This window comes from Arthrobacter sp. E44, assembly GCF_041877125.1.
GTDB lineage: Bacteria > Actinomycetota > Actinomycetes > Actinomycetales > Micrococcaceae > Arthrobacter.
This window is the reverse complement of the sequence record NZ_JBHDJA010000001.1, coordinates 286,438-342,846: the sequence shown is the minus strand read 5'-3', so window position 1 is coordinate 342,846 and position 56,409 is coordinate 286,438. Positions and strand designations below refer to the sequence as shown.

Annotated in this window: 54 protein-coding genes, 1 tRNA gene and 1 riboswitch (2 of these 56 cut by a window edge); of the genes, 26 read left to right on the top strand and 29 right to left on the bottom strand. The window is 66.1% G+C overall.

The window, feature by feature from the left end:
- The 6 genes from ACETK3_RS01520 to ACETK3_RS01495 all read right to left on the bottom strand — a co-directional run.
- Window positions 1-411, bottom strand: the 5' portion of a protein-coding gene (locus ACETK3_RS01520; protein ID WP_142133430.1) for a F0F1 ATP synthase subunit B. It extends 141 nt beyond the left edge of the window; 411 of the gene's 552 nt are visible here — the first part of the coding sequence; the start codon lies at window positions 409-411; its stop codon lies off the left edge, out of view.
- Between the two features lie 54 nt (window positions 412-465).
- Window positions 466-684 (bottom strand): ATP synthase F0 subunit C, encoded by a 219-nt coding sequence (gene atpE / locus ACETK3_RS01515; protein ID WP_003804776.1) that lies wholly within the window; start codon window positions 682-684, stop codon window positions 466-468.
- 111 nt (window positions 685-795) lie between these two features.
- Window positions 796-1,596 (bottom strand): F0F1 ATP synthase subunit A, encoded by an 801-nt coding sequence (gene atpB / locus ACETK3_RS01510; RefSeq protein ID WP_236798771.1) that lies wholly within the window; start codon window positions 1,594-1,596, stop codon window positions 796-798.
- A gap of 81 nt (window positions 1,597-1,677) precedes the next feature.
- Window positions 1,678-2,016, bottom strand: coding sequence for an AtpZ/AtpI family protein (locus ACETK3_RS01505; RefSeq protein ID WP_236798772.1), 339 nt, complete (start codon window positions 2,014-2,016; stop codon window positions 1,678-1,680).
- Window positions 2,009-2,491, bottom strand: coding sequence for a hypothetical protein (locus ACETK3_RS01500; RefSeq protein WP_236798774.1), 483 nt, complete (start codon window positions 2,489-2,491; stop codon window positions 2,009-2,011). The genes ACETK3_RS01505 and ACETK3_RS01500 overlap by 8 nt, the downstream gene beginning before the upstream one ends.
- A gap of 111 nt (window positions 2,492-2,602) precedes the next feature.
- A complete protein-coding gene (locus ACETK3_RS01495; protein WP_236798776.1) occupies window positions 2,603-3,715 on the bottom strand; it encodes an MraY family glycosyltransferase in 1,113 nt (370 codons plus the stop codon).
- 288 nt (window positions 3,716-4,003) lie between these two features.
- On the opposite strand from ACETK3_RS01495, the gene ACETK3_RS01490 reads away from it, so the two are divergent.
- Window positions 4,004-4,900: a glycosyltransferase gene (locus ACETK3_RS01490; protein ID WP_236798778.1), complete on the top strand. Its 897-nt coding sequence runs from the start codon at window positions 4,004-4,006 to the stop codon at window positions 4,898-4,900.
- On the opposite strand, the gene ACETK3_RS01485 is transcribed toward ACETK3_RS01490, so the two are convergent.
- The 10 genes from ACETK3_RS01485 to argS all read right to left on the bottom strand — a co-directional run bounded on the left by ACETK3_RS01485 (window position 4,897) and on the right by argS (window position 17,673).
- The gene (locus ACETK3_RS01485) at window positions 4,897-5,661 is read right to left on the bottom strand and encodes a WecB/TagA/CpsF family glycosyltransferase (protein WP_236798779.1); all 765 of its coding nucleotides are present in this window, start codon (window positions 5,659-5,661) and stop codon (window positions 4,897-4,899) included. The genes ACETK3_RS01490 and ACETK3_RS01485 overlap by 4 nt on opposite strands.
- On the bottom strand, window positions 5,661-6,473 hold the full coding sequence (locus ACETK3_RS01480; protein WP_236798782.1) for an L-threonylcarbamoyladenylate synthase: 813 nt from the start codon (window positions 6,471-6,473) through the stop codon (window positions 5,661-5,663). The genes ACETK3_RS01485 and ACETK3_RS01480 overlap by 1 nt, the downstream gene beginning before the upstream one ends.
- Window positions 6,470-7,369, bottom strand: a complete 900-nt coding sequence (prmC, locus tag ACETK3_RS01475) for a peptide chain release factor N(5)-glutamine methyltransferase (protein ID WP_236798784.1) — start codon at window positions 7,367-7,369, stop codon at window positions 6,470-6,472. Before prmC ends, ACETK3_RS01480 begins: the two co-directional genes overlap by 4 nt.
- A 13-nt stretch (window positions 7,370-7,382) precedes the next feature.
- The gene (prfA, locus tag ACETK3_RS01470; RefSeq protein WP_236819975.1) at window positions 7,383-8,456 is read right to left on the bottom strand and encodes a peptide chain release factor 1; all 1,074 of its coding nucleotides are present in this window, start codon (window positions 8,454-8,456) and stop codon (window positions 7,383-7,385) included.
- A gap of 242 nt (window positions 8,457-8,698) precedes the next feature.
- Window positions 8,699-10,831 carry a transcription termination factor Rho gene (gene rho / locus ACETK3_RS01465; RefSeq protein WP_373992399.1) on the bottom strand — a complete coding sequence of 711 codons (2,133 nt, stop codon included), beginning with the start codon at window positions 10,829-10,831 and terminating at the stop codon, window positions 8,699-8,701.
- 295 nt (window positions 10,832-11,126) lie between these two features.
- Window positions 11,127-12,101, bottom strand: a complete 975-nt coding sequence (gene thrB / locus ACETK3_RS01460; protein ID WP_373992398.1) for a homoserine kinase — start codon at window positions 12,099-12,101, stop codon at window positions 11,127-11,129.
- Window positions 12,102-12,103: 2 nt separating this feature from the next.
- Entirely contained in the window at window positions 12,104-13,210 is a 1,107-nt protein-coding gene (gene thrC / locus ACETK3_RS01455) for a threonine synthase (RefSeq protein WP_236819978.1), read from the bottom strand.
- Window positions 13,211-14,527 (bottom strand): homoserine dehydrogenase, encoded by a 1,317-nt coding sequence (locus ACETK3_RS01450; RefSeq protein WP_236798795.1) that lies wholly within the window; start codon window positions 14,525-14,527, stop codon window positions 13,211-13,213.
- Window positions 14,528-16,003 carry a diaminopimelate decarboxylase gene (lysA, locus tag ACETK3_RS01445; protein WP_373992397.1) on the bottom strand — a complete coding sequence of 492 codons (1,476 nt, stop codon included), beginning with the start codon at window positions 16,001-16,003 and terminating at the stop codon, window positions 14,528-14,530.
- Window positions 16,004-16,008: 5 nt separating this feature from the next.
- On the bottom strand, window positions 16,009-17,673 hold the full coding sequence (gene argS / locus ACETK3_RS01440; RefSeq protein WP_236798798.1) for an arginine--tRNA ligase: 1,665 nt from the start codon (window positions 17,671-17,673) through the stop codon (window positions 16,009-16,011).
- Window positions 17,674-17,891: 218 nt separating this feature from the next.
- On the opposite strand from argS, the gene ACETK3_RS01435 reads away from it, so the two are divergent.
- The 4 genes from ACETK3_RS01435 (at window position 17,892) to ACETK3_RS01420 (ending at window position 20,968) form a co-directional block, all read left to right on the top strand.
- Entirely contained in the window at window positions 17,892-18,338 is a 447-nt protein-coding gene (locus tag ACETK3_RS01435; protein ID WP_237428497.1) for an FMN-binding protein, read from the top strand.
- Window positions 18,339-18,341: 3 nt separating this feature from the next.
- Window positions 18,342-19,214, top strand: coding sequence for an FAD:protein FMN transferase (locus ACETK3_RS01430; RefSeq protein WP_236798802.1), 873 nt, complete (start codon window positions 18,342-18,344; stop codon window positions 19,212-19,214).
- The gene (locus ACETK3_RS01425; protein ID WP_236798803.1) at window positions 19,211-20,782 is read left to right on the top strand and encodes a ferredoxin--NADP reductase; all 1,572 of its coding nucleotides are present in this window, start codon (window positions 19,211-19,213) and stop codon (window positions 20,780-20,782) included. Before ACETK3_RS01430 ends, ACETK3_RS01425 begins: the two co-directional genes overlap by 4 nt.
- Before the next feature lie 110 nt (window positions 20,783-20,892).
- A tRNA-Arg gene (locus ACETK3_RS01420) sits at window positions 20,893-20,968 on the top strand.
- A 60-nt stretch (window positions 20,969-21,028) separates the two neighbouring features.
- Here the strand turns inward: ACETK3_RS01420 and ACETK3_RS01415 are convergent.
- Window positions 21,029-21,979, bottom strand: a complete 951-nt coding sequence (locus tag ACETK3_RS01415; RefSeq protein WP_236798804.1) for a cation diffusion facilitator family transporter — start codon at window positions 21,977-21,979, stop codon at window positions 21,029-21,031.
- Between the two features lie 126 nt (window positions 21,980-22,105).
- Here ACETK3_RS01415 and ACETK3_RS01410 point away from each other — a divergent pair, with 126 nt between their 5' ends.
- The 4 genes from ACETK3_RS01410 to ACETK3_RS01395 all read left to right on the top strand — a co-directional run bounded on the left by ACETK3_RS01410 (window position 22,106) and on the right by ACETK3_RS01395 (window position 28,629).
- Window positions 22,106-23,158 carry a M4 family metallopeptidase gene (locus tag ACETK3_RS01410; protein WP_236798806.1) on the top strand — a complete coding sequence of 351 codons (1,053 nt, stop codon included), beginning with the start codon at window positions 22,106-22,108 and terminating at the stop codon, window positions 23,156-23,158.
- 59 nt (window positions 23,159-23,217) lie between these two features.
- A complete protein-coding gene (locus ACETK3_RS01405) occupies window positions 23,218-23,568 on the top strand; it encodes a protealysin inhibitor emfourin (RefSeq protein WP_236798807.1) in 351 nt (116 codons plus the stop codon).
- 65 nt (window positions 23,569-23,633) lie between these two features.
- Window positions 23,634-27,623, top strand: coding sequence for an ATP-dependent RNA helicase HrpA (gene hrpA / locus ACETK3_RS01400; protein WP_237428498.1), 3,990 nt, complete (start codon window positions 23,634-23,636; stop codon window positions 27,621-27,623).
- 22 nt (window positions 27,624-27,645) lie between these two features.
- Window positions 27,646-28,629: a beta-ketoacyl-ACP synthase III gene (locus ACETK3_RS01395; RefSeq protein ID WP_237428499.1), complete on the top strand. Its 984-nt coding sequence runs from the start codon at window positions 27,646-27,648 to the stop codon at window positions 28,627-28,629.
- A 44-nt stretch (window positions 28,630-28,673) separates the two neighbouring features.
- On the opposite strand, the gene ACETK3_RS01390 is transcribed toward ACETK3_RS01395, so the two are convergent.
- Genes ACETK3_RS01390 through ACETK3_RS01380 form a run of 3 tightly spaced genes read right to left on the bottom strand, consistent with a single transcriptional unit; the run spans window position 28,674 to window position 31,185 of the window.
- On the bottom strand, window positions 28,674-29,102 hold the full coding sequence (locus ACETK3_RS01390; protein ID WP_236798814.1) for an HIT family protein: 429 nt from the start codon (window positions 29,100-29,102) through the stop codon (window positions 28,674-28,676).
- Window positions 29,099-30,274: an NAD(P)-dependent alcohol dehydrogenase gene (locus tag ACETK3_RS01385; RefSeq protein ID WP_236798815.1), complete on the bottom strand. Its 1,176-nt coding sequence runs from the start codon at window positions 30,272-30,274 to the stop codon at window positions 29,099-29,101. Before ACETK3_RS01385 ends, ACETK3_RS01390 begins: the two co-directional genes overlap by 4 nt.
- Window positions 30,271-31,185 (bottom strand): sulfurtransferase, encoded by a 915-nt coding sequence (locus tag ACETK3_RS01380; protein ID WP_237428500.1) that lies wholly within the window; start codon window positions 31,183-31,185, stop codon window positions 30,271-30,273. Before ACETK3_RS01380 ends, ACETK3_RS01385 begins: the two co-directional genes overlap by 4 nt.
- Window positions 31,186-31,262: 77 nt before the next feature.
- Between ACETK3_RS01380 and ACETK3_RS01375 the strand changes: the two genes are divergently transcribed.
- Window positions 31,263-32,375 carry a PLP-dependent cysteine synthase family protein gene (locus tag ACETK3_RS01375; protein ID WP_272910857.1) on the top strand — a complete coding sequence of 371 codons (1,113 nt, stop codon included), beginning with the start codon at window positions 31,263-31,265 and terminating at the stop codon, window positions 32,373-32,375.
- Here the strand turns inward: ACETK3_RS01375 and ACETK3_RS01370 are convergent.
- Window positions 32,372-33,028: an MBL fold metallo-hydrolase gene (locus ACETK3_RS01370; protein WP_237428501.1), complete on the bottom strand. Its 657-nt coding sequence runs from the start codon at window positions 33,026-33,028 to the stop codon at window positions 32,372-32,374. The two genes, ACETK3_RS01375 and ACETK3_RS01370, sit on opposite strands and share 4 nt — an antisense overlap.
- A gap of 116 nt (window positions 33,029-33,144) precedes the next feature.
- On the opposite strand from ACETK3_RS01370, the gene ACETK3_RS01365 reads away from it, so the two are divergent.
- The gene (locus ACETK3_RS01365; protein ID WP_236798820.1) at window positions 33,145-33,606 is read left to right on the top strand and encodes a Fur family transcriptional regulator; all 462 of its coding nucleotides are present in this window, start codon (window positions 33,145-33,147) and stop codon (window positions 33,604-33,606) included.
- Here ACETK3_RS01365 and ACETK3_RS01360 read toward each other — a convergent pair.
- From ACETK3_RS01360 to ACETK3_RS01340, 5 genes are all read right to left on the bottom strand, one after another.
- Window positions 33,584-34,468 (bottom strand): metal ABC transporter permease, encoded by an 885-nt coding sequence (locus tag ACETK3_RS01360; RefSeq protein WP_236798821.1) that lies wholly within the window; start codon window positions 34,466-34,468, stop codon window positions 33,584-33,586. The two genes, ACETK3_RS01365 and ACETK3_RS01360, sit on opposite strands and share 23 nt — an antisense overlap.
- Window positions 34,468-35,283, bottom strand: a complete 816-nt coding sequence (locus ACETK3_RS01355) for a metal ABC transporter ATP-binding protein (protein ID WP_237428502.1) — start codon at window positions 35,281-35,283, stop codon at window positions 34,468-34,470. The genes ACETK3_RS01360 and ACETK3_RS01355 overlap by 1 nt, the downstream gene beginning before the upstream one ends.
- Window positions 35,284-36,267, bottom strand: a complete 984-nt coding sequence (locus ACETK3_RS01350) for a metal ABC transporter solute-binding protein, Zn/Mn family (RefSeq protein WP_237428503.1) — start codon at window positions 36,265-36,267, stop codon at window positions 35,284-35,286. It lies immediately after the preceding gene.
- A 136-nt stretch (window positions 36,268-36,403) separates the two neighbouring features.
- A complete protein-coding gene (locus tag ACETK3_RS01345; protein WP_236820018.1) occupies window positions 36,404-37,474 on the bottom strand; it encodes a hemolysin family protein in 1,071 nt (356 codons plus the stop codon).
- Entirely contained in the window at window positions 37,471-38,808 is a 1,338-nt protein-coding gene (locus tag ACETK3_RS01340; RefSeq protein ID WP_237428504.1) for a hemolysin family protein, read from the bottom strand. Before ACETK3_RS01340 ends, ACETK3_RS01345 begins: the two co-directional genes overlap by 4 nt.
- Before the next feature lie 556 nt (window positions 38,809-39,364).
- On the opposite strand from ACETK3_RS01340, the gene ACETK3_RS01335 reads away from it, so the two are divergent.
- The 5 genes from ACETK3_RS01335 to ACETK3_RS01315 all read left to right on the top strand — a co-directional run bounded on the left by ACETK3_RS01335 (window position 39,365) and on the right by ACETK3_RS01315 (window position 45,495).
- Window positions 39,365-43,174: a multifunctional oxoglutarate decarboxylase/oxoglutarate dehydrogenase thiamine pyrophosphate-binding subunit/dihydrolipoyllysine-residue succinyltransferase subunit gene (locus tag ACETK3_RS01335; protein WP_373992396.1), complete on the top strand. Its 3,810-nt coding sequence runs from the start codon at window positions 39,365-39,367 to the stop codon at window positions 43,172-43,174.
- A gap of 156 nt (window positions 43,175-43,330) precedes the next feature.
- Complete coding sequence (locus ACETK3_RS01330; protein ID WP_236798827.1) at window positions 43,331-43,930, top strand: GDSL-type esterase/lipase family protein; 600 nt, start codon at window positions 43,331-43,333, stop codon at window positions 43,928-43,930.
- 81 nt (window positions 43,931-44,011) lie between these two features.
- The gene (locus ACETK3_RS01325) at window positions 44,012-44,842 is read left to right on the top strand and encodes a DUF4097 family beta strand repeat-containing protein (RefSeq protein ID WP_373992395.1); all 831 of its coding nucleotides are present in this window, start codon (window positions 44,012-44,014) and stop codon (window positions 44,840-44,842) included.
- The gene (locus ACETK3_RS01320) at window positions 44,842-45,303 is read left to right on the top strand and encodes a PadR family transcriptional regulator (protein ID WP_373992394.1); all 462 of its coding nucleotides are present in this window, start codon (window positions 44,842-44,844) and stop codon (window positions 45,301-45,303) included. The genes ACETK3_RS01325 and ACETK3_RS01320 overlap by 1 nt, the downstream gene beginning before the upstream one ends.
- A gap of 117 nt (window positions 45,304-45,420) precedes the next feature.
- Window positions 45,421-45,495, top strand: a complete 75-nt coding sequence (locus ACETK3_RS01315; protein ID WP_369299106.1) for a 50S ribosomal protein bL37 — start codon at window positions 45,421-45,423, stop codon at window positions 45,493-45,495.
- Between the two features lie 103 nt (window positions 45,496-45,598).
- Here ACETK3_RS01315 and rsrA read toward each other — a convergent pair whose 3' ends face one another.
- Together rsrA and ACETK3_RS01305 are read right to left on the bottom strand one after the other, a co-directional pair.
- Window positions 45,599-45,859, bottom strand: coding sequence for a mycothiol system anti-sigma-R factor (rsrA, locus tag ACETK3_RS01310; protein ID WP_236798840.1), 261 nt, complete (start codon window positions 45,857-45,859; stop codon window positions 45,599-45,601).
- Complete coding sequence (locus tag ACETK3_RS01305) at window positions 45,856-46,671, bottom strand: sigma-70 family RNA polymerase sigma factor (protein WP_373992422.1); 816 nt, start codon at window positions 46,669-46,671, stop codon at window positions 45,856-45,858. Before ACETK3_RS01305 ends, rsrA begins: the two co-directional genes overlap by 4 nt.
- A gap of 237 nt (window positions 46,672-46,908) precedes the next feature.
- On the opposite strand from ACETK3_RS01305, the gene ACETK3_RS01300 reads away from it, so the two are divergent.
- The 10 genes from ACETK3_RS01300 to ACETK3_RS01255 all read left to right on the top strand — a co-directional run bounded on the left by ACETK3_RS01300 (window position 46,909) and on the right by ACETK3_RS01255 (window position 55,406).
- Window positions 46,909-47,454, top strand: a complete 546-nt coding sequence (locus ACETK3_RS01300) for a DoxX family protein (RefSeq protein WP_236798841.1) — start codon at window positions 46,909-46,911, stop codon at window positions 47,452-47,454.
- A 6-nt stretch (window positions 47,455-47,460) separates the two neighbouring features.
- Entirely contained in the window at window positions 47,461-48,849 is a 1,389-nt protein-coding gene (aroA, locus tag ACETK3_RS01295; RefSeq protein WP_373992393.1) for a 3-phosphoshikimate 1-carboxyvinyltransferase, read from the top strand.
- Window positions 48,833-49,948, top strand: coding sequence for a ribosome small subunit-dependent GTPase A (locus ACETK3_RS01290; protein WP_373992392.1), 1,116 nt, complete (start codon window positions 48,833-48,835; stop codon window positions 49,946-49,948). Before aroA ends, ACETK3_RS01290 begins: the two co-directional genes overlap by 17 nt.
- A gap of 45 nt (window positions 49,949-49,993) precedes the next feature.
- The gene (gene hisN / locus ACETK3_RS01285; protein WP_236798844.1) at window positions 49,994-50,806 is read left to right on the top strand and encodes a histidinol-phosphatase; all 813 of its coding nucleotides are present in this window, start codon (window positions 49,994-49,996) and stop codon (window positions 50,804-50,806) included.
- A 151-nt stretch (window positions 50,807-50,957) separates the two neighbouring features.
- Window positions 50,958-51,071: riboswitch (SAM riboswitch) on the top strand.
- Window positions 51,072-51,108: 37 nt separating this feature from the next.
- Complete coding sequence (locus tag ACETK3_RS01280) at window positions 51,109-52,524, top strand: aminotransferase class V-fold PLP-dependent enzyme (protein WP_373992391.1); 1,416 nt, start codon at window positions 51,109-51,111, stop codon at window positions 52,522-52,524.
- Between the two features lie 103 nt (window positions 52,525-52,627).
- Window positions 52,628-53,386, top strand: a complete 759-nt coding sequence (locus ACETK3_RS01275; protein ID WP_373992390.1) for a class I SAM-dependent methyltransferase — start codon at window positions 52,628-52,630, stop codon at window positions 53,384-53,386.
- A 49-nt stretch (window positions 53,387-53,435) separates the two neighbouring features.
- Entirely contained in the window at window positions 53,436-54,149 is a 714-nt protein-coding gene (locus ACETK3_RS01270) for a metal-dependent transcriptional regulator (RefSeq protein ID WP_236798847.1), read from the top strand.
- A 7-nt stretch (window positions 54,150-54,156) separates the two neighbouring features.
- A complete protein-coding gene (locus tag ACETK3_RS01265) occupies window positions 54,157-54,561 on the top strand; it encodes a CrcB family protein (protein ID WP_373992421.1) in 405 nt (134 codons plus the stop codon).
- Window positions 54,558-54,956, top strand: coding sequence for a CrcB family protein (locus ACETK3_RS01260; RefSeq protein WP_373992389.1), 399 nt, complete (start codon window positions 54,558-54,560; stop codon window positions 54,954-54,956). The genes ACETK3_RS01265 and ACETK3_RS01260 overlap by 4 nt, the downstream gene beginning before the upstream one ends.
- 72 nt (window positions 54,957-55,028) lie before the next feature.
- Entirely contained in the window at window positions 55,029-55,406 is a 378-nt protein-coding gene (locus ACETK3_RS01255; RefSeq protein WP_236798849.1) for a hypothetical protein, read from the top strand.
- Between the two features lie 45 nt (window positions 55,407-55,451).
- Here ACETK3_RS01255 and ACETK3_RS01250 read toward each other — a convergent pair whose 3' ends face one another.
- Window positions 55,452-56,409, bottom strand: partial view of a S1C family serine protease gene (locus ACETK3_RS01250; RefSeq protein ID WP_373992388.1) — the 3' portion only. Its footprint extends 26 nt past the window's final position; 958 of the gene's 984 nt are visible here — the last part of the coding sequence; the start codon falls outside the window, past its right edge — the gene reads right to left on this strand; the stop codon is at window positions 55,452-55,454.

Here is a 56,409-nt window from a genome sequence, read left to right as displayed (position 1 = left end):
CAGGGACACAACGGCCGCCTGGCGCTCGGATTCGATCTGCGCGTGAGCCTGTGCCGTGATGCGGGCAGACTCTGCTGCCGCCTTCTCCTTGAGATCCGCGAGGATCTGGGCACCTTCGGCGCGGGCTTCCTCACGGATGCGGTTGGCTTCGGTGCGGGCGTCGGTCAGCTGCTGCTTGTACTCTTCGAGTGCAGCAGACGCCTCAGCCTGGGCCTTTTCAGCCTTGGCGATGCCGCCTTCAATGGCCTCGGCACGCTCTGCAAAGGTCTTCTCGAACATCGGGACAACATACTTGACCACGATGAAGAAGAGGATGGCAAAGCCCACGAAGACAACCAGCATTTCCCAGGCATTGGGAACAAGGGGGTTGACGTCGCCTTCAGCGGCGGCTGAGATGATCAGCTGATGCATATTTCACCCGTCCTTATCTACTCGGTTCTGAATGTTCGCTGAGGTTCTGAAGGTTTACTTGAGAACGAAAGCGAAGACCAGGCCCAGGATGGCGAGTGCTTCGGTCAGCGCCAGGCCAAGGAATGCGATCGGCTGCAGGACGCGCTGGGCTTCCGGCTGGCGTGCGACGCCGTTGATGTAGGCAGCGAACACGAGACCCACACCGATACCACCGCCGATAGCCGAGAGGCCATAGCCGATGAGGTTGAGGGAGCCGTTGATGGAGCCTTCCATTTTTTTTCCTTTCAAGATGCCGCTTTGTGCGGCAGGTTGTTTGGGTTGCTTCATCCCCGCGAGGGGAAGACTGTGGTGTGCCGGCGGAGCATGGCTCCCCCGGCGGGGTGCCTAGTGGCTGTCGGCGTGCAGCGCGCCTTCGATGTAAATCGCGGTCAGCAGCGTGAAGACGTAGGCCTGCAGGACCATGATCAGGGCCTCGAGCATGTACATGGCGATGGCACCGGCGAGGACCAGGACCGAGGTGCCCTTCAGCAGGACGTTCTCCTGCATGATCAGGTACTCGATGCCGGAGCCGGCGATCATCACGATGAGGTGGCCTGCGAGCATCGTGGCGAACAGACGGAGGCTGTGGGTGACCGGCCGGACGACGAAGTTGGAGATGATCTCAATGGGGATGACGATCGGCAGGATGTACCACGGTACCCCCGAGGGGACGGTGGCCAGCTTGAAGTAGCGCAGGCCGTTCTTCTTGACGCCGATGGCGATCCAGGTGATGTAGACCAGGCCGGCGAGCACGTACGCTCCACCCACGTGCGAGAACGTGGGGAGCTGGAACACCGGGATGGCACCGTAGATGTTGTTGACCAGGATGAAGAAAAACAGGCTGAAGAGCAGCGGGACGTACTTGATGAAGTCCCTGCCGCCGATGATGTCCTTGGCAATGCCGTTGCGGACGAAGCCGTAGGCGGCCTCGCCGGCGAACTGGAGCTTGCCGGGTACCAGCTGCTGCTTGCGTGCGGCCAGCACGAAGAAGACGGCGATAAAGACGACAGAGAGGAGGACCAGCAGCATCTGCTTGGAGAATCCTTCTGCGGCACCCCACGGCAGGATTGCCGGCAAATGCATTTCGTTAATACCAGGAGGAGTGAACTCTCCTGAATCTTGGGCCGGGAGCGCAAGCGCGATCAACGCGTTTCCTCTCTGCAGTGTCCATCATTGGGCGTTGGGCGGGGTCCGGCAGCCTGACAGCCTGCTGTTCCCCCTGTGAAATTATTTGGCATTATCTTCTCCGTCCTGGGACGGTGCGCTGGAAGCATGGCGCTCATCAGCATTTTTGCGGGAACTGGTGAGGCCGTGCATGTGGGAAAGGTAGAAACCTCCGACGGCTCCAAGCAGAGCGCCTGCGAGCACGATCCAGCGCGTTCCCCACAGATAATCCAGTCCCCACCCTATCAAACTCCAGACGATGATTCCGCCAATGATGTAGCTGAATACAGCCATTCCAGCGTTGTAGCCGCCATCGTTGGAAGCGTCGGAAGCAGCGGGCGCGGAGCTGTTGGATCCACGTTTGCCGTGGGCAGCGCCCGCGGACTTCTTCGGGTCACTCATCGGTTGCTCCGCTGTCTTCTGGATCGTTGTAGATCTGGAGGCGGGCGCGGCTGAAGCCATGGATCTCTGCAGCCTGCCAAAGGACGACGGCAACCACCGCGCCGATGATGAACCATCGGCCGTGGAGCCATTCCGGAGCACCGATGGCAAACAGGACCACGGCAAAGCCCACTACCTTGATGAAGTAGGTGGCGACGAACATGCCGATCGCCCCCGACGGGTTGCGGCGTCCCACGAAATGCCCCACCAGCAGGCTGATGCCAAAGAACAGCATCACCAGCAGGCCACCGAGGACGCTCGACACGGCGCCGGTGAACCCGTTCAGGAGGGCGGCCGGGATGGCACACAGCACAAGTCCCGCCGCCGCGGCGATGGAACTGCGCTTGAGCAGGTTCAGCCACAGTGAAGGCGTGGGACCGGAGGCGCCAACGGGACCATTGCCGGAGGCAGGTCCGGACTCGGCGTTGGAGGTCATTCGATCCCAATCGTCGGCACCACATGGCAAAACGCCAGGAGGCAGGGGGTGGAGTGGCAGCTTGGGCTGCCCCTAAATTCTACACGAGATAGAAATAATTCAGAACCGGCGTTACGCCCTGGTTTCCCCGTTTCCCCGCGCCAGGTAGGGCCACGCGGTGACCAGTCCCATGACCAGCGTGGCAAAGATGTCGACCGCAAGCACGATCTGCCAGGGGAAGATTGCGAACGCCAGGCCACCGAAGGAGAGCACTGCCGTCCACAGGTACATCAGGATCACGGCGGTGCGGTGGGAGTAGCCGATGTCCAGGAGCTTGTGGTGCAGGTGGCCGCGGTCCGCCGACCACGGGGAACGTCCACGGGCCGTCCGGCGCACCACGGCCAGTCCCAGGTCCAGCAGCGGAAGGAACAGGACGGCGAACGGAAGCAGGATGGGGATCACCGTCGAGATGCCGTTCGCGCGGTCGTAGAGGCCCGAGGAGATCTGCCCCGTGGACACCACACCGGCCGAAGCCATGAGCAGTCCGATCAGCATGGCGCCGGAATCACCCATGAAGATCTTCGACGGAAACCAGTTGTGCGGCAGGAATCCCAGGCAGCCGCCTACCAGCACGGCCGTGATGAGGGTCGCCAGATCCGAGTAGTCCAGCAGCACCGCATTACGGTGCACCCAGTAGGCGGTGAAGAAGAAAGCCGTGCCGCCGATAATGGCCACCCCGGCGGCGAGGCCGTCCAGTCCGTCGATGAAGTTGAAGGCATTCATGGTGGTGACGATCAGCCCCGCTGTCAGCACCACCCGGAGCGTTTCGTTTTGCAGGTAGATGGGCTCTGGAATCCAGGGGATGATGGTCATTCGGACCCCCAAGAGGGCCACTGTCAGGCCGGCTGCGCTTTGCCCGATCAGCTTGACCCACCACCGGATGTCCAGCAGGTCGTCCGCCACGCCCACCAGGACGATAACGGCTGCGCCGGCCAGGACCCCCCAGGGTGAGAAATTGTTCCGGTAGATGTCTTTGACGAAGAAAGACTGGCTGGCCACGACCAGCGCCACCATGATCCCCAGGAAGATCGCAACACCGCCCAGCCTGGAAACGGGGATGGAGTGCATGTCCCGGCTGCGGATGGGAAGGTGCAGCTCGAGCCTGTGGCCCACCACCCGGGCGCCCCACGTGGCAGCGTAGGACACGATGGCAGCCGTCAGCCCCATAAGCAGGTACATGATCATGGGGCAGGCACCGTCTGGGGAGTAATGGTGTCGAAGCCGTTCAGCTGTGCCGGCAGCCGGTCCGTGGTGGAAGGGCTCATTGGCCGGGAATCTGTTCTTCGATAAATGAAACTTCTCCGTCGCCGAGCGCGCAGCAGGCAGTGCGCCAGACTTACGCGCAGCGCCTTACAGGGCTGTATTACAGTGGACTCTAGTCAAAGATACTAGTGCCACCGGCACCATGGCTCCGCGCCACACGGGCGCACAACAGGTGGGGAACTCCCTGGCAGCCATGCGGAAAGGACCCCCATGACCCCCCGCATTGCGGTTGCCGCCGTGACTTTCGACCGGCCCAAGGAACTGTCCGTCCTGCTGGAGTCGATCAACGCCCAGAGCCGCCACGTGGACACCATTTGCCTGGTGGACAGCGGCACCACCCCGGCTGCGGAGGTGGCGGCGGCGCACCCCAACGTTGACTATGTCCGCTCCGAAGCCAACCTGGGCGGCGCCGGCGGGTTCGCGCTGGCTGCGCTCAAGGCGGTGGCCAGCGGCGCGCGCTGGGTCTGGATGATGGACGACGACGCCGAGCCGGCCGATCCGGAATGCCTCGCCACGCTGCTTCGTGAGGCTGAGGCCCGCGACCTGGAAGCGGTGGTCCCCTTGGTGATAGCGCCCGGAAATCCCGACCGGCTGTCCTTTTTCTTCCGCCTTGACGGCAAAGTCACGCACGACCGCGCGGAGGTTGAAAAGCGCGGCTTTCTGCCCGACGACGGGCACTTCTTCAACGGCGCGCTGATCCGGTCAGACGTGTTCTTCAAAGTCGGCCTGCCCGACATGCGCCTGTTCATCCGCGGCGACGAGGTGGATTTCACCATCCGGCTCCGCAAGGCGGGGGTACGGTTCGGCACGGTGACCACCACCGCCATTACGCACCCGCATGCCTTCTCGGAAACCCAGCATGTCTACGGTGCCCGCTGGCACGTAATCGTTCCAGACTCCGCCTTCAAGCGCTTCTATTACTACCGGAACCGGGGCTACCTCATCCGCCGGTACTTCCGGGTGCGATCGTTCGTGGCCGACGTCGGCGGTTACCTGGGCTACTTCCTGCAGCGTCGCGACCTGCGGGGCTTCCTGGGTTGGGCGCGTTCGTTCAGCACCGGCCTTCGCGGCAAGGGCTTCGCTCCGCTGGAGGACCAGAAGTTCTAGGCCCTGCCCCGGTTTTTCATCCGCCTGGCAACCAGCAGCCACAGCAGGACCCACGGCTCCCCCAGCACGCGATAGGCAACACGGCGGGGATGCAGGAGCAGGCGCCATGCCCACTCAAGTCCCATCCTGCCCAGCCAGCGCGGAGCAAGTTTCTGCACACCGGCCAACTGTTCGATGGCGCCGCCCACGGCACAGTAGACGGCAGGTGGCACGTCGCGCAGCCGCCGCTGCAGGACTTCCTCCTGGAGTGGCATGCCGAGTCCGAGCAGGACCAACTGGGGCTGCTCATGGTGCAGCCACGCCACAACCTCGTCCTCAAGGGCAGGTCCCCAGCCCTCCCCCGGGAAGCCGGCGACATGGGCGCTGGGAACGATGTCCTTCAACCTGCTGACGGCGCCCGCGTTCGCTTCCGCGCCTGCGCCGATCACGGCAATCCGCTCCAGGCCGCGCACCTCGTGGAGGGCAGGCAGCCAGTCGGTGGAACCCAGCCGGTAATCCATCACTGGGCCCTCGGCGTTACCGGTCCTCCCCCACAGCCACAGCACCGGGGCGCCGTCCAGGAGCACCACGTCGCTTTCTTCATATAAGCGGCGGAAGCCGTCATCGGACAAGGTGAGCGTGACGCTGTGCAGGTTATGGCCCAGGACGGTTCGGGTTGATCCGTCTTCGATGAACCGGTTGAGCTCCTCGACCAGCTCGGAAACGCGCAGGGGTGTCGCGTGGACGTCCAGGACGGGGATCTGCTGGCGGTCCAGGGCCATCAAGGCTGCTGGTTCCCGGCCGGCGTGGTCGGTTCTGCGTCAGTAGCCGTCACCGCGGAGGAGCCGGACACCGCAGGTGCGTGACCGGCGTCGTCCGTTGCATCCCCTGAGGCCTGCTGCTCCGGTGCGGGTTCCGCTTCAGCCATCGGGATCTCGCCCAGGCCAAGGACGCCCGGGACGTGCTCCCGCAACTGGTCCAGGCTCACGGCGCCGGTGCGCACCACGCGCAGGACGGGCCCTGTGGCGTCAACGATGGTTGAGGGTACGCCGGCCTCACCTTCCAGCGGGCGGGCGCCGCCTTCAAGGTACACCTCCACCGAGTCTGCAAGCTGTTCGCGCGCCGCTGCGGCCGTCTGGGCGGGGGCCTGGCCGGTGCGGTTGGCGGAGGAAACGGCAAGCGGACCGGTCAGGGTCAGCAGTTCCAGGGCAACGTCGTCGGCGGGCATCCGCAGCGCCACGGTGCCCTTGGTTTCGCCAAGATCCCAGTCCAGGGACGGCTGCGCATGCAGGATGAGGGTCAGGCCGCCGGGCCAGAAGGCCTCGGCGAGCTTCCGGGCGTCCGCCGACACCTCGGTGGCCAGGCCGTCCAGGGCGTTGATGCGCGGAATCAGGACGGGCGGCGGCATGGTGCGGCTGCGTCCCTTCGATACCAGCAGCATCGTGACGGCCTGCGGTGAGAATGCGTCCGCGCCGATGCCGTAAACCGTGTCCGTGGGGAGCACGACGCACTTCTTTTCGCTGATGGCACGCTCCGCGTGTTCCAGGCCCCGGGCCCGCTCGTCGTCAATGGTGCAGTCATAAGTTGTGGTCACTGGCCCATTCTTTCATTCCGTGTGGACTGGTCCGCGAGCACGGCACTGGTGGCGCGCTCCTTGCCGTTCAGGTCCAGGTGCGTGGTGATGGCTGTCCAGGTTCCGCTCCTGGCAAGCATGGCGGCAATCCAGCCCGCCTGGACTTCGGCGTGTTCCATGACGAAGTACCCCCCGGGCCGCAGCAGCCGGGCAGCGGAGGCCGCGGCCGCCGTCGGCAGTTCCATGCCGTCAGCTCCCCCGCCGTACAGTGCCTCGGGAGGATCGTGCAGGGCTACTTCGGGTTCGTTGGGGATGGCTTCGGCGGGGATGTACGGGGGGTTGGAAACAACGACGTCGGCAGTTCCGTCAAGTTCGGCGAAAGCGTCGCGCAGGTCCCCCAGGATGAGGTTCACGCCCAGCGGCGCCAGGTTCTTAGCCGCCCAGGCGTGCGCGAAGGGGCTGTATTCGACGGCGTGGACCTCTGCGCCGGGTACCTCGTGGGCAATGGAGCCGGCGATGGCACCGGAGCCGGTCCCCAGGTCCACGATCCGGGGATGCGGCATGCCCTTGACGCGGTCGATGGCCAGCTGGACAACGGACTCCGTCTCGGGTCGCGGAATGAACACCCCGGGCCCCACTGCCAGTTCCAGGTAGCGGAAATGCGCAACCCCGGTGATGTGCTGCAGCGGGATGCGGCGGGCACGTTCGGCCACGAGTTCGGCATAGCCTTCCGGTGCGGGAGTGTCACCCAGCATCAAAGAGCGCAGTCGCCCCAGCCCTACGTTGAGGAGGTGGTCGGCCAGGAGTTCAGCATCGGCCCGGGGGCTCGGCACACCGGCTTCCGCCAGGAGCGCAGCGGCCTCCCGGACCGCCGCGGCCAGGGTCTGGGACGGCGCCGCTGAGGTGGGCTCGATCATGGCGTAGTTCCGGTCAGTCGCCGATGGCGTCCAGGCGGGCCTGCTCGTCCATCTCGATGGCGGACTGGATGACCGGTTCCAGGTCGCCGTTCATGACCTGGTCCAGGTTGTACGCCTTGTAGCCAGTGCGGTGGTCCGCGATCCGGTTTTCAGGGTAGTTGTAGGTGCGGATGCGCTCCGAGCGGTCCATGGTGCGGATCTGCGACTTGCGCTGGGCCGAGTTTTCGGCGTCGATCTGCTCCTGCTGATGTGCCAGGATGCGTGCCCGCAGGACGCGCATGCCCGCTTCGCGGTTCTGCAGCTGCGACTTCTCGTTCTGCATGGCCACCACGATGCCGGTGGGAAGGTGCGTGATTCGGACGGCGGAGTCGGTGGTGTTCACGGACTGCCCGCCCGGACCCGAGGACCGGTACACGTCGATCTTGAGGTCGTTCTGGTTGATCTCGAGTTCTTCGGGCTCGTCCACTTCGGGCAGGACCAGCACGCCGGCGGCGGACGTGTGGATGCGGCCCTGGGATTCGGTGACGGGCACGCGCTGCACGCGGTGCACGCCGCCTTCGAACTTGAGCCGGGCGTAAACGCCTTCGGCGGGATCGTTGGAGTTGCCCTTGACGGCCACCTGGACGTCCTTGTACCCGCCAAGGTCGGACTCGGTGGCGGAGATGATTTCGGTCTTCCAGCCGCGGGATTCCGCGTACCGGGTGTACATGCGCAGCAGGTCGCCGGCGAACAGGGCAGCCTCGTCGCCGCCTTCGCCGCCCTTGACCTCAAGGATCACGTTGCGGGCGTCGTCCGGATCGCGCGGAATGAGCAGGCGGCGAAGCTTGGCGGCAGCAGTCTCCAGCGCGGCCTCGAGTTCAGGCACCTCGGCAGCGAACTCGGGATCCTCGGCAGCCATCTCCTTGGCAGCGGCAAGATCATCCCGGAGGCCCTCCCACTTGTGGTACGCCTCAACAATGCCATTGAGCTGAGCCGACCGCCGCCCAAGCTTCCGGGCCAGCCGCTGGTCAGCATAAACAGCAGGATCCCCGAGCTGCGCCTGGATGGCATCATGCTCATCAAGCAGGCCCTGTACGGACTCAAACATCTATAAACCTCTTTCGTTCTGTGCCCATTTTAGTGGGGCGCAGGAATCCAATCCCAAAGCAGGCCGGGCGTACGGTGAGCCGGACGACCGACGCGCGGGTTTTCCGCCCCGGGAGTGGCTTCGGGCCTGCCGGAGCGTGACGGCTCAAGTCCGTCAGGACTGAGCCGCCACGCGAAGGGGCGGGGGCGGAAAACCCGCGCGGCGAACCACGCGAGGTATCCGCACCCCGCCCCGTAACTCAGCTACTTGTCGTTATCCGACTTCGCACCAAGCGTCGTCTTCTGTACCTGCATGAGGAACTCGACATTGCTCTGGGTTTCCCGGATCTTGTTGGTGAGCAGTTCAAGGCTCTGCTGGGTCTCGAGTCCGGAGAGGACGCGGCGCAGCTTCCACATGATCTTGACTTCTTCGGGCGACAGCAGGTTTTCCTCGCGGCGGGTGCCGGAGGCGTTGACGTCGACTGCGGGGAAGATGCGCTTGTCGGCCAGTTGGCGGGACAGGCGCAGTTCCATGTTGCCGGTGCCCTTGAACTCTTCGAAGATGACCTCGTCCATCTTGGAACCGGTCTCGACGAGCGCGGTGGCCAGGATGGTGAGTGAGCCGCCGTTTTCGATGTTGCGGGCGGCGCCGAAGAAGCGCTTGGGCGGGTAGAGCGCTGCGGAGTCCACACCACCGGACAGGATGCGGCCGGAGGCCGGTGCTGCCAGGTTGTAGGCACGGCCCAGTCGGGTCATGGAGTCGAGGAGGACCACCACGTCCATGCCCATTTCCACGAGGCGCTTGGCGCGTTCGATGGAGAGTTCGGCCACGGTGGTGTGGTCGTCGGCGGGACGGTCGAAGGTGGAGGCAATGACCTCACCCTTGACGGTGCGCTGCATGTCCGTGACTTCTTCGGGGCGTTCGTCAACCAGCACCATCATGAGGTGGACCTCAGGGTTGTTGGTGGTGATCGCGTTGGCGATGGACTGCAGGATGAGCGTCTTGCCTGCCTTGGGCGGGGAGACGATCAGGCCGCGCTGGCCTTTGCCGATCGGTGCCACGAGGTCGATGACGCGGGGGCCGATCTTTTTGGGGTCGGTCTCCAGGCGCAGGCGCTCGGACGGGTACAGGGGAACGAGCTTGGCGAACTCGACGCGGTCCTTCAGCTCTTCCGGCGTCTTGCCGTTGACGGAGGTGACGCGGACCAGGGCGTTGAACTTCTGGCGGTTGGACTGCTGGCTGCGGTCCTCGCCTTCCCGCGGTGCACGGATGGCGCCGACTACGGCGTCGCCCTTGCGCAGGTTGTACTTCTTGACCTGCGCCAAAGAGACGTAGACGTCGTTGGGGCCGGGCAGGTAGCCGGAGGTGCGGATGAACGCGTAGTTCTCCAGGACGTCCAGGATGCCGGCAACCGGCAGCAGGACGTCGTCTTCGGTGACTTCGACGTCGTCCACGTCCGGGCCCTGGTTGCGGCCGCGGCGGCGGTCGTTGCGGTCCCGGAAGCGGTCATTGCGCGAGTTGTCCCGGTCCTGGCCGCCGGAGCGGTCGTTCCGGTCACGGCGGTTGCGGCGGTTGCGGCGGTTTCCGCCGTCCGAATCGTCGCCGTCGCGGTTGTCGCGGTTATCCCGGCCACCTTCACGCTGGCCTGCCTCGCGGCTGCCCTGGTTGTCGCGGCCGCCGTCGGCATCGCGGTCACGGCCACGGGTGCGGCCGCCTTCACGGCGTTCGGTGCGCTGGCCGGCGTCGCCCGCTTCAGTTGCGGGGGCTTCGGTACGCTGCTCGCCGGAACGCTGTTCAGCGGCCGGCTGCTCTGCCGGGGTTTCCACCGGGACTTCCTGGACGGAGGCGGCAGGGGCTTCGCTGCGGCGGCGGTTGCGGGTGCGCGGCTGGCGGCGCTCTGCAGCACCTTCCGTGGCCTCGGGTGCTTCCGCAGGAGCGGCCGACGGCGCTTCGACAGTTGCGGGGGCGGGCGCGGCTGCGGTCTCCACGACGGGAGCTTCGGCTGCGGGGGCAACCACGCCGTCACTGACGGCGCGGCGGCTGCGGCCACGCCCACGGGCACGGGTGCCTTCCGCTGCAGGAGCTTCTGCGGCAGGGGCGTCCACCGCGGAAGCCGGTGCGGTCGAAGCCGGAGCCACGGTGCTTTCCGGAGCCTTTTCCGCTGACTTTGCGGGGGCCTTGGCGGTGAGGGTCCCGGCGCGATGGGCGGAGATGGCCGAGACCAGGTCCCCCTTGCGCATGCGGGATCCGCCGGAGATACCGAGCTGGCTGGCAAGGGCCTGCAGCTGGGCGAGCTTCAGGCCGGCGAGGCCGCTGCTCTTGGCGGGTGCGGCCGTTGGTCCGGCAGCAGAAGTTGTGTGTTCCACAGCTGGTGACAGCTCAGTGGTTTCGGTCACGAAGGATCCTTCCCCCTCGACGGCGTCCAGACTGGGAGCTGGACGCGATGATTTGATCTGGGCTGCAGTTCAGATCTGCAGCTGGGATTGTTCGGCCTTGCCGGTTGGATTTCGGCCAGCAGGGCCGGATACTGATTCACCTTGCGCTGCGCCCGTGGCACAACGCCGGACTGACGGTTCAGGGGCAGTTGGATGCTGCAGATTCCTGCGACAGACCAAGCAGGCGGCACCGGAATACATTCACAGTCGTAGATCAAATAGCAACTGAATGCAGGAGCAGATCAGATAGGCGGAATTACCGCCGGTGCAAGTCCACCTTAGCACCTTCGACGTCCACTGCGAGCTTCAGCACACGCCAGCCAATGTCCGGCGTGTTCTCTGCCGTAAAGGCCTGGATGAAAGCCAGTGCGTCAGCTGCCTGCAGCTCACCGTTGGCCAGGACCAGGACGGTGGGTCCAGCCCCGGACACTACGGCCGCGTACCCGGCCCGGCGCAGCGCGCCGATCAGGGCCGCGCTGGGCCGCATGGCCTCGGCGCGGTAGCTCTGGTGCAGGTAATCCTCCGTGCCCGGCAACAGGAATTCAGGCTTTTGCGTCAGCGCATGGATCAACAGCGCCGCGCGGCCGGAATTCATCGCCGCGGCATGGTGTCCCACCGATGCCGGCAGCAGTGCGCGGGCCGCTTCGGTGGAGAGTTCGAAGTCCGGGACTGCCACGATGGGGATGACGGTTCCGGCAACGGTGGCGCTGGTGCTGCTGTACTGCTCACTGTCCTGCCATGACAGCGCCAGTCCGCCGAAAATGGCGGGTGCCACGTTGTCCGGGTGACCCTCCAGTTCGCTGGTGAGCTGGAGGATCCACTCCTTTCCACGCTGGCTTTCGGCCGGCACCATGGCGTTGGCGGCCGACACCGCAGCCACCACGGCGGACGCGGAGGAGCCCAGCCCACGGCCGTGCGGGTTGACGTTTTGGGCGGTCACCTTCAGCCCGCCGTGACGGTAACCCAAGCGCTCGAAAGCTGCATCCATGGCGCGTATCACCAAGTGGCTGGCGTCCTGCGGCAGGGTGTCGGCACCCTCGCCGCTGAGCTCGAACACGAGTTCGTCCGTATCCAGGCTTTCCACGGTGAGGGTGTCGTGCAGGGCCAGGGCGAGCCCCAGGCTGTCGTAGCCGGGCCCAAGGTTGGCCGTGGTGGCGGGTACGCGGACAGTGACGCACTGGCCCGGCTCAATCAGTTGCAGTCCAACAGCGGCCTGCGAGGTGGTGTCCAAGGCTATTTTTCTTCCAGTCCCAGCTCGGCGGCGACGGTAACCACGTCGTTCGGGACCTTGACCGGCTGGACGTCGCTGCCGTCCTCGGTGCGCAGGGCCCACTGGGGGTCCTTGAGTCCGTGGCCGGTGACGGTGATGACGATCTTCTTTCCGCTGGGAACTTCGCCGGCGGCGTGCTTCTTCAGCAGGCCTGCCACGCCTGCGGCGGAGCCGGGCTCCACGAAGACACCTTCCCTGGCTGACAGCCACCGGTGGGCGTTCAGGATCTCTTCATCGGTGACGGCGTCGATGAGTCCGCCGGATTCGTCACGGGCGCCCACGGCCCCGTCCCAGGAGGCGGGGTTTCCGATGCGGATGGCCGTGGCGATCGTGTCGGGTTCGGTGATGGGGTGGCCTGCAACGAAGGGGGCTGCCCCGGCGGCCTGGAAGCCCCACATGGCAGGGGTCTTGGTGGACACTGCGGGCAGGGTGCCGGCGGTCTCGGATTCGAAAGGAGCGGAGTACTCCTTGTAGCCCTTCCAGTACGCAGTGATGTTGCCGGCGTTGCCCACGGGCAGGACGTGGATGTCCGGTGCGTCGCCCAGGGCGTCGACCACTTCGAAGGCGCCGGTCTTCTGGCCCTGGATGCGGGCGGGGTTGACGGAGTTCACCAGGAAAACAGGGTAGGACTCCCCCAGCTTGCGGGCGATGTCCAGGCAGTTGTCGAAGTTGCCGTCCACCTGGAGCAGGGTGGCGCCGTGGGCGATGGCCTGGCTGAGCTTGCCCATGGAGATCTTGCCTTCAGGAACCAGCACGGCGCACTTGAGGCCGGCGGCGGTTGCGTAGGCAGCCGCGGAGGCGGAAGTGTTTCCGGTGGAAGCGCAGACGACGGCCTTGGCCCCCGACGCGACTGCCGCCGTCATGGCCATGGTCATGCCGCGGTCCTTGAACGAGCCGGTGGGGTTCATGCCCTCCACCTTGAGGTAGACCTCGGAACCGGTGAGTTCGGAGAGCTTCTGCGCATGCACCAGCGGGGTGCCGCCCTCGCCCAGGGTGATGACCCTGGTGGATTCCGTCACGGGCAGACGGTCAGCGTATTCGCGGATGACTCCGCGCCATTGGTGAGCCACTTAGACTCCTTCTACCCGCAGAACGGATGTAACTGAGTTGATGACGTCCAGGCCCTTCACGGCCTCGACGGTGGCCGCAAGGGCAGCCTCTGACGCGCGGTGGGTGACGATCCGCAGTTCGGCCGATTCCACATTGGACCCGGCGTCGCGGTGGATGGTTTGCCGCATGATTTCGATGGAGACGCCGTGCTCGGCGAACAACTGGGCGATCCTGGCCAGGACGCCGGGCTGGTCAGCGACGTCGAGCCCGATGTAGTAGCTGGTGGTGGCAGCATCGATGGGCAGCGCCGGAACATGGCCGGTGGTGGTTTCGGTGCGTCCGGGACCACCAAGGACCAGGCGGCGGGCTGCTGACACAAGGTCGCCCAGGACGGCCGACGCGGTGGGGGTTCCGCCGGCGCCCTGGCCGTAGAACATCAGCTCGCCGGCGTTCTCGGCTTCAATGAACACCGCGTTGAACGCACCGCGGACGGCGGCCAGGGGATGTTCGCGTGGCAGGAGGGTGGGGTGGACGCGGACGGAGACGCCTTCGTTGCCGTCGGCTCCGGCCAACTTCTCCGCGATGGCCAGCAGCTTGATGACGAAGCCTGCATCCTTTGCGGCGGCAATGTCCGAGGCGCTGACGGACGTGATGCCCTCGCAGTAGACGTCGTCCAGGGAGAAACGGGTATGGAAGGAAAGCGAGGCCAGGATGGCAGCCTTCGCGGCAGCGTCGTGGCCTTCGACGTCGGCAGTGGGATCGGCTTCCGCGTAGCCAAGCCGCTGGGCTTCCGCGAGGGCGTCCGCGAACTGCGCACCGGTGCTGTCCATCTGGTCAAGGATGAAGTTGGTGGTGCCGTTGACGATGCCCAGGACCCGGGTGATGCGGTCGCCGGACAGGCTGTCGCGGATGGGGCGGAGGATGGGAATGGCTCCGGCCACGGCGGCTTCGTAGGACAGCTGGACGCCCGCTTTGTCGGCCTCTTCGTAGAGGGTGGGGCCGTCCTGTGCCAGGAGTGCCTTGTTGCCGGTGACCACGCAGGCGCCGTTGCGCAGTGCGGAAAGGATCAGCGTGCGGGCCGGTTCGATGCCGCCCATAAGTTCGATGACCAGGTCAGCGTCCTTGACCAGGGTGTCGGCGTCGGTAGTGAAGAGTTCCTGGGGCAGGTCCACGTCGCGGGGGGCATTGACGTTGCGCACGGCGATGCCGCTGAGCTGCAGGCGGGCGCCGGTACGTGCTGCAAGGGCGTCCGCGTCCTCAATGAGGATCCGCGCAACCTGGGCCCCAACGTTGCCACAGCCCAGCAGGGCCACTTTCAGCGTTCGCATTTCCGTCATTCAGGCTCCCATGTCGCGGCTCAGCAAATCTTCTTCGGTTTCCCCGCGGACAATCAGCCGGGCAGATCCGTCGCGCACCGCGACAACGCCCGGCCGGGCCAGATAGTTGTAGTTGCTCGAGAGGGCCCAGCAGTAGGCGCCGGTTCCCGGGACAGCGAGCAGATCACCGGCTGCCACGTCCTCGGGCAGATATACATCTCTAACAACTATGTCGCCGCTCTCGCAATGTTTGCCCACCACGCGGGACAGTTGCGGGGCCGCGCCGGACGTGCGGGAGGCCAGGACAGCCGAATAATCCGCGTCATAGAGCACCGGCCGGGCGTTGTCGCTCATGCCGCCGTCCACCGAAACATAGCGGCGCGGATACGTAACGTTGTTGCCCGCGTCACCGTCGCCGGACGCCGCGGGAGCGTCCACGCGGACGGTCTTCAGGGTGCCCACTTCATACAGGGTGAACGTGGTGCTGCCCACGATGGCGCGTCCGGGCTCGATGGAGATGCGGGGTGCGTCGATGCCAAGCTCAGCGCAGGTGGAACGCACGACGGCGGCCATTGCGTTCGCGATCTCCGCTGCGGGGCGGGGCGTGTCCACCGGCGTGTAGGCGATTCCGTAGCCGCCCCCGAGGTCCAGTTCCGGCATGATGATGGAGTATTTTTCCTGCATGCCGGCCAGGAAGCGCAGGAGCTTCTGCGCGGCCAGGGCGAAACCGTCCGGTTCGAAGATCTGCGAGCCGATGTGGCAGTGCAGGCCCAGCAGTTCGATGGCGGGGTGCGCAGCTGCCGCCGCCACTGCCTCCTCGGCAGCGGAGACGCCGGCCTGGTCAGTGGTGTCGGCGGCCATGGACAGGCCGAACTTTTGGTCCTCGTGGGCCGTGGCAATGAATTCGTGGGTGTGCGCATGGACGCCCGGCGTGAGCCGGAGCATGACTTTGGCCACTTCCCCCCGGCGTTCGGCGATGGCGCCCACCCTGACCAGTTCGCTCAGGCTGTCCACCACGATCCGGCCGAGCTTCATGTCCAGCGCACGGTGGATCTCGCCGTCGGATTTGTTGTTGCCGTGCAGGGCAACGTCGGCACCAGGAATCCCGGCCTTCGCCGCGACGGCGAGCTCACCGCCGGAGGCGGTGTCCAGCCGCAGTCCCTCTTCTTCGACCCACCGCACCACGGCGGTGCACAGGAACGATTTGCCGGCATAGTAGACGTCCACTCCGCCGCAGATGTCCGCGAACGCATCGTTGAATGCATCGCTGAAGGCCCGGGCCCGGGCCCGGAAATCGTTCTCGCTCATAACGAACAGCGGGGTGCCGTACTTCCGCTGGAGGTCGCTCACGGGAACGCCGTCCAGGGTGAGTTCACCGGCCTCGTTCCGGCCGGCATCCTTGGCCCACATCTTTGGCTCCAGGACATTCAGGTCGGCCGGGACCGAAAGCCATTCAGGGGCCAGCGGAGATGCAGGGTTGGTGTCCTGTGCAGGCATGGGAATCACATCCGTTCCGGCGCGGAGACGCCAAGCAAGTCAAGGCCGTTGGCCAGTACCTGGCTGGTGGCGTCGTTGAGCCAGAGCCTGGTGCGGTTCAGGTCGGTGACGGGTTCTTCACCCATGGGGGCAATCCGGCATGCGTCGTACCAGCGGTGGTACGCGCCGGCGATGGCCTCGAGGTGCCGTGCCACCCGGTGCGGTTCGCGCAGCTCCGCGGCCTTGGCCACAATCGACGGGTAGCTGCCCAGGTAGGACAGCAGCTCGTTTTCGGTTGCGTGGTCCAGGAGGGAAGCGTCGAAGCTGTCCTTGCCGTCCACAGTGCGCTCCACGCCTGCGTCAACGGCATTGCGCGCAGCGCCGCGCGAACGTGCGTGGGCGTACTGGACGTAGAACACAGGGTTCTCATTGCTGTGTTTCTTCAGCAGGTCCGGGTCCAGGGTCAAGGGCGAATCCGCCGGGAAACGCGCCAGCGAATAGCGGACGGCGTCCTTGCCCAGCCAGTCAATCAGGTCCTTGAGCTCGATGATGTTGCCGGCACGCTTGGACAGCTTTGCTCCGTTGACCGACACCAGCTGGCCGATCAGCACCTCGATGTTCACCTCGGGATCGTCGCCTGCAGCGGCCGCAATGGCCTTGAGCCGGTTGATGTAGCCGTGGTGGTCGGCACCCAGGAGGTAGATCTTCTCCGTGAAGCCGCGGTCCTTCTTGGACAGGTAGTAGGCGGCGTCGGCGGCGAAGTAGGTGGGCTCGCCGTTGGCGCGGATCATCACGCGGTCCTTGTCATCGCCAAAGTCCGTGGTCCGCAGCCAGACCGCCCCGCCGTCGTCGAACACGTGGCCCTGTTCGCGCAGGCGCGCCACGGCACTTTCGATGGCGCCGGCGTCGTGCAGTTCCTGCTCGGAAAAGAAGACGTCGAACGCGACGCCGAAGTCTGCCAGCGTGGCCTTGATGTCCTTCATCTGTGCTTCGTAGGCGGCGGCGCGGATCACCGGCAGGGCGGCAACTTCGGTGAGTTCCCGGATGTCCGGATGCGCCGAAAGTACCTCATGTCCCAGATCGGCGATGTACTGGCCGGGGTAGCCGCCGTCCGGCACGGGAAGGCCATGCAGCCGGGAGTACACGGAGTTGGCGAAGGTGTTCATCTGCGAGCCGGCGTCGTTGATGTAGTACTCGGCCGTAACATCGGCGCCGGAAGCGCGCAGCACACGCGCGATGGAGTCGCCCAGCGCGGCCCAGCGGGTGTGCCCGATGTGCAACGGACCGGTGGGGTTGGCAGAGACGAACTCCATGTTGACCGTGTGCCCCGCGAGCGCTGTGTTGGTTCCGTAGTCCGGGCCGGCCTCGACGATGGCCTTCGCCAGGGCACCGGCGGCTGCGGCGTCCACGGTGATGTTCAGGAAGCCCGGGCCCGCGATGTCAACGGCGGAAACACCGTCGATGGCCTTGAGCCGGCTGCTGAGGATGGAGGCGAACTCGCGCGGGTTGGTGCCCGCCTGCTTGGCGAGCTGGAGGGCAATGTTGGTGGCCCAGTCACCGTGCTCCCGGTTCTTGGGTCGCTCCACGCGCACGTCAGCCGGAATGGCTGATACAGCAAGGGCAATATCGCCGGCGGCGACGGCGTCCTTGAGGCAGGCGGATATGGCGAGGGAAAGTTCTTCGGGAGTCACCCCTCTAGCCTACCGGGGGCCAGTGACAGCAAAGAATTTGGCGGCCGTGACTGCGCCCGGCGTCACGGAAAGGAGTGAGCCCCGCCATACGTGAACCATTCGCATGCATCCGGCGTTGACTAGAGCATAGCCACTGCCGCACGGCATCGGTGATCCGGTACCGCCCCGAAAGTGAATCGAGAGCCTTCATGAGACCCTCCAGCCCTAAAAGCCCATCCATGCACGCAGTCCGCAACGGTCTTTTTGCCGGTATCGCCGGCTTGTCGCTGGCGGGAACCGTTGCCGGCTGCGCACCCTCGTCCGCCGACAGCACACCCGCCGACGCCCCGGCACCCACCCCAGGATCCTCCTCCCTGGCCGCCAGCGGGGCCGAGTACAAGGACGGCACCTACAACGCCGATGGAAACTACGTTTCGCCCAACGGCACCGAAACCGTGGGCGTCCAGCTGACCCTTGCCGCGGGAAAGGTCACGGACGTGCAGATCACCCAGCACCCGTCGAATCCGAACACGCGGAAGTTCCAGGGCCAGTTTGCCGGTGGCATTGCAGCCCAGGTGGTGGGTAAGAACATCGATGAACTGAACGTTTCCAAGGTTGCCGGTTCCTCGCTGACCAGCGGAGGCTTCAACCAGGCAGTGGAGAAGATCAAGTCCGAGGCGCAGTAGGCGGTGCCCGTGGCGGACTGGGAGGACTTCTCGTTTCAGGGGATCGGCACCGGCTGGGCAGTCAGCACTCCCCTGCCGTTGCCGGCGTCCGTTCGCAGGCGCCTGCTGGACAGGGTCGAAAAGTTCGACGCCGACTGGTCCCGTTTCCGCTCCGACTCGCTGGTCGGGGAACTGGCCAGGGAGCCGGGGCAGTATGAATTTCCCGGCGAGGCCGCCGCGCTCGGCGAGCTGTACGGCCGGCTCTATCGGCTTACCGGTGGGGCCATGACGCCGTTGATTGGCGGCAGCCTTGAGCGTCTGGGGTATGACGCAGCATATTCGCTCCTGCCCGCCGGCCCGCCCCTCCCGGCGCCAAAATGGGAGGCGGTCCTTCGCTGGTCCGGAACAGTCCTGACCGCCAGCACCCCTGTGGTACTGGACATCGGCGCCGCCGGCAAGGGACTGTTGGTGGACCTCCTGGCGGCGGAACTTGAGGCCACCGGAATGGGTGAGTTCCTCATCGATGCCAGCGGCGACCTCCTGGCCCGCGGCGCAGGACCCGTCAGCGTAGCGCTCGAACATCCCTACAACCCGGAGCAGGCGATCGGCATGATCCATCTGGACGGCCGGGCTCTTTGTGCTTCCGCCGCCAACCGCCGTGCCTGGGGCGACGGACTTCACCACGTGCTGGACGGAACCACCGGCCACCCGGTGCGCACCGCCGTCGCCACCTGGACGCTGGCAGACACCGCCCTGGTGGCTGACGCGCTCGCCACGGCGCTCTTCTTCGTGCCAGGGGCAACGCTGCAGGAAACCTTCGACTTCTCCTGGCTGACCGTCTTTTCCGACGGCAGCGCCGCCTATTCCGCCGGATTTGAAGGGGCGTTGTTTTCATGAACCCTGTGGAAGCACCCCAAGCCCGCCCTGCGCATTACCTGGCCGGGCGCGTGGAGACCGTCGTCGGCAGGTTCACCATGTACCGGCTTGTCCTGCTGGTCCTGTCGGCACTGGCCGCTTACAGCCTGCTGCTGAACGTGCTGGGCTGGCTGACGTTCGGCATCCCGGAAATGCTGGCGCACCTGGCATTGTGCCTGGCCCTGACCTATGCCTCCAACAGGGCCATGGCGGCGCTCTTCCGGGTCCGGCCCCACACGGAGTCGGCGCTTATCACCGGGTTGCTGCTCTACTTCCTGTTCTGGCCGTCCCTGCAGTCGATGGACCTGGCAGGAGTGGCGCTGGCCTGCATCCTGGCGTCCGCGTCCAAATACACCCTGGCGTGGCGTGGCCGGCACATCTTCAACCCAGCCGCCGCAGGTGCCTTCGCCACCGGACTCACTGGACTGAACATCGCCACGTGGTGGGCAGCGACGCCCGCCATGCTCTGGCTGCTGGTCCCCGGCGTGCTGCTGGTCCTGTACCGGACACGCAAGCTCCTGATGGCGTCGCTGTTTACGGCGGTGGCCACTGCCATCATCATGCTCGAGCTGCTTCGCGCCGGCATGACAGCGGGGATGGGCGCCTGGCAGGCCCTGGCCCAGCGGCCGGTGCTCTTCTTTGTGGGATTCATGCTCACCGAGCCCCTGACGCTGCCGCCACGGCGCTGGCAGCAGCTGGCGCTCGCAACACTGGTGGGCGTGCTCTTCGCGGTCCCCTGGAACCTGGGAATCTTTGCCAATTCACCGGAGGCAGCGCTGCTTGCGGGCAACCTGCTGGCCTTCCTGGCGGGCCAGCGCGGAGCCGTGAAACTCCGCTTCGCCGGCGCCCGCCCGCTGACGCCCGCCACCACCGAGTTCTCCTTCGAACCTGCCCGGCCGGTGCGCTTCCTTCCCGGGCAGTACATGGAGCTGGATCTTCCCCAGGCCAAGCCGGACGGAAAAGGACGACGCCGGGTCTTCAGCCTTGCGGGCGGCCCAGGCGGCCGCCTGGTGAAGTTTGGCGTGCGGACGGACGGGTCATTGTCTGCGGCGAAGGAGGCGCTGCTGGCGCTCCGGCCGGGCGATGAGGTGGCTGCCACGGCGGTGGGCGGGGACTTCGTCCTGCCACGCGATCCGCGCCGGCCCGTGCTTCTTGTCGCGGCGGGAATCGGAATTACACCGTTCATCTCGTATCTGGCCTCGGGTGCGCTGCAGGAACGGGACGCGGTGATCCTGGTGCTGGCCAGGAGCAATGAGGAGGTGGCCTACGCGGAGGAACTACGGAGTTCCGGAGTGCGCGTGCTGGTGCGGCTCGCAGACGGGTCCGTGCCGCCGTCGGGCCTGGCCCCTGCCGCCGGCAGCCTCTCTGGCGCCGGAAGCTTCGGTGCGGACGGCCGACTGGACGGAGCGGCCCTTGCCGCACTGGTACCCGATATTTCCCGGCGGGACGTTTACGTCTCCGGCTCCCCCGCAAGCGTGGCGGCACTCCGCCGTGCAGCCGGCCGTGCAGGCGCGCGCCGGGTGCGGACGGACTCCTTTTCGGGCTACTGAGCCCGCCTTTCCGGCCCTCCGGAGCCGGCGCCGGAGGCGGTTTTCCCTTGCAGGGCACCTTCCTGCTAAGCTCTAGGACGTCCCGCCGGGAACGGCAGGATATCCGGATTGCCCTCGTAGCTCAGGGGATAGAGCGTCTGCCTCCGGAGCAGAAGGTCGTAGGTTCGAATCCTATCGAGGGCACCAAAGAACCCCGCCGCTTCATTGAAGCGGCGGGGTTTCGTTTGTTGAGCGGGACGTGTGCCCTCAGAAACGCAGCGCTGCCTCGTCCATCGTGGCCAGGGTGAGCACAGCCTCCTCCACCGTTTCGTGGTCCTCCAGCTCGCGCTCGATCCGCCGCAGGACCACCGCAACCTCGTGCTCCGGGTGGTCCCCCTGGAGATCCACGGCCGCCACGAGGTACAGCTTGCGCGGGCCAACGAATTCCAGGTGCAGGTAGGTGAGCCGGGCGATGTCCTGGTGCTCCAGCACACGGCGGGCCATGGACCGTTCAATGTCGGGTGTGACGCCCTGCCCCACCAGGAAGCGCCTGTTGCGGTCGATCAGTACGACGGCGACGACGGCGAGCAGCACGCCGACGGCGATCGAACCGATCGCATCCGGCAGCGGTGATCCGGTGACCTGGTGCAGGAACACGCCCACGAAGGCCACGACGAGGCCGATCAGCGCCGCCGCATCCTCGGCGAAGACTGCCCTCAGGGTGGGATCTGAACTGATGAGGACCTGTTCAAGCGTGTGCCGTTCCAGCTCATGGGCCGCTTTCCGGGTCTGCCGGAAGGCCTGGGCGAACGAAATCCCTTCCAGGACGAAGGCCACGCCCAGGACCACGTAGGCCACCACGAAGTCCGATGCGGGTTCCGGCTCAAAAATCTGCTGGACGCCGTGCATGATCGACACCACCGCGCCGGCGGTGAACAGACCGAAAGCGGCGAACATCGACCAGACGTAGGCTTCCCGGCCGTAGCCCATGGGATGGCTCTTGTCCCGGGGGCGGGAAGACCGCCGCTCGGCAAAGAACAGGAAGACCTGGTTTCCGGTGTCTGCCCAGGAATGTGCAGCCTCCGCGGCCATCGAGGCGGAACCGGAGAGGACAGCCGCCACCGTCTTCGCCGCGGCCACGAGCGTGTTGGCCGCGAAGGCGACGATGACCGTCAGCAGCGTGGAGCCGGACTTGGCGGGGGTTTCGGTTTGAGCCATGCGCCTACCGTACCCACCGGAGCGCGCTGCAGCGCCCGGCAGGCCAATAAATTCCCTGAGGCGGGCCTGCCACTGATTGTCGGTGGCCCCTCATAGGCTGAAAACACCTAGCTGAGGGAGTACGCCATGCACGTTCAGTTCTGTTCCATCGTTCCGCCCTACCTGCTGCGGCGGCTCGCGCAGCAGGATGCGCCCGGATTCTCATCGGCGGCAAACGCTGCCAGGAACGCCTTGGGCCACGTCGAGTCGTTCCAGGCCGCCCGCGCACAGGCTGTGCCGGCACTCCCGCCCGGACTGCGCCAGGTAAAACCAGGTCCCGTCAGCCGCACCATTTATGATGCGGGCCGGGAGGAAACGCTCCCGGGCAGGCTTGTACGCGGCGAAGGCGGGCCCGCCACCGGCGATCCCGCCGCGGACGAAGCCTACGACGGGCTGGGGCACACGCACCGCCTTTATGCGGACGCCTTCGGACGGGATTCGGTTGACGGGCGCGGGCTGAAGCTGGACGCCACGGTGCACTTCGGCAAGCTGTACGACAACGCTTTCTGGAACGGCAGCCAGATGGTGTTCGGCGATGGTGACGGTGACGTCTTCCAACGCTTCACCAAGTCGCTGAGCGTCATTGGACACGAACTGGCGCACGGGGTAACCCAATACTCGGCCGGCCTTGCCTACCGGAACCAGGCAGGTGCCTTGAACGAATCGATGTCGGACGTCTTCGGCGCGCTCGTGGAGCAGTTCGTGAAAAACCAGTCAGCTGCGGAGGCAAGCTGGCTGATCGGCGAAGGCCTCTTCACCCACAAGGTCCAGGGCCTCGCCCTGCGGTCCATGAAAGCACCGGGGACCGCCTACGACGACGACGTGCTGGGCAAGGACCCGCAGCCCGATTCCATGGACTCCTATGTCCGGACCAGCGCAGACAACGGTGGAGTCCACATCAACTCCGGCATCCCCAACCGCGCCTTTTACCAGGTGGCGTCTGCCTTGGGCGGCTGTGCCTGGGAGGCGCCCGGCCGGATCTGGTACGAGACCCTGACCAATGGCTCATTGCCGGCCGCGGCAACCTTCACGGTTTTTGCCCGCGCCACAATGCGTGCCGCCGCCGACCTTTTCGGCGCCGCTTCGCGGGAGCATGACGCCGTAGGGGCCGCGTGGGAAACTGTAAAGGTCAAGGTTTAACCGCTGCCCTGGGGCCCGCTCGTGGCCGCGGGGCCAAATGGAAGCCCAGGGGCCAGGCCATGAAGATCAAGGTGGAGCGCACCGGCGGGATCGCGGCCATGACAAGGGTGTGGACGGTGGACGCCCAGACAGACCGCGACCTGAGCCAGTGGCAACCCATCGTGGAGGCCTGCCCGTGGGATGCGGTCCCCAGCACCCCGCGGGCCGCGGCCGCCGCCTTCGAGGCTCCGCAGCCGGACCGTTTCATTTACTCCATCACGGCAGGGCAGCGGAGGGCTGCCCTGCCTGAACAGGCCCTTACGGGCCCGTGGCGCATTTTGGTCGACACCGCACGGGCTGCCTCCGAGCAATCTGCCGGTGCGTTCCGTCCCGGGCAGGACGACGATGCGGACGCCGACGCCCAAAGCTGAAGGCTGCGCTGCAGGCGGAATTGGCATAAAGGGCCGTTGGTGGCGGCAGTAGACTGTCTGCAGCCATGACTTTTCATATCTCCTATCCCGCCGAGCTGCCGGTTTCCGAGCGCCGCGAGGACCTGATGGCCGCCATCGCCGCCAACCAGGTGACCATCATCGCCGGCGAGACCGGCTCCGGAAAAACGACCCAGATTCCCAAGATGTGCCTTGAGCTGGGTCTGGGTGAGAAGGGCCTCATCGGGCACACACAGCCCCGGCGGCTGGCAGCCCGGACGGTAGCCGAGCGCATCGCAGAGGAGCTCGGCGTCGAGATTGGCCAGGAGGTCGGCTTCCAGGTCCGGTTCACCGGTGAGGTCAGCAAGGCGACCAAGGTCAAGCTGATGACCGACGGCATCCTGCTCGCCGAGATCCAGCGGGACAGACTCCTGCGCAAGTACAGCACCATCATCATTGACGAGGCGCACGAACGCAGCCTCAACATCGACTTCATCCTGGGCTACCTCAAGCGGATCCTCCCGCAGCGCCCGGACCTGAAAGTCATCATCACCTCGGCCACCATCGACCCCGAACGGTTCGCCAACCACTTCGGCACCCCGGAAAATCCGGCACCCATCATCGAAGTCTCCGGCCGGACCTACCCCGTGGAGATCCGCTACCGTCCCCTCACGCAGCCGGCCGCGGACGATGAGGAGGCCTCCGACGATGAGCTCGAAGAGGACCGCGATCCCCTGGATGCCGTCTGCGACGCCGTGGATGAGCTGGCAGCGGAAGCGCCCGGGGACATCCTTGTGTTCTTCTCGGGTGAACGCGAGATCCGCGACGCCGCCGAGGCCCTGCAGTCCCGCATCCAGTCCAACCGGAGACTCGCCAACACCGAGATCCTCCCCCTGTTCGCCCGCCTGAGCCTGCAGGAGCAGCACAAGGTGTTCCACCCCGGCAGCAAGCGCAGGATCGTGCTGGCAACCAACGTGGCGGAAACATCCCTGACCGTTCCGGGCATCAAGTACGTCATCGATACCGGTACGGCGCGCATCTCCCGGTATTCGCACCGCACCAAGGTCCAGCGCCTGCCCATTGAGCGCGTCTCCCAGGCATCGGCCAACCAGCGTTCGGGCCGCTGCGGCCGCGTGTCGGACGGCATCGCCATCCGCTTGTACTCCGAGGAGGACTTCGAGTCCCGCCCCCGGTTCACGGACCCCGAAATCCTGCGGACCAACCTGGCAGCCGTCATCCTCCAGATGACGGCGATGGGCGTGGCGAAAGGCCCCAAGGATGTTGAGGAATTCCCCTTCGTCGAACCGCCGGAAACCCGGGCCATCAACGACGGCGTCACCCTCCTTCGCGAGCTCGGCGCCCTTGCTCCCCCACGCACGCAGGGCAAGGACGGCAGGGCGGAAGCAGCCGACGGCAGGGACGGAACCAAAGGCGGCGGGCTCACCGCCGTCGGGCAGAAACTCGCCCAACTGCCCGTTGATCCCCGCCTGGGCCGGATGATCGTGGAAGCCGGAAAACGGGGCTGCGTCCGGGAAGTCATGGTCCTGGCGGCGGCCCTCACCATCCAGGACCCGCGCGAACGTCCCACCGACAAGCAGCAGCTGGCTGCGGAAAAACACAACCGGTTCCGCGATGAGAATTCCGACTTCACCGGCTACCTCAACCTCTGGAACTACCTGCAGGAGAAGCAGCAGGAATTATCCTCATCAGCCTTCCGCAGGCTGTGCCGCGCCGAGTTCATCAACTACCTGCGCGTACGGGAATGGCAGGACCTCTTCACCCAGCTGCGCCAGCTCGCCCGGCCTCTGGGCATCACGCTGGACAACAAGCGCCTGGCCGACCCCGTAGGCAACCACGATGGCATCCACATCAGCCTGCTCTCCGGGCTCCTAAGCCACATCGGCATCCTGGATGAGCGCAAGCGCGAATACGCCGGCGCCCGGGGCAGCCGGTTCGCCATCTTCCCCGGTTCCGCATTGTTCAAAAAGTCCCCCACGTTCGTCATGGCCGCCGAGCTGGTGGAAACCAGCAGGTTGTGGGCCCGGGTGGCCGCAAAGTTCGATCCCCTGTGGGCCGAACAGGTGGCTCCGGACCTGGTCAAGCACAGCTACAGCGAACCGCACTGGTCCACCAAGCAGGGCGCCGTCATGGCCTACGAAAAGGTCACCCTTTACGGCGTTCCGATCATCGCGCAGCGGCGCATCAACTACGGCCGGGTGGATCCGGTGGTGGCCCGGGAACTGTTCATCAGGCATGCCTTGGTGGAGGGCGACTGGCGAACCCACCACAAGTTCTTCCACCGCAACCGCGCCCTCCTGCACGAGGTGGAGGAACTCGAGGCCCGCATGCGCCGCCGCGACCTGCTGGTGGATGACGAGACGTTGTTCGAGTTCTATGACGCCAGGATCGGACCCGACGTGGTCTCCGAGCGGCACTTCGACAAATGGTGGAAGGATGCCCGCAGGGACACCCCCGACCTCCTGGATTACGACAAATCGCTGCTCTTAAGCGACGACGCCGACGACCTGGACGAGTCGGCGTACCCGAAGACATGGCTGCACAAGGGCTTCGAGCTCCCGCTGACGTATGAATTCCATCCCGTGGCGCCGGGCTCTGCCCCCGATCCGTCCGACGGTGTCACGGCCGAAGTGCCGGTGCTGTTCCTGAACCAGCTCGACGACGCGCCGTTCCGGTGGCTGATTCCGGGCCAGCGCGTGGAGCTGGTGACAGCGCTCATCAAGTCACTGCCCAAGCAGGTCCGCAAGAACTTCGTCCCCGCCCCAGACGTCGCCCGGCAGGCGGTGGCCGTCCTCGAAACCGACTTCGATCCCGCCAAGGACGAGTTGGAACCGTCCCTGGAGCTTGCCCTGCGGCGGATCCGGGGCGCCATCATCCCGCCCGGCTCCTGGAACTGGGACGCCGTCCCGCCGCACCTGCGGGTGAGCTTCAAAGTGGTGGACAGCAAGGGCAAGGTCCTGGGCGAAGGCAAGGACCTTGCGGAACTGCAGGAACGGCTTGCACCGGCCACCCGCCGCGCCATCGCCGAATCGCTCGGTGCCACCCCGGCATCCACGGCGCCCGGCGCTGCCGGCACGTCCAAGCGGCGCAACGGGAAGGCGTCCGACGGCGGGCCGGCCACACGCCAGGAGGCCGCCCGGGTGCCGCAAGCCCCTGCCGCGGCTGGGTTTGTGGAGCAGGATGGCCTCACGGAGTGGACTGTCGGCACCATCGAGCGCCAGGTGAGCAGCATGGTCAAGGGCCACACCATCACCGGCTATCCGGCACTGGTGGACCAGCGGACCTCGGTGTCGCTGCGTGTGTTCCAGAGCGCGGAGGAACAGTCCGAGGCAATGCGCGGCGGCGTGATCCGGCTGCTGGCACTGCGCGTTCCGGCGCCTGACCGGTACGTCCTGGAGCACCTCAGCAACACCGAGAAGCTCACCTTCAGCCAAAACCCGCACGGTTCGGTGTCCGCCCTCATCGCAGACTGCGCGCTGGCGGCCATCGACAAGCTCACCCCTGTGGAACTTCCATGGAACCGCAAGGCCTTCGATGCGTTGTATGAGGTGGTGCGCGCGGAACTGATCGACACGGTCTTCTCGGTCACTGCCGTCGTCGAGCGGATCCTGTCCAGCACCCGGCGCATCGAAAAGCAACTCAAGGGAACCACCAGCCTGGCCCTGATCAGCGCACTGAACGACATCAAAAGCCAGCTCGAGCAGCTGGTGTATCCCGGCTTTGTAGCACGCACGGGCCACGCCCAGCTGAGCCAGCTGCCGCGCTACCTGGCCGCAATTGAGAAGCGGCTGGAACGCCTGCCCGGAAACGTCCAGCGGGATGCCCTCAATATGGCAGTGGTGCAGCGGCTCGAGGACGACTATGACGACGCTGTCTCGGCGCTGCTGCCGGGACGGGGTGCGGGCCAGGAGTTAACCCAGGTGCGCTGGATGATCGAGGAGCTTCGGGTGAGCCTGTTCGCCGTCGAGCTCGGCACGGCCTACTCCGTCTCCGAGAAACGTATCCGCGCCGTACTCAACAAGGCGCTGGCACCCGCCTAGCACTCCCCTACGAGAGGAACACATGAAGCTCACGCTTGCCCAAGGACCGGCAGGGACAGAGATCGCCGGGCTCGGCCACGCCCAGCCCGCGCGCATCATGGACAACCATGAGCTCGAAGGCATGATGGACACCAGCGACGAGTGGATCCGCCAGCGCACCGGCATCGTCACCAGGCATATCGCCGGTGAGGGTGAAACCGTGGTGGACCTCGCAATCCCCGCAGCCCGGATGGCCTTGGCCGATTCCGGGGTTGCGGCCACAGACATTGACCTCGTGGTGGTGGCCACCACCACAGCGGCCGAGCGATCCCCCAACACTGCCGGCCGCGTAGCCGAGGCACTTGGCCTGGGCGGTAACCGCCGGGGACCGGCGATCATGGATGTCAACACGGCGTGTTCGGGCTTCGAGTATGCCCTCGGCGTGGCGGACCAGGCGATCCGCAGCGGAAGCGCCTCGCACGCGATCGTAGTCGGCGCCGAGACCCTCTCGGCAGTTACCGACTGGACGGACCGCGCGACGGCCGTGCTCACCGCCGATGGCGCCGGGGCCGCCGTCGTACGCCCATCCGAAATGCCCCGGATTGGCCCGGTGGTCTGGGGTTCGGAGGGTGGCATGGCGGACGCCGTCCGCATCTCGCCTCCCTTGGGCAGGTTCTCCCAGAACGGGCGGGAAGTGCTGCGGTGGGCCCTCACCAAGGCACCGGAGCGCGCCCGTGAAATCGTGGCCCGCGCCGGGCTGGGACTGGACGACATCCAGGTCCTCGCAGCGCACCAGGCCAACCTGCGCATAATCGAGCCGCTGGCGGAAGCCCTGGGCCTGTCGGACCGCGTCGTCATCACCGACGTCACCGAGTCGGGGAACACGTCCGCTGCCAGCGTGCCGCTGGGACTGAGCAAATGGTGGCATTCCGGGAAGATCCCGGCGGACGTCCCCGCGCTGTTGTTCGGATTTGGCGGCGGCTTCACCTATGCGGGCATGGTGGCCATGACGCCACGCAGGGACTGACCCTTTCCCTGCCCGCCGCAGCAGCGGCGGGCAGGGAACAAAGGTTAGGACGCCGGAACGAACTCCCCGTAGCCGGCTGCGCGCAGCCCGTCACGCAGCTTCTCCGCGTTGGCGTCCAGGACCGCGGGATCCGGGTTCTGGTCCGCGGAGCCGAAGTCGAAGTCGGCCATGCTGCGCGAGGGCCACACGTGGACGTGCAGATGGTTGATTTCATAGCCGGCCACGATCAGGCCCGCACGCCGCGCACCGAAGATGTCCACCTGCACGGCGCCAATCCGCCGCGCCACTTCCATGACTTTGGCAAGGGTTTCCGGCCGGGCGTCCGTCCAGCGGTCCACTTCCTCGGTGGGAACCACCAGTGTATGGCCGTCGGCGAGCGGGCCCGTGGTCAGGAAAGCCGACACATCGTCCTCGCGCCATACGAACCGGCCGGGGATCTCGCCCTTCAGGATCTTCGTGAACAGCGTGCTCATGCGTTTGCCTCCTCGGCGGCTGGCTGCAGCGTGCTGGTATCCAGCACGAACCGGTACTTTACGTCTCCAGCGACCATCCGGTCGTAGGCCTCATTCAGCTGGCCGGCGGACACCATCTCGATATCGGCCACCACGCCGTGCTCCGCGCAGAAATCCAGCATCTCCTGGGTTTCGGCGATGCCGCCAATCAATGACCCGGCATACGCGATCCTGCGGCGGATGAGGGCGCCCGGGTTGACCGGCGGCATGGCTTCCGACGGCAGGCCAAGCTGGAACAGTGCGCCGTCCACGCGCAGGGTGCGGAAGAACGGGTTCAGGTCGTGCGGGGCGGCAACGGTGTCGATGATGAGGTCGATGGTGCGGTCCGCGGCAGCCATGGCGGCTTCGTCCCGGGAGAGGACAACTTCATCGGCCCCCAGTCCCAGGGCGGCGGCGACCTTCGACTCCGAGGTGGTGAACACCACCACCTTCGCGCCCATGGCCTTGGCGAGCTTGACGGCCATATGGCCCAGTCCGCCCAGGCCCACCACGCCCACCACGTCGCCTTCTTCGACGTCGAAGTGCCGCAGCGGGGAGAACGTCGTGACGCCCGCGCACAGCAGGGGCGCGACGGCGGCCGGGTCCAGTGAGTCCGGGACGCGCAGGACATAGCGGCGGTCCACCACGATCGACGAGGAATAGCCGCCCTGGGTGATGGCGTCCCCGTTCCTGCGGTCCTTTGCACCGTAGGTGCCTGTCATGCCGTTTTCGCAGTACTGCTCCAGGCCGTCCAGGCAGCTGTCGCACTCGCGGCAGGAGTCCACCATGCAGCCCACGCCTACCCTCTCACCAACCGCGAAGTCAGTGACGTCCGAGCCGATCCTGCTGACAGTTCCCACGATTTCGTGGCCTGGCACCAGCGGGTAGGTCTGGCCGCCCCACTCGCCGCGGGTGGCGTGCACGTCCGAGTGGCACAGCCCGCAGAATTCGATGGCGATTTCGACGTCGTCCGGTTTGGGTGCCCGGCGGGCCACTGTCAGCGGTACAAGGCCGCTATCCCCGGACGCTGCACCGTAGGCTGCGGCGAGAGCACCGGCTTCCGTCGCTGGCACACTGCCAGGGGCGGGCGCATTTTCCGGGGCCGGGGTGATGGGTTTGGCAAGGGGCGGTGGTACAGGGCGTCCTGGTGTCATAGTGCGACGCTACCCCCGGCTCCTGCGGACTTTCCAGCCGGGGTTCCGGCGTCGCCGGGATCCGACCCGACGCCCCCTGGCTCCGCGCCGATCGCGACCGGCAGTTCCGGGCGGTTGGACCACTCGGAGAAAGAGCCTGGATACAACGCTGCCCGGAACCCGGCAACTTCCAGCGCAGCAACCTCATGGGCTGCCGTAACGCCTGAGCCACAATAAACCGCCACCGGCGTTCCGTCCTGGACCCCGAGGTCCGCAAACCTCCGCCGCAACTGCCCCGGCGGCAGGAAGCGTCCGGCGTTATCGACGTTGCCCGCGGTGGGGGCACTGACCGCCCCGGGGATATGGCCGGCGCGCGGGTCCACGGGCTCAACCTCGCCCCGGTATCTCTCCCCTGCCCTCGCATCGAGCAACAGTCCGCTGTGCGCCCAGCCGGCGGCAGCACCGGCGTCCAGCGCAGGCATGTGCCCGCTGCCCAACTCCACGTCGCCGGGGCTGGGCTGAACCGGGCCCGACTCGAGCGGAAGTCCGGCTGCCCGCCAGGCGGCCAGGCCGCCGTCGAGCAGGTAGACCGCTGCCAAGCCTGCGTCACGCAGCATCCACCACAGCCTCGCCGCCGCCATGTTGGCACTGTCATCGTAGGCAACCACCACGTCGCCGTTACGGATTCCCCAGCGCTGTGCCGACTCCTGGAACTGTTCCCGAGCCGGCAGCGGGTGCCGCCCGCGGTCCGGAACCGACGAATCAGAGAGTTCAGTGGCCAGATCTACGAAGACCGCGCCCGGCAGGTGTTCCGCGAGGTAGTGTTCATGGCCGTGCGGATCGCCCAGGGCCCAGCGCACGTCCAGTAGGACCGTCCGGTATCCGGCGGCAAGCCTTGCCTCAAGTTCCGGGACGTCGATCAACGGCTTCATTGCACTCCCTACGCCTTGTTTTGCCAACGGGTCCCACTCTAGACGGACGGCTCCCGAACCGCGGGTACGCTGGATTAGTGACGATCGAGGGCAGCACCGGCAGGAGCAGCGGCGCAAGGGACCGGGAGTGGGCGGACCAGGCCATCCGCACCATCAAAGCGGAGAACAACCGCTCCGCGGATACACACCTTTATGCAGTACCGCTCCCGGAGCACTGGGGCATCCAGCTGTACCTCAAGGACGAGTCGACACACCGTTCCGGCAGCCTCAAGCACCGCCTGGCAAGGTCCCTCTTCCTGTTCGGGCTGGTCAATGGCTGGATCCGGCAGGACACCACCATCGTCGAGGCTTCCAGCGGCAGCACTGCGGTATCGGAAGCGTATTTTGCCCAGCTGCTGGGACTTCCCTTCATCGCCGTCATGGCCCGCACCACCAGCCAGGAAAAGATCGCCCTGATTGAGCAATTCGGCGGCTCCTGCCTCCTGGTGGAGAACGCCCCGGACGTGTATGCCGTGGCAGAAGACGTAGCCGCCACCTGCAACGGGCATTACATGGACCAATTCACCTACGCAGAGCGGGCCACGGACTGGCGCGGGAATAACAACATCGCCGAATCCATCTTCGGCCAGCTCAGCCTTGAGCCGCACCCCGTCCCCGACTGGGTAGTGGTGGGCGCCGGCACGGGCGGGACCAGCGCCACCATCGGCCGGTACCTGCGCTACCACTCATATCCCACCAAGCTGCTGGTGGTGGACCCCGAAAACTCCGCGTTCTACCCCGGCTGGCTGGGTGAGGCAGATGGACAGCCCGCCAGCGTTCCCTCGCGGATCGAAGGAATTGGGCGGACCCGGATGGAGCCGAGCTTCATCCCCACGGTTATAGACAGGATGGTCCGGGTGCCGGATGCGGCGTCGGTTGCCGCGATGCGCCACCTGCACCATTACGCGGGCCTGCATGCCGGCCCGTCTACGGGCACCAACCTCTGGGGCGTCTGGGAAACAGTCGCGCAGCTTCTGTCCGAAGGCCGGCGGGGCAGCGTCGTTTCGTTGATGTGCGACGGCGGCGACCGCTATGCGGGCACGCACTGGAACCAGGAGTGGCTGGCTTCCCAGGGGCTGGATCCGGCACCCTACGAAGCGGCAATCGCGCGCTTCCTGGACACCGGGGAGTGGACCGGGGCGGTGGCCTAGACTTCCACGGACTCGCGCGGGGCCAGGTGCCGGTATTCCGTGCCGTACTTGGCGCCAATCCGCTTCACGTGCCCTTCGACGATGCCCAGGCCGTTCTCATTGAGCAGCCCGTCGTGGATCTGGAACGCCCGCGGCGCCCGCACGCCGATCACGAAGTCCACCACCTCCGCGGACTTGCTCCACGGTGCGTGCAACGGGACCAGGAGGGTCTGGACGTCGATGCCGTCCGGGATGATGAACGAGTCGCCCGGGTGGTACACGTTGCCGTCCACCAGGAAGCCGATGTTCGCCACCAAGGGAATTTGGGGGTGGATGAGGGCGTGCTGTCCCCCGAAGCTGCGGATGTCAAAGCCGGCAGCCTGGAACGACGCCCCCGGTTCCACGGTGTGGATCCGGTCCGCTGCCTCCGGGGCTTCCCCGCGCAGCTGGCCGGCGACGCCCGCTGGGGCAAACAGCGCCAGGTCTTTATCCTTTTCCAGGGCTTCCACCACGGCCTTGGTGTCAAGGTGGTCTGCGTGTTCGTGCGTCACCAGGACGGCCTGGGCCCCCGCCAGCGCTTCTGCCGATTCGGAAAAGGTGCCCGGATCGAGGACCAGGACCCTGCCTTCCTTCTCAAGACGGACACAGGCATGGGTGTACTTGGTCAGCTTCATAGCGCCAGCCTAGGTTCCGTTCCTGAAGGCTGTCCACGAACCCTGCCGGCGAAATCCGGCTGCCAGGCACCGACTGGTAATCTTGATGTCTGCCCCCCACGGAAGAGAGTTCGTCCATGCCGATCGGCGTCAAGGCTGATTCCGCCGCCCCATCCCCGGCAGGAGGCGGCAAGGAACAGCGCGTCACCAAACAGCGGAAGGCCGTCAGCGCGGCCCTGGACGATCTCGATGACTTTGTCAGCACGCAGGAGCTTTACCGGATCCTGCAGAACCAGGGCGTCTCCGTTTCGCTCGCCACTGCCTACCGGATCCTGCAGTCACTGGCCGACGAAGGCCTGGTGGACGTGCTGCGCAACGGCGACGGCGAGGCGGTGTACCGGCGCTGCGCCGTGACCGGCCACCACCATCACCTGCTGTGCAGGAATTGCGGAAAGGCAGTGGAGGTGGAAGCACCCGCGGTGGAAACGTGGGCGGTGCGCATGGCGGCCGAACACGGGTTCACCGAGGTGGACCACACCGTGGAAATTTTCGGCCTTTGCCCCGACTGCACCGCCCTTAAGGCTGCCGGGAAACTGTAAGGACCCGGCCGTTGATCCCCCGGGCGTCGCGCACGGAACCGATGATGCGGCACACCACATAAATCAGGAACGACAACGTGGTGACGTAGGGGCTGATCGGGATCCGTCCCCCCAGGGCCAGCAGGATGCCGCCCACGGTTGCCGTCACGGCGAAGACCACGCTCAGGACCACCACCGCTGCCGGCGACGACGTTACGCGCAGCGCCGCGGCTGCGGGCGTTATCAGCAGGGCAAGCACCAGCAGGGCCCCCACCACCTGGATGGACAGGGCCACGCTGACGCCCAGCACAATCATGAACACGATTCCCAGCGTTCGGACGGGCACTCCCCTGGCCTCGGCGAGCTCCGGGTCAACGCTGGCGAAGTTCAGCGGACGCCACACGGCCACCAGCACAAGCACAACCACGACGGCGGTCCCCGCCAGGGCCTGCAGCTGGACGGTGTCCACGGAGACGATCTGGCCGGTCAGCAGGCCGAACTTGTTTGCCGCACGGCCCTGGTACAGGGAAAGGAACAGGATGCCAAGTCCCAGGCCGAAGGGCATGATGACGCCGATGATGGAGTTCTTATCCCTGGCCCGGACCCCCATCAGGCCCAGCAGCAGGGCGGCCGCCACCGAGCCTATGAGCGAGCCAAACACCACGTCCGCCCCAACCAGCAGGGCAAAGGCGGCACCTGCGAAGGAAAGTTCGGAGATGCCGTGGACCGCGAAGGCAAGGTCCCGTTTCATGACGAATGTTCCCACCAGCCCGCCGAGGAGGCCCAGGATGGCGCCTGCCCAGATTGAGTTCTGGACCAGGACCAGCAGTTCGCCATAGTTGTCGAAGTTGAAGATGGCGCCCAGGATGCTGTCGGCGTCCATCAGGCCACCTCCCCTGCCAGCGCGTCCGCCTCGTGGTGGTGATGCGTGGTGGCATCCGGCAGGCCGACGACGACGATCCTGCCGTTGGCATGGATGACCTCCACGTGGCTGCCGTAGAGGTCTGAGAGCACTTCGGTGGTCATGACCTCTTCCGGCGCCCCCACGCGGAAGCGTCCCCCCGCCAGGTACAGGACCCGGTCCACGTAGTCGATGATCGGGTTGATTTCATGGGTCACGAAGACGACGGCGGTGTCGTGTTCCCGGCTCTGTTGGTGGATCAGGGCGCTGACGGCCTGCTGGTGGTGGAGGTCAAGGGACAGCAGCGGTTCGTCGCAGAGCAGCACCTTTGGGTCCGTGGCCAGTGCCTGCGCCACCCGGAGCCGCTGCTGCTCTCCGCCTGAGAGCTGGCCAACCGGGACTTTGGCGTAGTCGGAGGCTCCCACCAGTTCCAGCAACTGGTCCACCCTGCGGTTGGTCTTGCGGGCTGAAAGCCGGATCCCAAACTTGTGGCCGTCCACGCCGAGGGCCACCAAATCGCGGGCGCGCATGGGGGTGTCCGGCGCGAACGACTTCTGCTGGGGAATGTAGCCGATCAGGCTGCTGCCCCCTTCCACCGGGCGGCCGCCCAAGGTTGCCTGTCCGGACTGCAGCTTCTGCAGGCCCAGCAGGACCTTGAGGAAACTTGTCTTGCCGCTGCCGTTGGGGCCCAGCACGGCGAAAAACTCCCCGGGCCTGATGTCCAGGTCCAGGTCCTCCCAAAGGGTGCGCTGACCGAACGCGAGGCACGCCCCTTTGAGGCTTACGACGGATTTCACCTAGTTTGTCTCCAGAACCTTGCTGATGTTGTTCACATTGTCCGTCATCCACTGCAGGTAGGTCTTGCCTTCAGGCAGGGTCTCGGTGAAGTCGACCACCGGAACACCAGCGGATTCGGCTGCCTTCTTGAGTGCCTCCGTCTGCGGGCCTTCCGTTTGGGCGTTGTAGGCCAGGAGGCGTACGGACTTCGAGCCAACCAGGTCCGTGGCCTCCTTCAGCACCGCGGGAGGAACGTCGCTGCCCTCTTCGATGGCAGCGGTGTATTGCTCAGGCGTGGCGTTGACCAGGCCGGCCTCCTCCAAAAGGTAGAGCGGGACTGGCTCCGTGACTGCTACGCGGCTGCCCGGCGTGGCCGCCTTCATGGCGTCCACCTTGGAGTGAAGCTGTGCCAGGGAGGACTTGAAGGAGTCCGCGTTGGCGGTGAAGGAGGCGGCCGAGGCCGGATCCAGCGACGCCAGCTTGCCCGCAATGGCATCGGCCACGCGCTCCATGGCCGGCAGGCTGTACCACACGTGCTCGTTCAGGCCGCCGTGGTCGTGTCCGCTGTGTGCGCCGGACTCCTCCGCGGGTGTTGCCGACGGGCCGGCCGTGGCATCCTCCGGGTGGGCAAGCCCGGAAATTTCGACGGCGGTCAGCACGCCTGCACTGTCGATCCTGCTGCCCTCCACCAAGGTATGGATGAAGTCGTCGTAGCCGCCGCCATTTTCGATGACCAGCTGGGACTTGGACACGGCCAGCCGGTCCTGGGCGGTCGCCTCGTACGAGTGCGGATCCTGCCCGGCGTTGTTGATGATCGAGGTGACCTTGACCTTGTCACCACCGATGGTCCGGGCAATGTCGCCGTAAACGTTCGTTGATGCCACGACGTTGATACCCTGCTCCGCGTCCGGGACCTGCGACGGTTGGCCGCTGCATGCACTGAGCAGGAGACCGACGCCTGTCACGGCGGCAAGGAAGGAGCTGGCAGTGGCTGTACGGCGCACGAAAAACCTCAGTTCACACAGGAAGGGAAGGCAACAGACACAAGCCTATACCCAAATGCGAATGATTCCTATTTAGGTTTCACGGAGACTGGTTGGACCGTGGCGCCCCTGCCTGCCCGAGGAGCGCCACGGTAAGTCAGCCTCCGTTCGGCTGCCCCAGTCGGCGAATGCCGGTGGCCTGGGTTGCATCCCGGATTTCACCGACAAGCTGTTCAATCACGTCCTCAAGGAAGAGGACGCCCCTTGTGTTGCCATCAGGGCCGATCACGCGGGCAAGGTGCGACCCGGTGCGCTGCATGACGGACATGGCTTTTTCGATCTCGTCACCCAGGGAAAGGTTGGCGAGCGAGCGGATGCGGCTTTCGGCAATCGGCAGTTCGTAACCTGATTCCGGAATGGACAGCACGTCCTTCACGTGGAGGTAGCCGTAAAGCATGTCCTCGTCATCCAGCATCGGGAACCTGGAGAAACCCGTACGGCTGACGGCTTTTTCGAACTCCACCGGGGTGGTGGAAGCCGGCAGCATGACGAGCTTTTCAAGCGGCACCATGATGTCCTGCGCCGTATGTTCGGAGAACTCGAGCGCGCCGGTGATGAGCCCGGCGTCGTCGTCCACCAAACCGTGGCGCGTGGACTCCTGCACGATCGACTGCACCTCCTCCAGTGTGAAGGAGGACGTCACCTCATCCTTGGGTTCCACCCGCATCAGCTTCAGGATGTGGTTGGCCGACCAGTTAAGGACTGAAATCACGGGGTGGACCAGGCGCGAGATGAACAGCAGCGGCGGAGCCAGGAACAGGGCTGCCTTGTCCGCCACGGAGACGGAGATGTTCTTGGGCACCATCTCGCCGAACGTCACGTGCAGGAACGTCACCAGCATCAGGGCCACTGCGAAGGCAGCGACATCAGCCACTTCCGACGGCAGGCCCACCGTCTCGATGGGAACAGCAAGAAGGTGGTGAATGGCCGGCTCGGCCACCAGCAGGATCAGCAGCGAGCAGACGGTGATTCCCAACTGCGCGCAGGCCAGCATCAGGGAGACATTCTCCATGGCGCGCAGGGTGGTCTGGGCCCGCTTGGACCCGGTGTCTGCCAACGGCTCAATCTGGCTGCGGCGGGCTGACATGATTGCGAATTCAGCAGCCACGAAAAAAGCGTTGCCCAGCAGGAGGAAGCACAGCCAGAGTATTCCGGCCCAGTCGCTCATGGCTTGCTCCTGTCATTGGCATCCTGCGCAGCCGCTTCTGCTGCTGCCGGGTGGAAGCAGATGCGGTCGATCCTGCGTCCGTCCATCCTGGTGACGCTCAGTGTTCCGCCGTTGACGGCCACCGTGTCGCCCACGACGGCGATCCTGCCCAGCTTGCTCATGACATAGCCGCCCACGGTTTCGTAGGCCGCTTCGTCGGGAACACTCAACCCCGGGATCTGTTCGGACAGTTCGTCGGGCCGGAGGAGCCCCGGGAAATACCAGTCGCCGGAGGCGCTTTGCAGGAGTCCCGGGCGGACCTTGTCGTGCTCGTCCGCCACCTCCCCCACGATCTCTTCCACCAGGTCCTCCAGGGTGGCGATGCCTGCGGTTCCGCCATATTCATCCAGAACCACGGCCAACTGCAGGTTTCCTTCCCGCAGTTCTGCCAGCAGCGCATCCAGGTGGATGGTCTCCGGCACGCGCAGCACCTCGGTCATGATGGCGCCGGCTTCGAGGTTTTGGCGGCGTTCCCACGGAACGGCAACAGCTTTCTTGATGTGCACCAGGCCGCGGATGTCATCGGCCGAGTCACCGATGACGGGGAACCGCGAGTACCCGGTCCTGCGTGCCGCATCCACCACATCGGACACCGGCTGGTCGGCGTCGATCGTCTCCAGCCGGATGCGCGGGGTCATCACGTCGGCTGCTGTCCGCGACGAGAAATTCAAGGTGCGGGCAATGAAGTTGGCGGTCCCGGCATCGAGCGTTCCCATAGCCGCGGACCGGCGAACCAGGGAAGCAAGCTCCGCCGGCGTCCGTGCTCCCGAAATTTCCTCTTTGGCTTCCAGCCCAAAGATGTGCAGGATCCTGTTGGAAAAGCCGTTGAGGACCAGGATGGCCGGCTTGAAGATCGCGGTGAAAACCAGCTGCGGCCCCGCCAGGGCGCGGCCCACGGGGAAGGCCAGCGCGATCGCCATGTTTTTCGGCACCAGCTCACCCAGGAGCATGGACAGCAGCGTCGCCAGGACCATCGCCAGGATGAGCGAGACGGACTCCACCGCCACGGAGGGAAGCCCGACGGCGGCCAGCGCCGCCTTAAGGAGGCGGCCTACTGACGGTTCCATGACGTAACCGGTGAGCAGTGTGGTCAAGGTGATTCCGAGCTGGCAACTGGACAACTGGGTCGACAGGGACTTGAGGCAGGTGAGCAGGGGCACTGCCCCCGTGTCGCCGTCGTCAATTGCCCGCTGGACAGTGGGCTGGTCCAGGGCGATGAGGGAGAATTCGACGGCAACAAAGAATCCGGTGCCGGCGATCAGCAGCAAGCCTGCTGCAAGGAGAAGCCACTCCATTCAGCATCCCGCCTGACGTGCGGAAAATGCCTCAAGCGTGCTCAATGGGAATGTTGGGAAGCTGTTTCGTCCCGGCGGAGGATGGTCGGCAGATACCGATGCCTGGTCCGTGCGGGTTGCGGCAAGCTGGGCCGTTGGCTGGTGATGGGCGCGTTGTCGGGGTTTGCCGGCTCTGTGGGCGGACTGCGCGGCGCTTCTCTTCATGCTCCGCTGACAGCGCCCAGGCCGGCACCTAGATTTACTGTCCATAAGAATTTCAGTCTACAGGAGCACCCCTTGCCGCAAGGCCCGGCCGGACGGCGGAAAACGCCCTGTTCCGGCGGCCGGAAGGAGGCGAAGTCCTGGCCCGGGGACCTGGCGGCGACACCGGACAGCCGCCATATTTCGGCCCCCGTCCGCCACATCATGATTTGGGTCACCCTTATTGGCAGTTAACACGGAATGCTCACTAGACTTGCAAAGGTCCGGGTTCAGAGGACAGAGACTGGTTCGAACGTAGTGCTGAAGCACCGGGGGGCCAAAGAGAAATCAAACTCATGGAAGAGGCGTATTTCAAGTGCCAGAGCAGCCAAGCCACCGTCTACCAGAGGAATTTGGCGGAAACGAGTGGCTCGTTGACGAACTGTACGAGCAGTACCAACAGGACAAGAATGCAGTGGACGCCAAGTGGTGGCCCCTGTTTGAATCCTTCGACTCGGGCAACGGTTCATCTTCCAACGGAAATTCCGCGCACGCCGTCAACCCTCCCACCCGGGAACTCCCTGTCGTAAAAACGGCTCCCGCAGCACCGGCACCGTCGCCGGCAGCTGCCCCTCCCACTCCCCCGGCCGCACCGGCCGCCGCTGCCCCTGCAGCAGCCCCCGCGCCCGTCAAGAAGGCCCCCGCAACCGAAGCGCGCGATGGCGGCAAGAAGACCGAAGCCGGCACCGGCTCGCAGCCCATCCCGGCCCAGCTGCCCAAGAACGTTAAGGCGCCCACGGCTCCCGAGGAAGACGTCGTCTCCGTCCTCCGCGGCCCGGCCAAGGCCATCGCCACCAACATGGTGACCAGCCTCCAGGTGCCCACCGCCACCAGCGTCCGCGCCATTCCCGCCAAGCTGCTCATCGACAACCGCGTGGTCATCAACTCCAACCTGGCCCGTGCCCGCGGCGGCAAGGTGTCCTTCACCCACCTCATCGGCTACGCCGTGATCCGGGCCCTGTCCCAGTTCCCGTCGATGAACGTGTACTACGACGAGGTGGACGGCAAGCCTGTCGCGGTCCAGCCGGCCCACGTCAACTTCGGCATCGCCATCGACATGCCCAAGCCCGACGGCACCCGCCTGCTCATGGTCCCGAACATCAAGAAGGCTGAGACCCTCAACTTCGCCGAGTTCTGGCACACCTACGAGGACCTCATCAAGCGCGCCCGCAACGGCAAGCTCACCGCTGAGGACCACCAGGGCACCACCGTGTCCCTGACCAACCCCGGCGGCATCGGCACCGTGCACTCGGTACCGCGTCTTTCCAAGGGCCAGGCGGCCATCATCGGCGTCGGCGCCCTCGACTACCCCGCCGAGTTCCAGGGCGCCAGCGAGAAGATCATCGCCCAGAACGCCATCAGCAAGGTCCTCACCCTGACCTCGACCTACGACCACCGGGTCATCCAGGGCGCCGGCAGCGGCGAGTTCCTGAAGCTGGTCCACCAGCTCCTGCTGGGTGCCCAGAACTTCTACGACGAGATCTTCGAAGCCCTGCGCATCCCCTACGAGCCTGTCCGCTGGAGCCCCGACCTGCAGGTCGACCCCGCTGACGAGATCAACAAGGTGGCCCGGATCCAGCAGCTGATCCACTCCTTCCGCGTGCGCGGCCACCTGATGGCCGACACCGATCCGCTGGAATACGTGCAGCGCAAGCACCCGGACCTTGACGTCCTCACCTACGGCCTGACCCTCTGGGACCTGGACCGAGAATGGCCCACCGGCGGTTTCGGCGGCAAGCCGATGCTGAAGTTCCGCGACATCCTGGGGGTCCTGCGCGATGCCTACTGCCGCACCACCGGCATCGAATACATGCACATCCAGGAACCTGCCGAGCGCAAGTGGTTCCAGGACCAACTGGAGCACCCCTACTCCAAGCCCAGCCGGGAAGAGCAGCTGCGGATCGTCTCCAAGCTGAACGCTGCCGAGGCCTTTGAGACGTTCCTGCAGACCAAGTTCGTGGGCCAGAAGCGCTTCTCCCTTGAGGGCGGCGAGTCCCTGATCCCACTGTTGGACGCGATCATGTCCGATGCAGCCGACGACGGCCTGGACGAGGTCGCCATCGGTATGGCCCACCGCGGCCGCCTCAACGTCCTGACCAACATTGCCGGCAAGACCTACGCCCAGGTCTTCCGCGAATTCGAGGGCACGCAGGACCCCCGCTCCGTCCAGGGCTCCGGCGACGTCAAGTACCACCTGGGCACCGAAGGCACGTTCACCTCGGACAACGGCAAGGAAACCAAGGTCTACCTCGCCGCCAACCCGTCGCACCTGGAAGCCGTGGACTCCGTCCTTGAGGGCATCGTCCGGGCCAAGCAGGACCGGCTGGACCAGGGCGAATCATTCCCCGTCCTGCCCATCATGGTGCACGGTGACGCAGCCTTCGCCGGACAGGGTGTTGTGGCCGAAACCCTCAACCTGTCCCAGCTCCGCGGCTACCGCACCGGCGGCACCATCCACATCGTGGTCAACAACCAGGTGGGCTTCACCACCGCCCCGTCGTCCTCGCGTTCGTCCACGTACTCCACGGACGTTGCCAAGATGATCCAGGCACCGGTATTCCACGTGAACGGCGACGACCCCGAGGCCGTTGTCCGCATCGGCCAGCTTGCCTACGAGTTCCGGCAGCGCTTCCACAAGGACGTTGTCATCGACATGGTCTGCTACCGCCGCCGGGGCCACAACGAGGGTGACGACCCCTCGATGACCCAGCCGCTGATGTACAACCTGATCGAAGCCAAGCGCTCCGTCCGCAAGCTGTACACCGAGTCGCTCATTGGCCGCGGGGACATCACCGAGGAAGAAGCCGAGCAGCTGCTCCGCGACTACCAGGAACGGCTGGAGCGGGTCTTCGCTGAGACCCACGCCGCCCAGACCTCACCGATTCCGATCGTCACCGCGGATTCCGCCGCCGTGTCCGACATCGAACGGCCCAAGGCCCAGCAGTCCGATTCCAGCGTCAACGCGCCGGCCTCCACGGCCATCAGCGCCGAGACCCTGGCCCGGATCGGCAAGGCCCACGTCGAGATCCCCGAGGGCTTCACCGTCCACCCCAAGCTGAAGCAGCTGCTCGAAAAGCGCGAGCAGATGTCCCGCCAGGGCGGCATCGACTGGGGCTTCGGCGAGATCGCGGCCTTCGGGTCCCTGATCATGGAAGGCGTCCCCGTGCGCCTGGCCGGCCAGGACTCCCGCCGCGGAACGTTCGTCCAGCGCCACGCCGTCTTCCACGACCGCGCCAACGGCAAGGAATGGCTGCCCCTGGGCAACCTCTCTGATGACCAGGCCAAGCTGTGGATCTACGACTCCCTGCTGTCCGAATATGCGGCCATGGGCTTCGAGTACGGCTACTCCGTGGAGCGTCCGGATGCCCTGGTCCTCTGGGAGGCCCAGTTCGGTGACTTCGTCAACGGTGCACAGACCATCATCGACGAGTTCATCTCCTCCGCAGAGCAGAAGTGGGGACAGCGCTCCTCGCTGGTCCTGATGCTGCCGCACGGCTACGAAGGCCAGGGCCCGGACCACTCCTCGGCAAGGATCGAGCGCTTCCTGCAGCTGTGCGCGGAGGACAACATGATCGTGGCCAACCCAACCACGGCCGCCTCGCACTTCCACCTGCTGCGCCGGCAGGCTTACAGCCGCCCACGGAAGCCCTTGATCATCTTCACACCGAAGCAGCTGCTGCGCCTGAAGGCCGCCGCCTCGTCGGTGGAGGACTTCACCAACGGCACGTTCCGCCCGGTGATCGGCGAGCATGAGCAGCTGCCGGCCACCGCCGTCGAGCGCGTCCTCCTGGTTTCCGGCCGCCTGTACTACGATCTCCTGTCCACCCGGCAGAAGACCGGCGACCAGACCACTGCCATCGTCCGCGTGGAGCAGCTGTACCCGCTGCCGCACCAGGAGATCGCTGCGGAACTCGCCAAGTACCCCAACGCCGAGGTGGTGTGGGCCCAGGACGAGCCTGCAAACCAGGGACCATGGCCGTTCATCGGCCTGAACCTGCCGGAGATTCTCGACCGCCGCGTCCGCCTGGTGTCCCGGCCGGCCTCTGCCTCCACGGCCGCCGGTTCCATGAAGCGCCACGCTGCGGAACAGGATGCGCTCCTGAAGCAGGCATTTGACAGGAAGTAAGCAGTAAGGCTGCCCGGCCGGACGTCGAAATACCAGACTCCGGCCGGGCAGTTCTGTTTAATGGATGGACAGCGCCGCCTTCAACCTCCGCAGCCGCGGCGGCGACGGCGGCAGATGCCGTCCGAAGTAGACCCGTACCGAAGTAAAGAGGAACGCGTGGAAGACAGGAAGCTGCGGATCGCAGCTGTAGGAGATGAACTGCTGGCCGGACTCGGCGATCCCCGGGCGCTTGGCTGGCTGGGCCGGGTGTTGGCCCGCACTCCCCAGGACGGCATGCTGCTGGAAAGCTACGCGCTCCCCTGCCCCCAGGAAGGCACTGAGGGGCTGGCGGCGCGGTGGCTGGACGAAGCAGGCCGCCGCTTCAGCGCCCAAGCGGAGAATCGGCTCGTCATAGGCCTGTCCGGACGCGATATCGAGTTTGGCCTGTCCACGGCACGGAGCAGGCTGAACCTGGCCAACATCCTGGATTCGGCTTCCCAGAACCGGATCGAGGTTTTCGTGGTGGGACCGCCCCCCACTCTCGATCCGGCCCAGAACCGGCGCCTTGACGAGCTGAACACCGCCTTCGCAGATGTCACGACCCGCCGCAAGCACCTCTACGTCGACACCTTCTCACCCCTCCTGAACCACGAACAGTGGCGCCAGGACCTGGCCGCCAACGGCGGCACACCCGGTCAGGCCGGATATGGCCTCATGGCGTGGCTGGTTCTGCACCGCGGCTGGTTCCAGTGGCTGGGCCTGGAAGCACCGCAGTAGGCTTCGAGATATATCTTGACCCGGTCCGCCTGCGGCGATAAGTTGTAGTGGCAACGCGATATATCGTCTTTTGGAGGGACCGTGGCTGAGGAAACCTGGACTGTCGAGAGCCCGCAGACCATCGTCGTAGGAGACGTGGCGTCCCTGAAGCTGGGGATGGTACGCGGCAGCTTCCGCGTCGTGGCGCATGCCGAACCTGTGGTCCGGATTGAGGTGTCCGAGGTCCACGGCGACCCCGTCGCCGTCTCCCTCAGTGGCGGCAGGCTGGAGGTCCGGCACCAGCTGCACGGCGCGCAGGGGTGGTTCAAGAACCTCATGGAGACGGTCAATCACAACAGCGGGAATTCCGCCGTCATCACCGTTGCCGTTCCTGGCGGCACAGAGGTCGAAGCGGGAACTGTCAGCGGCGACGGCCTGGTCTCCGGCACCTCCGCCCACGTCCGCCTCAACACCGTCTCCGGCACGGTGGCAGCAGAGGGCACGTCCGGCGAACTCCAGGTCAACACCATCAGCGGAAGCGTGGCTGTCCGGGACCACCGCGGCGTACTCACCGCCAAAAGCGTCTCCGGTGAGGTTACTGCGTCCGGCCACTTCACCAATGTGCGCACCAACACGGTCAGCGGCCACCTCAGCTTCGACCTGCTCGATTTCACCCGGGATTTCGGCTCCAACTCGGTTTCCGGGGACCTCACCATCCGGCTGCCCCATGACGTAGGCGTGGACATTGTGGCCAAGTCGGCCGGCGGTGCGGTGGTTCTGGACGGACAGCAGTGCCTCCTGGCCAACGGCAAGGTGGAGACCATCGCCGGGCCGGATGGCCAATTGATGCTGGTGCGGACCAACTCGGTGTCGGGCAAGACCTCCATCTTCCACGCTCCGGCATCCGTTGACGGCGGCGAAACGGAACGCTGATGCCGCCCGTCTTCGCACACGGTGCGTTGCGCCTCTACCTCCTGGCCCTGCTCGAGAGCGGGCCCAAACACGGATACCAACTCATCAAGGCGCTCCGGGACCGGTTTGGCGGGACCTATGCACCCAGCGCCGGGACCATCTACCCGAGGCTGGGCAAGCTCGAGGAGGACGGCCTGGTGTCCACTGAGCAGGCCGGGCGCCGCACCAACTACCACATCACCCCCGAGGGCCTCGCAGAGCTGGACCGGCGCCGGGATGACCTGGCGGGCGTGGAGAACGGCATTGCAGCCTCGGTGCAACGGCGTGACGTGGAGTTGATGCTGCAGCATTTCGGTGACGACCTCCGTGCAGAACTGCGCCGGTACGCCCTGCGCGAGCCCATAGGCCCGGTGACCCTGGAAACTGTCCGTACTGTCCTGGAAGACGCCCGGGCAGCCATCCGCAGCACCCTGCGGCATTAGGGCATGACCTGCAGGCACTTCCGCAGGTCATTCGCCGTTTCCCGGTTCGCGGGGCGCCACATCATGTGGGAGACTGGAGGGCAGCTCTTTTGAGTACCAACAGTAAGGAGGCCAGCTATGAGCAAGCGTGCACGCAAGCGTCGTGACCGTAAGCGTGGCGGCGCGAACCACGGGAAGCGCCCCAACACCTAGGCAAATGCCAGGAACACGGTTCAAGCGAAGGACCCCGCAAGCCATTCGGCTTACGGGGTCCTTTGCTGTCTGCGGCCCTGATCCGGAGGCCGGCGCTTTATGCCTATGCCTCCACGGGACGGATCGCGTGGATCCTGTCCAGGATGGCGTTCTTCAGGTTATCCGGAGCGGACTCCTTGCACGAGCGCTTGACCATGTTGCGGATGACGCACTCGAGGTCGTACTGCTGGGTGCACTCAGGGCACTCATCCAGGTGGTTCTTGATCTCGGTCAAGTCCTCGCGGGTCAGCGCCCCGTCAAGGTATTCGTAGATGCGTTGCATCCGGGTGTCGTCGCAGTCGCCCAATCCCTGGCAATCGCTCATTTCCTGTTCTCCTGTGCTTTGCTTCCTGCCGCTTCCGACGTATCCACGGCTGTTTTGAATCCCCGCTCGGCGGCGTATTCCGCGAGCATGTCCCGCAACATTCGCCGGCCGCGGTGGAGCCGGGACATCACGGTGCCGATGGGCGTGTTCATGATGTCTGAGATTTCCTTGTAGGCGAAGCCCTCCACGTCAGCGAAATAGACCGCCAGGCGGAATTCCTCAGGGATATCCTGCAGCGCCCGCTTTACGTCCGAGTCCGGGAGGTGGTCCAATGCCTCGGCCTCGGCGGACCGCAGTCCGCTCGAGGTGTGCGACTCCGCCCGCGCCAGCTGCCAGTCCTCAATGCTGTCCGAGTTGGACTGCAAGGGCTCACGCTGCCGCTTGCGGTACAGGTTGATGTACGTGTTGGTGAGGATCCGGTACAGCCACGCCTTCAGGTTGGTTCCCGGCTTGTACTGGTGGAACGCCGAAAAGGCCTTGGTGTAGGCCTCCTGGACCAGGTCCTCCGCGTCCGACGGGTTCCGTGCCATGCGCATCGCAGCCGAATACAGCTGGTCCACGTACTGCATGGCGTCCCGCTCGAAGCGAAGGCGGCGCTGCTCCATGGTCTCCGCGGAGACATCCAGTTCGGTACTGTCATTTGCGTCGGTGTCGGCGGCCCGGGAACCAGGACCATCCTGACCGGACGGGAGAGGCGCGGCTCCCGCCTTGCCGTTCACTTCGGCGGGGGTGGCCTCATACATGGCCGCGGCGGCCGGATCCAAGGTGCTCATTGCCTTCAAGTCTACTGTCCGGCTTCCCGCCCGGGGCATGCCGTACTCCAGCGGCTCCGCGGCAAGAGTATCCAATGCCACCGGCCCCGCCGGTCTGGTTTCGTCCAACACCTTCCCCAAGGCCCAACTCCGCTCTGTATCGGGTGAATGATCGCCTGGGTCCCTGTCACGGACCCGACATCGATAACCGCCCTCAGCGGGCAAATATTCCCCAAAAGTGCAAGACTAGGACCGACTCCGCCGCTTGCCGCGGCTCGTCCATCCAGGAGGAAATTCATGTCCTTTGTCCGCACGCTCGCCCGGCCCATGCTTGCCTCCAGTTTCGTTCTTGCCGGACTGGATAAGCTCAAGAACTCCGACGACACCGCCCAGCAGCTCTCGCCGCTCCTGCGTAAGGCGGCGGCTTCGCTCCCCTTCCAGGCGAGCGAGAAGACGCTGGCGCGCGTCATCGGCGGAACCCAGGTGGGAGCGGGCGTCCTGTTCGGCCTTGGCAAGTTCTCCAGGCTTTCAGCCGGCCTCCTGACCGTGATTTCGCTGCTTAACACCTTTGTTGAGTGGCGTAGTGCGGATATCAGCAGCAAGGAAGGGCGGGAAAACCGCCGGAACCAGCTGCTCAAGAACCTCTCGCTGAGCGGCGGCGCGCTGCTGGCCTCGGTGGACACAGCGGGCAAGCCGGGCCTGGCCTGGCGTGCCGAACACCTGGCCGCCGATGCCCGCAGGAATGCCTCGCACCTTGCTGCCGACGCGCGCCGGACCACCACCAAGAAGCTGAACAAGGCGGACAAAGCCGTACGCCGCGCCGTACACGCCACGGGAGCATAAGCACGAATGACCGCAACAGCTGCCACCCGGGACGGGTCCGGAACACCTGTCGAGCACTGGGCCGCACCCTTTGCGTCCCGGCCCGTCGATGCCACCGTGACGGTTCCGGGATCAAAGTCCCTGACCAACAGGTACTTGGTCCTGGCCGCCTTGGCGGACGGCCCGTCCCGGCTGCGCACACCCCTGCACTCCAGGGATTCGGCACTGATGGTCGATGCGCTCCGGCAGTTGGGCGCCACTATCACGGAAGTGCCGGGGGACGGCGACTTTGGCCCTGACCTGGAAGTGGTTCCGCTGCCGGCAGCGGCTGAGGCGTCCCTGACCAGAATCGACTGCGGGCTGGCGGGCACGGTCATGCGGTTCGTTCCACCGCTGGCGGCGCTCCGCAACGGAACCAGCGTCTTCGACGGCGACCCGCACGCCCGGAAGCGCCCCATGGGAACCATCATCGAGGCGATTAAGGCCCTCGGTGTGGCCGTTGCCTCCGAAGACGGCTCCGCGGCGTCGTCGCTCCCGTTCGTGGTGGAAGGCAAGGGCGCGGTGCGGGGCGGCCATCTGGTGATCGACGCCAGCGCGTCGTCCCAGTTCGTCTCCGCCCTCCTCCTGGTGGGGGCGAGGTTCGACGAGGGCCTGCACCTGGAGCACGTGGGAAAGCCGGTGCCGAGCCTGGACCACATCAACATGACCGTGGCTGTCCTGCGCGGCGCCGGCGTGTCCGTGGACGACTCCGTTCCCAACCACTGGGTGGTGGCACCCGGGCCAATCCGTGCCTTCGACCAGCGGATCGAACAGGACCTTTCCAACGCCGGACCGTTCCTGGCGGCCGCCCTGGCCTCGAAGGGAACAGTTCGGATTCCCAACTGGCCGGCGGATACCCAGCAGGTGGGAGACCTGTGGCGCGAGATTCTCGTGAAAATGGGCGCACACGTCACCCTGTCCGACGGCGTCCTGACTGTCACCGGCGGCCCGGAGATCAAGGGCGGCGACTTCGCGGACACCAGCGAGCTTGCCCCCACCGTCGCAGCCCTGTGCGCGCTGGCCACGCGCCCATCCCGGCTCACCGGGATCGCCCACCTGCGCGGACACGAGACGGACAGGCTCGCTGCATTGGTGGCGGAAATCAACCGGCTCGGCGGGGACGCAGAGGAAACCAGCGACGGCCTGCTGATCCGGCCCGCCGCGCTGCACGCCGGCGTCGTCCGCAGCTACGCGGACCATCGAATGGCCACTGCCGGCGCCATCCTGGGCCTGGCAGTGGAGGGCGTACAGGTGGAGGACATCGCCACCACCGCCAAAACCATGCCCGATTTCCCCCAGCTGTGGGCAGGCATGCTGGCCCAGGACGCCGCTGCGGCATCCGGACCGGAGGAGCCCAGCGGTGGCACGGCGCACTGACTCCTGGGACGAGTCCGACGTCCGTATCAGGCCCAACAAGAAGGGCTCCAGGCCCCGCACCAAGGACCGTCCCAGCCACGACGATGCGGTCACCGGACGGATCATCACGGTGGACCGGGGGCGGTACACCGCAGTCGTGGGTGAGGACTCGAACAACGAACGCGTGGTCATTGCGGCACGCGCCCGCGAACTTCGCCGCTCGCCGGTGGTTGCCGGCGACTTCGTCTCGCTCGTGGGGGACGTCTCCGGGGCACCGGACACGCTGGCGCGGCTGGTGAAGATCCAGGACCGCAAAACGCTCCTGCGGCGCAGCGCCGACGACACGGATCCAATCGAACGTGCCGTGGTGGCCAACGCGGACCAGCTGGTGATCGTGGTGGCGGCCGCCAATCCGGAGCCGCGGACCGGATTCATCGACCGTGCCTTGGTGGCTGCGTACGACGCCGGTATCGAGCCGATCCTGCTGGTCACCAAGGCCGACGTCAAGGATCCAGTGGAACTGCTGTCCAACTACACCCACCTGGATTTCCCGGTGATCATCAGCCGGACCGCTGACGCCCAGGCCTCCGGGATCGACGCGCGCTCCGACGACGGCCTCTCGGCCCGGCTGGACAGCACCGCGGTGGCAGCCCTCCGCGCCCACCTGGGCGGCAAGGTCACCGTCATGCTCGGGCACTCAGGCGTGGGCAAGTCCACCATGGTGAACGCGCTGACTGGGGCCGAGCGGGCCACCGGCGGAGTGAATGCCGTAACGGGAAGGGGCCGGCACACGTCGTCCTCTGCCCTGGCGCTGCGCCTCGCGGACGCTCCGGCCGGCAGCTGGATCATCGATACTCCGGGCATCCGGTCCTTCGGCCTCGCCCACGTGGACCCTGACCGGATCCTGCGCTCCTTCCCGGACCTCTCCCCCGGCATCGAGAACTGCGAACGGGGCTGCAAGCACACGGCAATTGCAGTGAACTGCGGCCTCGACGACTGGGTGGCGGGCGGACACGCAGGTCCCACCGGTCCCGCCCGGTTGGCGTCGCTGCGGCGGCTGCTCGGCACGGATCCAAGGTTGGAAGCACAGGAAACCAAGGAGCTCGGCAGCGTCAACTGACGCGTTCTCCCCGGCAGAAGCGTGCGCAGACTGTAGTTTGGAACCATGATCCAACCCGCTTCGAGCTACAACGATGACCTGCGCCTGGCACATGTCCTGGCCGACTCCGTGGATGACCAGACCATGAGCCGCTTCAAGGCCCTGGACCTCCACGTCGAGACCAAGCCGGACCTGACGCCGGTCACCGATGCGGACAAGGCCGCCGAAGAAGCCATCCGCGGCCAGCTCTCGCGTTCCCGCCCCCGGGACGCGGTCCTGGGCGAGGAGTTCGGCAGCACGGGACACGGGTCGCGGCGCTGGATCATCGACCCCATTGACGGGACCAAGAACTTCGTCCGCGGCGTTCCGGTCTGGGCTACCCTGATCGCCCTCGTCGACGAGGGCGAACCGGTGGTGGGCGTGGTCAGCGCCCCGGCCCTGGGCAAGCGCTGGTGGGCGGCAAAGGGTATGGGCGCATACATGGGCAGGTCCCTGGCAGCTGCCACCCGGCTCCGCGTCTCCAACGTCTCGACACTCTCGGACGCCTCCCTCTCCTACTCCAGCCTCACGGGCTGGAAGGAACGGGGAAACCTTGACGAGTTCCTGGGCCTCACTGAGGACGTGTGGCGGACCCGCGCCTTTGGGGATTTCTGGTCGTACTGCATGGTGGCGGAGGGGTCCGTTGACATCGCCTGCGAACCGGAACTGAACCTCTACGACATGGCCGCCCTGGTGCCGATCGTCGTGGAGGCCGGCGGCCGCTTCACGTCGCTGGAAGGCGAGGACGGCCCCTTCGGCGGGAACGCGCTGGCCACCAACTCGATCCTGCACTCAGAGGTATTGCACCGCCTGAACCCTTATTTGGACGATTTGCTGTAACGGTTGGCTTTTCCCCGAAAAAACGAATAAAGCAGCGGCGGACACCTCCATGCGGGGGTGTCCGCCGCCGTTTATTCGAATTCGCGTAACAAACCGCTTAACAATCGCTGCTGGTTCAGTCCTGCCAGCCGCATGTCCTACGCTTTATCCAGGTCACGAGTGCCAGCGCTAAACCCCGGTTTGCTGGCCGGCAACCCTCCATTCGCGGTGGGGTGCCCCGGGTGACGACCAGGCCGGTCCGGAGCGGATGCGGCAAGCGCGGATTCCACTATGCCGGAGTCCTGTATTCAAGTGAGGTCTCTGTGACAACTGCCACCGTCTCCCCCCAGCCCGTCAGCACCGAAGCGGCAGTTGCTGAACGGCATGCCGTTGCCGGCCGGCCCCTCGTGGCAGTCACCGGAGCCGAGATCCAGGCGCCGCTGATCACCGGCGGCCACGTGCGGTACGCAAACCTGGATTACGGCGCCTCCGCCCCGGCACTCTCCGTGGTGTCCGCCTACCTGAACGAAATCCTGCCCTACTACGCCAGCGTCCACCGGGGGGCAGGATACGCCTCCCAGATCAGCACGTCTGTCTACGAGAACGCGCGCACCATCGTCCGCGATTTCGTCGGCGGCCGCCCGGACGACTCGGTCATTTTCACCCGCAACACCACGGACTCGCTGAACCTCCTGGCAGGTTGCCTCCCAGTCACCGATGGCCGCCCTGACGGCGATGTCCTCTACCTGGACATCGAACACCACGCGAACCTGCTGCCGTGGCAGGGCGTGCCCCACCGCAGCATCGTGGCCGCGGAGACGATCACCGGCACCCTCGACGCCGTCCGCGCGGAGCTGGAGCAGGGCGGGGTCAGCCTGCTGGCCGTCACTGGCGCTTCAAACGTCACCGGCGAGATCCTTCCCGTCCGCGCCCTGGCCGCGCTGGCCCACCAGCACGGCGCACGGATCGTGGTGGATGCGGCCCAGCTGGCACCGCACCGCCGGGTGGACATCAGCACGGATGACATCGACTACCTCGCGTTTTCCGGCCACAAGCTTTACGCACCGTTCGGCGCCGGCGTCCTGGTGGGACGGCCTGACTGGCTGGACGCGGGCGTCCCGCACCTTGCCGGCGGCGGCGCAGTCAAGGAAGCAAGGCTCGACGGCGTCAGCTGGGCCAACGGCCCGGCCCGCCATGAGGGGGGCTCGCCGAACGTCCTCGGAGCCGCCACGCTGGCCCGCGCCACCCAGGTCATTGCTGAGCTCGACCAGGACCGGTGGCACGCCCACGAAGCCGCTATCCGCTCCTTCCTGGTGGAGGGCCTGCAGGACATCGACGGCGTTACCGTGCACCAGATCTTCAAGGACAGCAACCCGGAATCGGACACCATCGGCGTGGTCAACTTCTCCGTGGAGGGCTACGACGCGGGGCTGGTGGCCGCCTACCTCGCCGCCGAGCACGGCGTGGGCCTGCGCGATGGACGCTTCTGCGCCCATCCCCTGCTGAAGCGCCTTGGCCTGCCGTCCGGTTCGCTCCGCGCAAGTTTTGGCGTCGGCTCACGGCTGGAGGATGCCGAACGCCTCCTCGCCGGTATCCGTGCGCTGCGCAGCAACGGGCTGGGCTGGGACTACGTGGTGGACGCCGGGCGCTGGGTCCCCGCCAACGACTTCCGCACCTACCCGCACTGGGCGCCCAACACGCCGGGAACGGCCGGCGCGGCCCCCTGCATCGACGACTGAGCAGCTGCAGCAAAGAGGGCGCCCCTTGGGGCACCAGCCGGTGACCGTCCGTGCGGTACATTCGAGAGACGTCCACATCGGCAGCACACGAAGGAGGCCACGCGTGGTTCGGGGTGGCCCCAGGCTCGATCACGGGCGGCGCCGGGAGCTTGGCCAGAGCTTCCAGGACGGCGGCGGGCACTACCACCGCGTCCGCCCCAGATATCCGGAAGACTCGGTCCGCTGGCTGGTGCCCACCAGCGCCCATGAGGCACTGGACGTTGGCGCGGGTACCGGAAAGTTCACCTCCTTGCTGCTGGACCTGGGCCTGGACGTCACCGCAGTCGACCCCTCCGCGGACATGCTCGCCCAGCTGAAGACCCACTGCCCGGGCGTTGCAGCCGTGGCGGGCACCGCCGAGGTGACCGGCCTTCCCAGCGCCAGCTTCGACGTCGTAACCGTTGCCCAGGCGTGGCACTGGTGCGACCCGCTGGCCGCAAGTACCGAACTCGCCCGGGTGCTGCGCCCGCATGGAACCCTTGGCCTGGTGTGGAACCAGCTGGACACCTCCGTGCCCTGGGTACACCGCCTTTCCCGGATCATGCACGCAGGTGACGTGTACCGGCCTGGCCACAAACCCGTCATGGGGCCTGAATTCCAAGGTCTCGAGGGACACGTCAGCCACTGGCAGGACACTGTGACGACCACGGACCTGATGGAGCTCACCAAGTCACGCAGCTACTACCTGCGCGCCAACGAGGCAACGAGGGCCAAGGTCCTGGCCAACCTGGACTGGTACCTGCACGAGCACCTTGCCTACGCCCCGGACCAGCAGATCGACCTTCCCTACCTCACGCTCGCCTGGCGCGCGGTCAAGGCATGACCAGTGCAGCGGACTCTGCCGCCGCGGCCCAACCGGTAGGCTTGAACCTGTGAAGACCAGCGCGCCCTCCTCCTCGATCGAGGACTACGTCAAGGTCATCTATTCGTTCACGGAATGGCAGGACAAGCCCATCACGTCCTCGCAGCTGGCACAGCGGCTGGGCGTAGCCAATTCCTCGGTTTCGGAGATGGTCCGCAAGCTCAAGGACCAGGGCCTTGTGGACCACAAGCCGTACAGCGCCGTCACCCTCACCGAGGCCGGCCTGCGGCTGGCCCTGGCCATGGTCCGCCGCCACCGGCTGATCGAGACCTACCTTGTCCAGCGCCTTGGCTACAGCTGGGACGAGGTCCACGATGAAGCTGAACAGCTGGAGCACGCGGTCTCGGACACGTTCATTGAACGCGTCGCGGCGAAGCTCGGGGACCCTAAGCGGGACCCGCACGGCGACCCCATCCCCACCGCCGACGGCCAGGTACTGATGCCGCGCGCCCACCTGCTCGCCGAACTGGACGAAGGCCACAGCGGCCGGATCACCCGGATCAGCGATGACAACCCAGAGCTGCTGCGGTACCTCGCCGCCCAGGACATCGACCTCGATGCCGAGGTGGAGGTGGTGGGACGGCGCCCGTTTGGCGGCCCCATGGTGGTGCGGATCGGCAGTTCGGGCACGCCCCGGGACTACGACCTGGCCGATGAAATCGCCTCAGCGCTGTGGGTCTCCAGCGACACCCCGCACCCGGGCTGCGTCCTGGGCGGATCCTGACGTGGCGATGCCCACCGGCTCGGCGTGGCTGGCCGTGGCCGCCGGCGGGCTGATCGGCAGCGAACTGCGGTACGGGCTGGGGCTGGCATTCCCGGACGCACCCGGCTCCCTCCCCTGGGCCACGCTGGCCATCAACATCAGCGGCAGTTTCGTCCTGGCGGCCCTGACCACAGTCTGGATGGCCCGCCCGCACACGGCATTCTGGCTGCGGGCAGCGGTGGGACCCGGCCTGCTGGGCTCCTTCACCACCTTCTCGGCAGTCATCTACGCCTCGGACCAGCTGGCGCGCGCCTCCGCCCACCCCGTATGGATCACCTATCTGGGCCTGTCCCTGGTCCTCGGCCTGGCGGCCGCCGGCGCCGGGTGGCGGACCGGCAGGTTCCTCTCGCGCAGCCGGGATGGCCGGCCATGATCGCTGCGGCCCTGGTGGGGGTATTTGGCGTGGCCGGCGCCCTCCTGCGGTTCGGGGTGGACAGCTGGTTTGCGCACCACAGCAGCATCCGAAGCGTCCGCACGGACGGCCGCGGAGCCCTGCACTGGCCCTGGGCCACCCTGGTGGTCAATGTGGTGGGGTGCTTCGTCATCGGGCTCTCCCACGGCCTGACCATCGGGCTGGGACTGGGCACCGAATGGCAGCTGGGTCTGGCCACCGGCCTGGCCGGAGGGCTCACCACTTTCAGTTCCTGGACCACGGCCACCATCCGCCTGCTCAGCGAAGCACGGTTCGGCTCGGCGGTGCTGAACGTGGCGGTCAACCTTGCGTTGGGCTTTGCTGCCGCGGCCGCGGGCATCGCCCTGGTCGGCTGAATTCCTGAGCCAGGCTCCAGCCCGGCCCGGCCCGGCCAGGCGATTTGGCCGCCTCCCGTATGGTTGAAGGTGATGATCAGCAGACGCGACGCGGCAATAACCCTTGATGTTCCCCTTGAAATGGCACAGCGCCATGGCCTGCCCAAGTGGATGACGGAGGCCGAGCTCCGTGCCATCCTGGACAATCCCCCGCCCTGGCTGGTGCAGTCGCGCGCCAACCGGACGGGAAAGCGGCCCGTCTGGGTGCACTTGGAATGCGCCGTCTGTGGCTATGAGGAAGCGGCGCGGCCCAAGAAGTGGTGGCCCGACTTTACGTACGTGGTGTGCGGACACCACGCCCCAGCGGAGGTTCCGCCTGTCCGCGCCGGCCACGTCCGCAGCGAGTACGACGGCGTGGGGACCCGTTTCGTGGGCATCGCGGACGTGGAAGCGCCCCCGGTTCGTCCGTAGGTCACCGGGCGTTGCCTGCCCAGGGTGCCTGACCGCCGTCGAACCTTAAGCCGTGCCGTTTCCCGTCATTTCCTCCGGAACAGCGGTGAGGTGCAGTTCGGCGCCGTCGCGCAGCACTGCCACGTCGAGCGGCTGGCCGATGGCGTCCGCAAACAGGAGCCGCTGCAGGCTCTCGGCGTTGTTCACGGCGCGGCCACCCGCCGTGATGATGATGTCCCCTGCGGACAGGCCCGCCTTGTCCGCGGGCGAACCGGGCAGCACCTCCACGACACGAAGTCCTTCGCGCAGCCCGGTCCGGATCACCGCACTGGGTGTGAGCTGGATGGGAGTGCTGACCAGGCCAAGGTAGGCGCGGCGCACCCGTCCGTCCGCCAGCAGCGCGGAAATGATCCTGCGGGTGGTGGCGTTGATGGGGATGGCCAGTCCCAGGCCGGCGCCCGCCACCGCGGTGTTGATGCCCACGATCCTGGCATGGGTGTCCGCGAGCGCACCGCCGGAGTTTCCGGGGTTCAGGGCCGCGTCCGTCTGGATGACGTCCTCGATGACACGCCTGTTACCGCCTGACCAGACAGGTATGGCACGGCCCAGGCCGCTGACCACCCCTGCGGTCACGGAACCTGCCAGACCCAGGGGGTTCCCCACCGCCACCACAAGCTGCCCCACACGCAGGGTCTCCGCCGCGCCAAACACGGCGGGCCGGACCTTGGGCCGGGAACCGTGGACCACCGCGAGATCGGACAGGGGGTCTGCGCCCACCAGCTCGAGTTCCATCCTGGTGCCGTCGCCAAAGACAGCGTAGCCCTGCCGGGTACCGGCCACGACGTGCGAATTCGTGAGCAGGTAGCCGTCCTCCGTGAAAAGTACGGCCGAGCCCGCTCCCACCCTGACCCGGCCATTACGGCGCTGGGCAGTCATCTCGATCGCCGCCACATGCGGGGTCACCGCAGCCGCTACCCGCATGACGGTCCGGGAATAAGCATCCAGAACGTCGTCGTCCTCCGGT

Bases quoted from the DNA above. Each gene is read 5' to 3' on its own strand.
- atpE (WP_003804776.1), bottom strand. From the start codon at position 684: ATGGAAGGCTCCATCAACGGCTCCCTCAACCTCATCGGCTATGGCCTC.
- ACETK3_RS01505 (WP_236798772.1), bottom strand. From the start codon at position 2,016: ATGAGTGACCCGAAGAAGTCCGCGGGCGCTGCCCACGGCAAACGTGGA.
- ACETK3_RS01500 (WP_236798774.1), bottom strand. From the start codon at position 2,491: ATGACCTCCAACGCCGAGTCCGGACCTGCCTCCGGCAATGGTCCCGTT.
- ACETK3_RS01495 (WP_236798776.1), bottom strand. From the start codon at position 3,715: ATGATCATGTACCTGCTTATGGGGCTGACGGCTGCCATCGTGTCCTAC.
- ACETK3_RS01490 (WP_236798778.1), top strand. From the start codon at position 4,004: ATGACCCCCCGCATTGCGGTTGCCGCCGTGACTTTCGACCGGCCCAAG.
- ACETK3_RS01485 (WP_236798779.1), bottom strand. From the start codon at position 5,661: ATGGCCCTGGACCGCCAGCAGATCCCCGTCCTGGACGTCCACGCGACA.
- prmC (WP_236798784.1), bottom strand. From the start codon at position 7,369: ATGATCGAGCCCACCTCAGCGGCGCCGTCCCAGACCCTGGCCGCGGCG.
- prfA (WP_236819975.1), bottom strand. From the start codon at position 8,456: ATGTTTGAGTCCGTACAGGGCCTGCTTGATGAGCATGATGCCATCCAG.
- ACETK3_RS01450 (WP_236798795.1), bottom strand. From the start codon at position 14,527: ATGACGGAAATGCGAACGCTGAAAGTGGCCCTGCTGGGCTGTGGCAAC.
- lysA (WP_373992397.1), bottom strand. From the start codon at position 16,003: ATGCCTGCACAGGACACCAACCCTGCATCTCCGCTGGCCCCTGAATGG.
- ACETK3_RS01435 (WP_237428497.1), top strand. From the start codon at position 17,892: ATGCACGCAGTCCGCAACGGTCTTTTTGCCGGTATCGCCGGCTTGTCG.
- ACETK3_RS01425 (WP_236798803.1), top strand. From the start codon at position 19,211: ATGAACCCTGTGGAAGCACCCCAAGCCCGCCCTGCGCATTACCTGGCC.
- ACETK3_RS01415 (WP_236798804.1), bottom strand. From the start codon at position 21,979: ATGGCTCAAACCGAAACCCCCGCCAAGTCCGGCTCCACGCTGCTGACG.
- ACETK3_RS01410 (WP_236798806.1), top strand. From the start codon at position 22,106: ATGCACGTTCAGTTCTGTTCCATCGTTCCGCCCTACCTGCTGCGGCGG.
- ACETK3_RS01405 (WP_236798807.1), top strand. From the start codon at position 23,218: ATGAAGATCAAGGTGGAGCGCACCGGCGGGATCGCGGCCATGACAAGG.
- hrpA (WP_237428498.1), top strand. From the start codon at position 23,634: ATGACTTTTCATATCTCCTATCCCGCCGAGCTGCCGGTTTCCGAGCGC.
- ACETK3_RS01395 (WP_237428499.1), top strand. From the start codon at position 27,646: ATGAAGCTCACGCTTGCCCAAGGACCGGCAGGGACAGAGATCGCCGGG.
- ACETK3_RS01390 (WP_236798814.1), bottom strand. From the start codon at position 29,102: ATGAGCACGCTGTTCACGAAGATCCTGAAGGGCGAGATCCCCGGCCGG.
- ACETK3_RS01385 (WP_236798815.1), bottom strand. From the start codon at position 30,274: ATGACACCAGGACGCCCTGTACCACCGCCCCTTGCCAAACCCATCACC.
- ACETK3_RS01380 (WP_237428500.1), bottom strand. From the start codon at position 31,185: ATGAAGCCGTTGATCGACGTCCCGGAACTTGAGGCAAGGCTTGCCGCC.
- ACETK3_RS01370 (WP_237428501.1), bottom strand. From the start codon at position 33,028: ATGAAGCTGACCAAGTACACCCATGCCTGTGTCCGTCTTGAGAAGGAA.
- ACETK3_RS01365 (WP_236798820.1), top strand. From the start codon at position 33,145: ATGCCGATCGGCGTCAAGGCTGATTCCGCCGCCCCATCCCCGGCAGGA.
- ACETK3_RS01360 (WP_236798821.1), bottom strand. From the start codon at position 34,468: ATGGACGCCGACAGCATCCTGGGCGCCATCTTCAACTTCGACAACTAT.
- ACETK3_RS01345 (WP_236820018.1), bottom strand. From the start codon at position 37,474: ATGAGCGACTGGGCCGGAATACTCTGGCTGTGCTTCCTCCTGCTGGGC.
- ACETK3_RS01340 (WP_237428504.1), bottom strand. From the start codon at position 38,808: ATGGAGTGGCTTCTCCTTGCAGCAGGCTTGCTGCTGATCGCCGGCACC.
- ACETK3_RS01320 (WP_373992394.1), top strand. From the start codon at position 44,842: ATGCCGCCCGTCTTCGCACACGGTGCGTTGCGCCTCTACCTCCTGGCC.
- rsrA (WP_236798840.1), bottom strand. From the start codon at position 45,859: ATGAGCGATTGCCAGGGATTGGGCGACTGCGACGACACCCGGATGCAA.
- ACETK3_RS01305 (WP_373992422.1), bottom strand. From the start codon at position 46,671: ATGCCCCGGGCGGGAAGCCGGACAGTAGACTTGAAGGCAATGAGCACC.
- ACETK3_RS01300 (WP_236798841.1), top strand. From the start codon at position 46,909: ATGTCCTTTGTCCGCACGCTCGCCCGGCCCATGCTTGCCTCCAGTTTC.
- aroA (WP_373992393.1), top strand. From the start codon at position 47,461: ATGACCGCAACAGCTGCCACCCGGGACGGGTCCGGAACACCTGTCGAG.
- hisN (WP_236798844.1), top strand. From the start codon at position 49,994: ATGATCCAACCCGCTTCGAGCTACAACGATGACCTGCGCCTGGCACAT.
- ACETK3_RS01265 (WP_373992421.1), top strand. From the start codon at position 54,157: ATGCCCACCGGCTCGGCGTGGCTGGCCGTGGCCGCCGGCGGGCTGATC.
- ACETK3_RS01260 (WP_373992389.1), top strand. From the start codon at position 54,558: ATGATCGCTGCGGCCCTGGTGGGGGTATTTGGCGTGGCCGGCGCCCTC.
- ACETK3_RS01255 (WP_236798849.1), top strand. From the start codon at position 55,029: ATGATCAGCAGACGCGACGCGGCAATAACCCTTGATGTTCCCCTTGAA.